At 56.6% G+C, this 57,216-nt stretch carries 58 protein-coding genes, 1 tRNA gene and 1 pseudogene (2 of these 60 cut by a window edge); 13 read left to right on the top strand and 47 right to left on the bottom strand.

Annotation, left to right across the window (positions count from 1 at the left end; translation table 11 throughout):
- From KIG99_RS14275 to flgB, 8 genes are all read right to left on the bottom strand, one after another.
- Nucleotides 1–178, bottom strand: the 5' portion of a protein-coding gene (locus KIG99_RS14275) for a flagellar basal body P-ring protein FlgI (protein ID WP_226460753.1). It extends 917 nt beyond the left edge of the window; 178 of the gene's 1,095 nt are visible here — the first part of the coding sequence; it begins with the start codon at nt 176–178; the stop codon falls past the left edge of the window.
- 23 nt (nt 179–201) lie between these two features.
- Nucleotides 202–765, bottom strand: coding sequence for a flagellar basal body L-ring protein FlgH (locus KIG99_RS14270; protein WP_319002393.1), 564 nt, complete (start codon nt 763–765; stop codon nt 202–204).
- Between the two features lie 102 nt (nt 766–867).
- Complete coding sequence (flgG, locus tag KIG99_RS14265) at nt 868–1,650, bottom strand: flagellar basal-body rod protein FlgG (protein WP_226460751.1); 783 nt, start codon at nt 1,648–1,650, stop codon at nt 868–870.
- A 13-nt stretch (nt 1,651–1,663) separates the two neighbouring features.
- Nucleotides 1,664–2,407: a flagellar basal body rod protein FlgF gene (locus KIG99_RS14260; protein ID WP_226460750.1), complete on the bottom strand. Its 744-nt coding sequence runs from the start codon at nt 2,405–2,407 to the stop codon at nt 1,664–1,666.
- A 19-nt stretch (nt 2,408–2,426) separates the two neighbouring features.
- A complete protein-coding gene (gene flgE / locus KIG99_RS14255; protein ID WP_226460749.1) occupies nt 2,427–3,734 on the bottom strand; it encodes a flagellar hook protein FlgE in 1,308 nt (435 codons plus the stop codon).
- Between the two features lie 15 nt (nt 3,735–3,749).
- Entirely contained in the window at nt 3,750–4,433 is a 684-nt protein-coding gene (locus KIG99_RS14250) for a flagellar hook assembly protein FlgD (RefSeq protein WP_226460748.1), read from the bottom strand.
- A gap of 12 nt (nt 4,434–4,445) precedes the next feature.
- Nucleotides 4,446–4,859, bottom strand: coding sequence for a flagellar basal body rod protein FlgC (gene flgC / locus KIG99_RS14245; RefSeq protein ID WP_226460747.1), 414 nt, complete (start codon nt 4,857–4,859; stop codon nt 4,446–4,448).
- A gap of 10 nt (nt 4,860–4,869) precedes the next feature.
- Nucleotides 4,870–5,451: a flagellar basal body rod protein FlgB gene (flgB, locus tag KIG99_RS14240; RefSeq protein ID WP_226460746.1), complete on the bottom strand. Its 582-nt coding sequence runs from the start codon at nt 5,449–5,451 to the stop codon at nt 4,870–4,872.
- Between flgB and flgA the strand changes: the two genes are divergently transcribed.
- From flgA to KIG99_RS14225, 3 genes are all read left to right on the top strand, one after another.
- Nucleotides 5,446–6,126 (top strand): flagellar basal body P-ring formation chaperone FlgA, encoded by a 681-nt coding sequence (gene flgA / locus KIG99_RS14235; protein ID WP_226460745.1) that lies wholly within the window; start codon nt 5,446–5,448, stop codon nt 6,124–6,126. The two genes, flgB and flgA, sit on opposite strands and share 6 nt — an antisense overlap.
- Nucleotides 6,127–6,190: 64 nt before the next feature.
- The gene (flgM, locus tag KIG99_RS14230) at nt 6,191–6,463 is read left to right on the top strand and encodes a flagellar biosynthesis anti-sigma factor FlgM (RefSeq protein ID WP_226460744.1); all 273 of its coding nucleotides are present in this window, start codon (nt 6,191–6,193) and stop codon (nt 6,461–6,463) included.
- Nucleotides 6,463–6,927 (top strand): flagella synthesis protein FlgN, encoded by a 465-nt coding sequence (locus KIG99_RS14225; protein ID WP_226460743.1) that lies wholly within the window; start codon nt 6,463–6,465, stop codon nt 6,925–6,927. The genes flgM and KIG99_RS14225 overlap by 1 nt, the downstream gene beginning before the upstream one ends.
- A gap of 6 nt (nt 6,928–6,933) precedes the next feature.
- Here KIG99_RS14225 and motD read toward each other — a convergent pair whose 3' ends face one another.
- The 24 genes from motD to motA form a co-directional block, all read right to left on the bottom strand.
- Nucleotides 6,934–7,734, bottom strand: coding sequence for a flagellar motor protein MotD (gene motD / locus KIG99_RS14220; protein WP_226460742.1), 801 nt, complete (start codon nt 7,732–7,734; stop codon nt 6,934–6,936).
- Nucleotides 7,734–8,474, bottom strand: coding sequence for a flagellar motor protein (locus KIG99_RS14215; protein WP_226460741.1), 741 nt, complete (start codon nt 8,472–8,474; stop codon nt 7,734–7,736). The genes motD and KIG99_RS14215 overlap by 1 nt, the downstream gene beginning before the upstream one ends.
- On the bottom strand, nt 8,467–9,219 hold the full coding sequence (locus KIG99_RS14210; RefSeq protein ID WP_226460740.1) for an RNA polymerase sigma factor FliA: 753 nt from the start codon (nt 9,217–9,219) through the stop codon (nt 8,467–8,469). The genes KIG99_RS14215 and KIG99_RS14210 overlap by 8 nt, the downstream gene beginning before the upstream one ends.
- Nucleotides 9,219–10,109 (bottom strand): MinD/ParA family ATP-binding protein, encoded by an 891-nt coding sequence (locus KIG99_RS14205; RefSeq protein ID WP_226460739.1) that lies wholly within the window; start codon nt 10,107–10,109, stop codon nt 9,219–9,221. Before KIG99_RS14205 ends, KIG99_RS14210 begins: the two co-directional genes overlap by 1 nt.
- The gene (flhF, locus tag KIG99_RS14200; protein ID WP_226460738.1) at nt 10,102–11,574 is read right to left on the bottom strand and encodes a flagellar biosynthesis protein FlhF; all 1,473 of its coding nucleotides are present in this window, start codon (nt 11,572–11,574) and stop codon (nt 10,102–10,104) included. The genes KIG99_RS14205 and flhF overlap by 8 nt, the downstream gene beginning before the upstream one ends.
- Nucleotides 11,571–13,655, bottom strand: coding sequence for a flagellar biosynthesis protein FlhA (gene flhA / locus KIG99_RS14195; RefSeq protein WP_226460737.1), 2,085 nt, complete (start codon nt 13,653–13,655; stop codon nt 11,571–11,573). Before flhA ends, flhF begins: the two co-directional genes overlap by 4 nt.
- Nucleotides 13,656–14,789 (bottom strand): flagellar biosynthesis protein FlhB, encoded by a 1,134-nt coding sequence (gene flhB / locus KIG99_RS14190; protein WP_226460736.1) that lies wholly within the window; start codon nt 14,787–14,789, stop codon nt 13,656–13,658.
- Between the two features lie 178 nt (nt 14,790–14,967).
- Nucleotides 14,968–16,881: a chemotaxis protein CheA gene (locus tag KIG99_RS14185; protein WP_226460735.1), complete on the bottom strand. Its 1,914-nt coding sequence runs from the start codon at nt 16,879–16,881 to the stop codon at nt 14,968–14,970.
- A gap of 13 nt (nt 16,882–16,894) precedes the next feature.
- Nucleotides 16,895–17,734 (bottom strand): protein phosphatase CheZ, encoded by an 840-nt coding sequence (gene cheZ, locus KIG99_RS14180; RefSeq protein ID WP_226460734.1) that lies wholly within the window; start codon nt 17,732–17,734, stop codon nt 16,895–16,897.
- 7 nt (nt 17,735–17,741) lie between these two features.
- The gene (gene cheY / locus KIG99_RS14175) at nt 17,742–18,137 is read right to left on the bottom strand and encodes a chemotaxis response regulator CheY (RefSeq protein ID WP_226460733.1); all 396 of its coding nucleotides are present in this window, start codon (nt 18,135–18,137) and stop codon (nt 17,742–17,744) included.
- 21 nt (nt 18,138–18,158) lie between these two features.
- Nucleotides 18,159–19,097 (bottom strand): chemotaxis protein, encoded by a 939-nt coding sequence (locus KIG99_RS14170; protein WP_226442604.1) that lies wholly within the window; start codon nt 19,095–19,097, stop codon nt 18,159–18,161.
- A 19-nt stretch (nt 19,098–19,116) separates the two neighbouring features.
- Nucleotides 19,117–20,088, bottom strand: coding sequence for a chemotaxis protein (locus KIG99_RS14165; RefSeq protein WP_226460732.1), 972 nt, complete (start codon nt 20,086–20,088; stop codon nt 19,117–19,119).
- A 167-nt stretch (nt 20,089–20,255) separates the two neighbouring features.
- Nucleotides 20,256–20,561, bottom strand: coding sequence for an STAS domain-containing protein (locus tag KIG99_RS14160; protein WP_226460731.1), 306 nt, complete (start codon nt 20,559–20,561; stop codon nt 20,256–20,258).
- 64 nt (nt 20,562–20,625) lie between these two features.
- Entirely contained in the window at nt 20,626–21,678 is a 1,053-nt protein-coding gene (locus KIG99_RS14155) for a protein-glutamate methylesterase/protein-glutamine glutaminase (RefSeq protein WP_226460730.1), read from the bottom strand.
- A gap of 48 nt (nt 21,679–21,726) precedes the next feature.
- Nucleotides 21,727–22,332 carry a chemoreceptor glutamine deamidase CheD gene (cheD, locus tag KIG99_RS14150; RefSeq protein WP_226460729.1) on the bottom strand — a complete coding sequence of 202 codons (606 nt, stop codon included), beginning with the start codon at nt 22,330–22,332 and terminating at the stop codon, nt 21,727–21,729.
- A 20-nt stretch (nt 22,333–22,352) separates the two neighbouring features.
- The gene (locus KIG99_RS14145) at nt 22,353–23,255 is read right to left on the bottom strand and encodes a CheR family methyltransferase (RefSeq protein ID WP_264180418.1); all 903 of its coding nucleotides are present in this window, start codon (nt 23,253–23,255) and stop codon (nt 22,353–22,355) included.
- A gap of 2 nt (nt 23,256–23,257) precedes the next feature.
- Entirely contained in the window at nt 23,258–26,086 is a 2,829-nt protein-coding gene (locus tag KIG99_RS20785) for a methyl-accepting chemotaxis protein (RefSeq protein ID WP_319002392.1), read from the bottom strand.
- A 33-nt stretch (nt 26,087–26,119) separates the two neighbouring features.
- The gene (locus tag KIG99_RS20780) at nt 26,120–28,501 is read right to left on the bottom strand and encodes a methyl-accepting chemotaxis protein (protein WP_319002391.1); all 2,382 of its coding nucleotides are present in this window, start codon (nt 28,499–28,501) and stop codon (nt 26,120–26,122) included.
- A 29-nt stretch (nt 28,502–28,530) separates the two neighbouring features.
- Nucleotides 28,531–29,031 carry a chemotaxis protein CheW gene (locus KIG99_RS14120; protein WP_226460727.1) on the bottom strand — a complete coding sequence of 167 codons (501 nt, stop codon included), beginning with the start codon at nt 29,029–29,031 and terminating at the stop codon, nt 28,531–28,533.
- 23 nt (nt 29,032–29,054) lie between these two features.
- On the bottom strand, nt 29,055–31,349 hold the full coding sequence (locus KIG99_RS14115; RefSeq protein ID WP_226460726.1) for a chemotaxis protein CheW: 2,295 nt from the start codon (nt 31,347–31,349) through the stop codon (nt 29,055–29,057).
- A gap of 88 nt (nt 31,350–31,437) precedes the next feature.
- On the bottom strand, nt 31,438–31,803 hold the full coding sequence (locus KIG99_RS14110) for a response regulator (protein WP_226460725.1): 366 nt from the start codon (nt 31,801–31,803) through the stop codon (nt 31,438–31,440).
- Nucleotides 31,804–31,821: 18 nt separating this feature from the next.
- Entirely contained in the window at nt 31,822–32,526 is a 705-nt protein-coding gene (locus KIG99_RS20880; RefSeq protein WP_404817907.1) for a methyl-accepting chemotaxis protein, read from the bottom strand.
- 541 nt (nt 32,527–33,067) lie between these two features.
- Nucleotides 33,068–34,015 carry a flagellar motor protein MotB gene (gene motB, locus KIG99_RS14100; protein ID WP_226460724.1) on the bottom strand — a complete coding sequence of 316 codons (948 nt, stop codon included), beginning with the start codon at nt 34,013–34,015 and terminating at the stop codon, nt 33,068–33,070.
- 28 nt (nt 34,016–34,043) lie between these two features.
- Complete coding sequence (gene motA / locus KIG99_RS14095; RefSeq protein ID WP_226442594.1) at nt 34,044–34,901, bottom strand: flagellar motor stator protein MotA; 858 nt, start codon at nt 34,899–34,901, stop codon at nt 34,044–34,046.
- Nucleotides 34,902–35,082: 181 nt separating this feature from the next.
- Between motA and KIG99_RS14090 the strand changes: the two genes are divergently transcribed.
- A complete protein-coding gene (locus KIG99_RS14090) occupies nt 35,083–35,637 on the top strand; it encodes an NUDIX hydrolase (RefSeq protein ID WP_319002389.1) in 555 nt (184 codons plus the stop codon).
- On the opposite strand, the gene KIG99_RS14085 is transcribed toward KIG99_RS14090, so the two are convergent.
- From KIG99_RS14085 to KIG99_RS14035, 11 genes are all read right to left on the bottom strand, one after another.
- Nucleotides 35,638–36,297 carry a hypothetical protein gene (locus tag KIG99_RS14085; protein WP_226460723.1) on the bottom strand — a complete coding sequence of 220 codons (660 nt, stop codon included), beginning with the start codon at nt 36,295–36,297 and terminating at the stop codon, nt 35,638–35,640. It lies immediately after the preceding gene.
- A gap of 91 nt (nt 36,298–36,388) precedes the next feature.
- The gene (locus KIG99_RS14080) at nt 36,389–36,529 is read right to left on the bottom strand and encodes a DUF3149 domain-containing protein (RefSeq protein ID WP_226460722.1); all 141 of its coding nucleotides are present in this window, start codon (nt 36,527–36,529) and stop codon (nt 36,389–36,391) included.
- A 26-nt stretch (nt 36,530–36,555) separates the two neighbouring features.
- A complete protein-coding gene (locus tag KIG99_RS14075; RefSeq protein WP_226460721.1) occupies nt 36,556–37,065 on the bottom strand; it encodes a FixH family protein in 510 nt (169 codons plus the stop codon).
- Nucleotides 37,066–37,080: 15 nt separating this feature from the next.
- On the bottom strand, nt 37,081–38,484 hold the full coding sequence (gene ccoG / locus KIG99_RS14070; protein ID WP_226460720.1) for a cytochrome c oxidase accessory protein CcoG: 1,404 nt from the start codon (nt 38,482–38,484) through the stop codon (nt 37,081–37,083).
- Nucleotides 38,485–38,621: 137 nt separating this feature from the next.
- The gene (ccoP, locus tag KIG99_RS14065; protein ID WP_226460719.1) at nt 38,622–39,521 is read right to left on the bottom strand and encodes a cytochrome-c oxidase, cbb3-type subunit III; all 900 of its coding nucleotides are present in this window, start codon (nt 39,519–39,521) and stop codon (nt 38,622–38,624) included.
- A 15-nt stretch (nt 39,522–39,536) separates the two neighbouring features.
- Nucleotides 39,537–39,713, bottom strand: a complete 177-nt coding sequence (locus KIG99_RS14060) for a cbb3-type cytochrome oxidase subunit 3 (RefSeq protein ID WP_226442588.1) — start codon at nt 39,711–39,713, stop codon at nt 39,537–39,539.
- A gap of 5 nt (nt 39,714–39,718) precedes the next feature.
- Entirely contained in the window at nt 39,719–40,360 is a 642-nt protein-coding gene (ccoO, locus tag KIG99_RS14055) for a cytochrome-c oxidase, cbb3-type subunit II (protein ID WP_226461835.1), read from the bottom strand.
- A 9-nt stretch (nt 40,361–40,369) separates the two neighbouring features.
- The gene (gene ccoN / locus KIG99_RS14050; RefSeq protein WP_226460718.1) at nt 40,370–41,794 is read right to left on the bottom strand and encodes a cytochrome-c oxidase, cbb3-type subunit I; all 1,425 of its coding nucleotides are present in this window, start codon (nt 41,792–41,794) and stop codon (nt 40,370–40,372) included.
- A 293-nt stretch (nt 41,795–42,087) separates the two neighbouring features.
- Nucleotides 42,088–42,285, bottom strand: a complete 198-nt coding sequence (gene ccoS / locus KIG99_RS14045) for a cbb3-type cytochrome oxidase assembly protein CcoS (protein WP_226460717.1) — start codon at nt 42,283–42,285, stop codon at nt 42,088–42,090.
- A complete protein-coding gene (locus tag KIG99_RS14040; protein ID WP_226461834.1) occupies nt 42,285–44,723 on the bottom strand; it encodes a heavy metal translocating P-type ATPase in 2,439 nt (812 codons plus the stop codon). Before KIG99_RS14040 ends, ccoS begins: the two co-directional genes overlap by 1 nt.
- A gap of 58 nt (nt 44,724–44,781) precedes the next feature.
- Nucleotides 44,782–45,549 carry a 3-hydroxyacyl-CoA dehydrogenase gene (locus KIG99_RS14035; RefSeq protein WP_226460716.1) on the bottom strand — a complete coding sequence of 256 codons (768 nt, stop codon included), beginning with the start codon at nt 45,547–45,549 and terminating at the stop codon, nt 44,782–44,784.
- A 190-nt stretch (nt 45,550–45,739) separates the two neighbouring features.
- Between KIG99_RS14035 and KIG99_RS14030 the strand changes: the two genes are divergently transcribed.
- From KIG99_RS14030 to KIG99_RS14015, 4 genes and pseudogenes are all read left to right on the top strand, one after another.
- Nucleotides 45,740–45,928 carry a hypothetical protein gene (locus KIG99_RS14030; RefSeq protein ID WP_226460715.1) on the top strand — a complete coding sequence of 63 codons (189 nt, stop codon included), beginning with the start codon at nt 45,740–45,742 and terminating at the stop codon, nt 45,926–45,928.
- A gap of 242 nt (nt 45,929–46,170) precedes the next feature.
- Nucleotides 46,171–46,512, top strand: coding sequence for a hypothetical protein (locus KIG99_RS14025; RefSeq protein ID WP_226461867.1), 342 nt, complete (start codon nt 46,171–46,173; stop codon nt 46,510–46,512).
- Nucleotides 46,398–46,661: pseudogene (locus tag KIG99_RS20875) on the top strand (diguanylate cyclase); the annotation flags it as partial. The gene KIG99_RS14025 and the pseudogene KIG99_RS20875, both read left to right, overlap by 115 nt.
- Nucleotides 46,662–46,677: 16 nt before the next feature.
- Nucleotides 46,678–47,307: a hypothetical protein gene (locus tag KIG99_RS14015; RefSeq protein ID WP_226461866.1), complete on the top strand. Its 630-nt coding sequence runs from the start codon at nt 46,678–46,680 to the stop codon at nt 47,305–47,307.
- A 196-nt stretch (nt 47,308–47,503) separates the two neighbouring features.
- On the opposite strand, the gene KIG99_RS14010 is transcribed toward KIG99_RS14015, so the two are convergent.
- Nucleotides 47,504–47,579: transfer RNA gene (locus tag KIG99_RS14010), tRNA-Thr, on the bottom strand.
- 149 nt (nt 47,580–47,728) lie between these two features.
- Here KIG99_RS14010 and murJ point away from each other — a divergent pair.
- Nucleotides 47,729–49,279, top strand: coding sequence for a murein biosynthesis integral membrane protein MurJ (gene murJ / locus KIG99_RS14005; protein ID WP_226460714.1), 1,551 nt, complete (start codon nt 47,729–47,731; stop codon nt 49,277–49,279).
- 13 nt (nt 49,280–49,292) lie between these two features.
- Nucleotides 49,293–49,922 carry a YbhB/YbcL family Raf kinase inhibitor-like protein gene (locus tag KIG99_RS14000; protein WP_226460713.1) on the top strand — a complete coding sequence of 210 codons (630 nt, stop codon included), beginning with the start codon at nt 49,293–49,295 and terminating at the stop codon, nt 49,920–49,922.
- A gap of 64 nt (nt 49,923–49,986) precedes the next feature.
- On the opposite strand, the gene KIG99_RS13995 is transcribed toward KIG99_RS14000, so the two are convergent.
- Nucleotides 49,987–50,844 (bottom strand): amino acid ABC transporter substrate-binding protein, encoded by an 858-nt coding sequence (locus tag KIG99_RS13995; protein WP_226460712.1) that lies wholly within the window; start codon nt 50,842–50,844, stop codon nt 49,987–49,989.
- Nucleotides 50,845–50,994: 150 nt separating this feature from the next.
- On the opposite strand from KIG99_RS13995, the gene KIG99_RS13990 reads away from it, so the two are divergent.
- The 3 genes from KIG99_RS13990 to KIG99_RS13980 are packed head-to-tail and all read left to right on the top strand — an operon-like array spanning nt 50,995 to nt 55,108.
- Nucleotides 50,995–51,675 (top strand): transglutaminase-like cysteine peptidase, encoded by a 681-nt coding sequence (locus KIG99_RS13990; protein WP_226460711.1) that lies wholly within the window; start codon nt 50,995–50,997, stop codon nt 51,673–51,675.
- 11 nt (nt 51,676–51,686) lie between these two features.
- Nucleotides 51,687–53,600: a bifunctional diguanylate cyclase/phosphodiesterase gene (locus tag KIG99_RS13985; RefSeq protein ID WP_226460710.1), complete on the top strand. Its 1,914-nt coding sequence runs from the start codon at nt 51,687–51,689 to the stop codon at nt 53,598–53,600.
- An 8-nt stretch (nt 53,601–53,608) separates the two neighbouring features.
- Nucleotides 53,609–55,108 (top strand): CYTH and CHAD domain-containing protein, encoded by a 1,500-nt coding sequence (locus KIG99_RS13980; protein ID WP_226460709.1) that lies wholly within the window; start codon nt 53,609–53,611, stop codon nt 55,106–55,108.
- Here the strand turns inward: KIG99_RS13980 and KIG99_RS13975 are convergent.
- A complete protein-coding gene (locus KIG99_RS13975) occupies nt 55,079–56,206 on the bottom strand; it encodes a serine hydrolase domain-containing protein (protein ID WP_226460708.1) in 1,128 nt (375 codons plus the stop codon). The two genes, KIG99_RS13980 and KIG99_RS13975, sit on opposite strands and share 30 nt — an antisense overlap.
- Nucleotides 56,207–56,218: 12 nt before the next feature.
- Nucleotides 56,219–57,216 carry the 3' portion of a methyltransferase family protein gene (locus KIG99_RS13970; protein ID WP_226460707.1) on the bottom strand. Its footprint extends 181 nt past the window's final position, so 998 of the gene's 1,179 nt are visible here — the last part of the coding sequence; the start codon falls outside the window, past its right edge; the stop codon is at nt 56,219–56,221.

The following is a 57,216-nucleotide window of genomic DNA, read 5'->3' as shown; positions in this document are numbered from 1 at the left end:
CACCGGTATTATCCAGCCCGACCACGATCCCGTAGCCAATCAGTTGATTGTTGCGAACGCCCTGGATACTGGCCAGATCCTTGATTCGTTCCGCAAAAGCCATCTGGCTCCAGAACGGCAACAGGCAGGCGGCCACAATTGCCGCTTGCCGGAATACTTTGCCGCTATTGCTCTTCATGATGCGCCTCCGCGAGATCTTTCTCAGAATGGCATCACATTAAGGAAGAAACGTGCCAGCCACCCCATCACCAGGCCATCACTGATCTGACCGGAGGATTTGTACTCAATGCGGGCATCCGCGATATTCGACGAAGCGATGGTATTGGCGGCACTCACGAAGCTCGGATTGACCACTCCGGAGATTCGGACATACTCCTGCTCATGGCCGATCGCCAGTTGCTTTTCGCCCGAGACAAGCAAATTCCCGTTGGCGTAAACATCGATTACGGTAACAGTCATATTGCCGGTAAAGATATTGTTGTTTGCCGCCTCGCCTTTGCCACTAAAGGCATTCGCACTGTTCGTCTCATAATTCAAGCCAACCAGCGACTTGCCCAGCAAACCGTTCAGCCCGGTGATCGAAGCACTCGACGTATTGGACTTGTCGAGCTTGTCATTCGACTTGGTCGAAGCCGAGGTGCTTTCCGTAATCGTGACGGTTATCGTATCGCCGACGTAACGCGCCCGCCTATCCTCGAACAACGGTCGACTGCTCGCAGCCTGATAAATTGAGCCGTTGGCAAGCGCAGCTTCGTAGCGCGGCATTGGACGCGCCGACATCGGCTGATGAACATTCGTGGGGGGTACCGTACTGCAGGCGCCACAAAAAACCACGGCAAGCCAGCTAAGTTTTCTCATCACATCACCTCACAACTGAGTCAGGCGACCAAGCATGGAATCCGACGTCGACACCACCTTGGAATTGAGTTCATAGGCACGCTGAGTCTGGATCATCGTCACCAGTTCTTCGGCAACATTGACGTTTGAGGTTTCGACATAGCCCTGATTGACGACACCGGCGCCGTTGGTACCCGGCGTATTGGGGGTTGGCGTACCGCTCGCGGCAGTTTCAAGAAAGAGATTCTGACCCATGCTCTGCAGACCACCCGGATTGATGAAGGTCGCCAGTTGAATACTGCCGATCTGGGTCGTCGCTGAACTGCCCGATTGGGTGATCGAGACGGTGCCATCGGTACCAATCGTCACGCTCAGCGCATTCGCGGGAATCGTGATATTGGGCTGCAGGGGATAGCCATCCGAAGTAACGATCTGCCCCTGATTATCTTTCTGAAAGGAGCCGTCCCGCGTATAACCGGTCGTTCCATCCGGCAGAAGAATCTGGAAAAAGCCATTCCCCTGAACCGCCATATCGAGCGTACCGTCGGTCTTCTGAAGATTGCCCTGGGTAAAGATCCGGGCCGTAGACACTGGACGCACACCCGTACCTAATTGCAGGCCACTCGGAATCTGCGTCTGTTGTGAGGACTGAGCACCCGGCTGACGCAGGGTCTGGTAAAGCAGATCCTCGAAAACGGCGCGACCGCGCTTGAAACCGTTGGTACTGACGTTGGCCAGATTATTGGAAATGACATCCAGCTGGGTTTGCTGGGCATCCAGACCTGTCCGGGCGATCCACAGGGAACGAATCATGATTTATGTCCTATCAGGAACTAAGCGACAGCAGCTGATCGGCGCGCTGAGCGTTGGTATCTGCCGTCTGCAACATCTTTATCTGCATCTCGAACTGACGGGAAAGGCTGATCAGATTGACCATGGCATCCGTCACATTCACATTGCTGCCCTCCAGGGTGCCGGAGGTCAGCTTGACAGTCTGATCGGCCGGTGCGGCCTGACCATCGCGCATCCGGAACAAGCCGTCAGCGCCCCGCACCATATTCGCCTCCGGCGGATTAACCAGCTTGATTCGCCCAATCGCATTGGCGTTATTCGGCGTACCAAAGCTTGGCACGACAGATACCGTACCATCCGGAGCGATCTCGATCGTGTTGTCGGGCGGAATGTTGATCGGTCCACCATCACCAACTACCGAATATCCGCCCTTGGTCTGCAACAGGCCCGTCACATCGACATCCAGACTACCAGCCCGCGTATAAGCTTCGCTACCATCAGGCAACTGCACGGCAAGCCAGCCTTTGCCATTTACCGCAACATCCAGATTTCGGCCGGTAAACATCAACGGCCCCTCATCCATCACATCACTGACTGAGGCATCGACCACAAATGCCCGCGTCGGCATCCCCGCACCTTCCACCGGCACGGCACGAAAACGATGCTCCTGCGACTTGAAGCCAATCGTGCTGGCATTGGCCAGGTTGTTTGCCGTACCGGCCTGCTGCATGAAGACATGCTTGGCACCGGTCATTGCGGTGTAGATCAGGCGATCCATTCAGTCAGCTCCGGTCGTCTTAGCGAATATTGACCAGGGTCTGCATGATCTGGTCCTGCGTCTTGATCGACTGTGCATTCGCCTGATAATTGCGCTGCTGGACGATCATGTTGACCAGTTCTGCGGTCAGATCCACGTTGGAGTCTTCCACGGCTCCGGACTGCAGGACACCCAGCGTGCCGCTGTCAGGCGTACCAATCTGCGGCTGACCGGAGTCCGCTGTTTCGATCCAGGAGTTGTTACCCATAGCGAGCAGGCCGTTCGGATTCGTGAAATTGCAAAGCACGACCTGACCGAGGTTCTTTGTTTGACCGTTGCTGTAATTACCCTTGATGATGCCATCGCTACCAACCGACAATCCGGCCAGATTACCGGCGGCATAGCCATCCTGAGTCAGCTTGTTGACAGCGAAAGAGCTGCCGTATTGGGTCGTACCGGTGAAATCGAAATTGAACGCCAGAGGACTACCCGCATCATTCACATCGAGCGGATCAAGGTCAGTAATCACTTGATTCAAATCGATGGAAAAGGCCAGCGGCATCGTGGTCAACAACTTGCCGTTTGCATCAAAAGCCAGTCGTGAGGCACCACTCGTCACATTGGCTTCACTCGTACCATCGATCTGGTAGTGAACGTCCCAAGCCCCGGTCGTACCAGTCGGATCGGTTGCAGCCGGCGTACTCTTCACAAAGTACATCGTGGCCGTATGCGGATTACCGAGTGAGTCGTAGATGGTCAGTGCGGTCGAATAGTTGTAGGTATCCGTTTCCGGCGCATTGGTGCCGGTAGGAGAGGTCCACGCCGTGACCGGAGCACTCTTCGTCGAGTCCAGTTGCAGTTGAGCCGTAACCCCCTCAGAGGTAGAGCCCGTTGATTGCGGCGCAATACTGGCGGTAGAAATCTGCAGAGGTTGCGCCGTCGTCGGCACAACGTTGCCATTCGCATCCGCCGGATAACCAGTCAGATTATCCGTCTGGTCATTCACGATAAAACCCTTGGCATCGACGTGAAATTGACCATTGCGGGTATAAGTCACCGCGCCGTTCTGGCTCATCCGGAAGAAGCCGCCGCCATTGATCGCGATATCCAGCGAGTTGCTGGTCGTCGTGATATTGCCCTGGGTATATTGCTGGGCGATTGCGCTGTTTGCCGCACCGATACCCACCTGTGAAGCACCGCTACCATTGAGCGAAGCTGCATAGACGTCGGCGAAATGAGTGGATGCGCCCTTGAAACCAACCGTACTCGCGTTCGCGATGTTGTTGCTGGTGACATCCAGCGCCTTGGAGGATGTATTAAGGCCGCTCAGCCCTTGTTGGAATGCCATTGCCGTCTCCCGGAATTACATGAATTGCAGAACATCACTGAATGCGACCGTATCGCCCGAGCTAAGCTCAAGAACAAACGACGAGCCGCTCTTCACTACAGCAGATACCGTGCCAACCTGAATCGGCGTCGTTGTTACCTTGCTGCCTCCGGACGAGGCCTCAACCGAGAAGGTATATTTGCCGTCAGCCAACTGTGTACCGCTGGCATTCTTGCCATCCCACTGGAAGGCCACCGTACCGGCAGCCTGCTTGCCCAGTTCCTGAGTCTGGACGACCTTGCCGGCGCTGTTCTTGATCGTGACGGTAACCTTGTCGGCAGCCCCCGCCAGCGTAACGCCGCCCTGCGCAGCTCCGCTGGCGAGCGTCAAACCGCTGCCAGAAACCAGAACCTGCGAACCAATTGCACCGGCCGCCTGCAATGCCTGCGAGGTGTTGTAAGAGGCCAGCAGACTAGTCAGCGTTGTATTCAGACTCTGGATACCTTCCAGCGAACTGATCTGTGCCAGTTGCGTCGTCATCTGCGAGTTGTCCATCGGATTCAAGGGATCCTGATTCCGCAACTGCGTCGTCAGCATGGTCAGAAAACTGTTTTGCAAATCCTGAGCGCTGCTGCTTGAACTCGAAGAACTGCTTGAACTCGAGGCATTCAAGGTCTTGATGACATCAGCACTGCTCGTTGTCGAATTAACGGTACTCATGACTATCTCCGGTTAGCTCTGGCCGATGCTGAGCGTACGCAGCATCATGGTCTTAGCGGTATTCATGACCTCGACGTTGGTCTGGTAGGAACGCGAGGCAGAAATCATGTTGGTCATTTCATCGACGACATTGACGTTGGAAAAGGCAACATAGCCTTTCTCGTCAGCCGCCGGATTTTTCGGGTCGTACACCATGCGCGCCGGCGAGGGATCCTCCACCACCTGGCGCACCCGCACGCCGGTCGAGGACGGGCCGACGCTGCCCATCGGCGTTGCTTCGAACACCACCTGCTTGGCGCGATAGGGCTTGCCATCCGCCGAGACAACGCTGTCGGCATTGGCCAGATTGGAAGCAACGGCATTGAGACGCATCGACTGCGCCGTCATGGCGCTGGAAGACACCTGGAACACATTAAACAAGCTCATTCAGCTCTCCTTAACCCGAAGTCGATGCCAAGGCACTGCGCATGCCCTTGAGTTTTTCGCTGATAAATTGACTGACTATCTGATATTGCAGCGCGTTATCGGTGATCTGAGCGCGTTCGACATCCATATCAACGGTATTTCCATCAACCGCCGACTGGGTTTCCGTACGATATTGCAATGTCGCCTGAGCGCCGGAACCACCAGCCCGGATGTGCTCGCCCGACGTCGTTGCCATGGCAATCGAATCCCCGCCGCGACCGGCCATTGCATTCTGCATGGCACTCTCGAAACTGAAATCACGCGCCTTGTAGTGTGGGGTATCGGCATTGGCAATATTCGACGCCAGCACTTGATGCCGCTGCGTGCGCAAATTCATCGCCTGGCTATATACCGACAAGTGCTGCTCAAGACTGCCCATGGGAAACTCCTTTTGTTTTGCCTTCAACAAAAGCACAGTCCATGCCAAGCAATACACGCGATAAACGGGCCGATCCGGCAATAAGATCGACAATGCTCGGCAAAAGTTGCCGCTGCCTACGGCGATTTTTATTTTCCATCCCGATCCCGGCTCGGGCAAAATGACGGCATGCATGCCCGCCTTCTCTTTTTTGCTTTTTTGCTGCTCCTCATCGGTCGACCGCTAATCGCGGCCGAAAACGATGCAGCGCTGGATACCGCTGAACGCTTCGTACGCCAGCAAACGCAAGGCATACCCGGCAAAACCACCATCACGATGGGCAAGCTGGACACCCTTCGACTCCCCCCGTGCTCGGCACACGAAGCCTTTGCACCTCCGGGAACCCGACTTAGCGGCAGGACTCATGTCGGCGTGCGCTGCCTGGGGCCCAATATCTGGAGTGCGCTGGTCCCGGTCCAGATCGTCACGACTGGCAGCTACGTCACGACGGTCCGCCCGCTCGGCGCAGGACAGCTGATTCAGGCCAGCGATCTCGTGACAATGACCGGCGACCTTAGCAACCAGCCAACCGGCGTCATCACCGACCCGGCAAACGCCATCGGCAAGACCTTGCGCAACTCACTGGGTGCAGGTCAGCCTCTGCGCAGCGACCAATTGCTCGCCCCCTTGGTCATTCACCAGGGACAAAGCGTACGGGTCATTTCCAAAGGCAACGGCTTTGCCGTCAGCGGCGAAGGCAAGGCGCTCAATAACGCCGCCGAAGGCCAGATCGCCCAGATTCGCATGAACTCGGGACAAACCGTCAGTGGCGTTGCCAAATCCGACGGCAGCATAGAAATTGCTTTTTAGGCCTAAAGTTTTACCCCATGCAACCGTTAACCGGATTGAGTTCTAAAGCATTGCGAGATCCAAAATGAAAATCGATAGCTCATACAAACCTACAGTAGCGCCCGTCGCTCCGCGAACAACCCAGGCACCGACGACAGCCGGCAGCACCCAGGAAGCCGTCAGCCTGAGTCCGCTCGCCGGCAGTTTGCAGGGCACTGAAAAGCCACCGGTCAACTCGGCGCGCATCCAGGAAATCCGTCAGGCAATTTCCGAAAACCGTTTCACGATCAATCCCGAGGCCATCGCCGACCGACTGATCGAGACCGCCCGCGACCTGGTTGGCAAGCGTCAAGCCTGATGGCTGATCTGGCATCAATCACAAAACAGGAAATCGATCTGGTTTCAGGTTTTGTCGCTCTCCTGAAAAAGGAATGCGAAGCGCTGAAACAAGCCAATGTCAGCCCCTTGGCTGACTTGGCCATGGAAAAGGCTCAACTGATCGAACAGTTGAACAACCTGGAAAGAATGCGGGCAACCCTGCTCGGCGTTCCAGACGGCCAAGACATCGGGGCCGCAATGGCCCGGTGGCTGGAGAGCACCCCAGGACAACCGGGGATTGCGGCCAACTGGAAAAAGCTGATGGATTTGGCGCGTGAGGCGAAAGCCCTCAACAACCTGAACAGCAGTCTGGTCAGCATGCACCTCAACCAGACCAGCGAATTGCTGTCCGCCCTGACCCTGCAACCCCAGAAACAATCACTTTACGGCAGCAACGGGCAAGCCTCACAACTCACCGGCAGCCGGATCGTCGATTCGGCCTGAAGCCAATCAAGGCGTAGCGTTGCGAGGCTGCGGAATTTCGGTTGGCTCCTCAGGGCGGTTCGAGTCGATCAGAATACTCACTCGCCGGTTACGCGCCCGGCCTTCCACCGTCGTATTGGTTTCCAGCGGCCGGGTTTCACCATAACCAATCGCCGTCAGGCGCTCGGCCCCGACACCGCCATCATTGAACAAGCGCAGAACGGTCGTTGCTCGCATCGCCGACAGCTCCCAGTTTGATGGGAATTGCGGCGTGGCAATGGGAACGTTGTCGGTATGTCCCTCGATCGTGATCGGAAAATCCGACTGAGCCAGCACACTGGCAATCGCCAGCATGGCACTGATCGATGCCGACTGCAGCTTCGACTGGCCGGCCGGGAAGAGAATACTGTCGTTGATCTCGATCGTCACGCCCCGGCTGGTTTCCAGCAATCGCACCTTGCCCTGGGCAACCAGCGGCTGCAGCGCAGCCATGATGTCGCCGGCAACATTTTTCATTTTCTTGCGCTGCTCGAGTTTTTTCTCTTCCGCTTGGACCTGCTCCGGCAGTTTGTCCGGCTTGAGGATAGGCTGCGGCGGGATGGGTGGAGCCCCCTGAATCACCGCGATGGGCTGCCCTCCAACTTCGGCCGTCACATTCCTGAACGCGTTGGTCAGGGAATTGGACAAAACCTTGTATTTTCCTTCGTTGACCGATGAGATCGCATACATCACCACGAAAAACGCAAAAAGCAGGGTAATGAAGTCGGCGTAGGAAACCAGCCAGCGCTCGTGATTTTCGGGCTCCTCGACCCGGCGCTTGCGGGCCATTACAGCAGGTAACCCCGGAGGCGGCCTTCGATGATGCGCGGGTTATCGCCAACCGCAATCCCGACCAGACCGTCAATCAGCATCTCGCGACTCGAGACCATCCGCGAAATGTAGTATTTGAGCTTGCCGGCAATCGGCAGATAGACAAGATTGGCCAGCCCGACACCATAGATAGTGGCAACGAAAGCGACCGCGATGCCTGAGCCCAGCTTGGTCGGATCGGAGAGGTTTTCCATCACGTGGATCAGCCCCATCACCGCACCAAGAATACCAATGGTCGGCGAATAGCCGCCGGCCGACTCCCATATTTTGGCCGACTGACGCCACTCTTCCTCGAACGTATTGATTTCGACCTCGAGCAATTCACGAATACGCTCCGGATCGGCTCCATCGACAAGCAACTGCAAGCCTTTCTTGATGAACTCATCCTTGATTCCGGGAATGAAGTTCTCCAGCGCCAGCAAGCCTTCACGCCGCGACAACTGGCTCCAGTTGAGAATCTGGTCAACCAGACGCTTCTGCTCGATGACCGGTGGCACCCAAACCCACTTGACCATTTTGACGCCGCGCTTGAAGACATGCAGCGGACTTTGCAGCAACACGGCACCCAGCGTCCCGCCGCAGACAATCAATAACGCGGTCGGCTGGACCAGCGAACCAATATTGCCACCTTCCAGCAGTTGACCGCCGAGAATGGCGATCAAGCCAATAGCCAGCCCAGCCAGACTGATCTTATCCACTCGCCTTCTCCTTGCGGCGTTTCTTTGCAGCCGGCAACTCGCCGATCACCTGACTGCGCAAACGCGCAATCGCCTGACTGTGCAACTGGCAAACGCGGGACTCGGTCACCCCCATGACCTCACCGATTTCCCGCAGATTGAGCTCCTGCTCGTAATAGAGAGCCATCATCAGGCGCTCGCGCTCGGGAAGACGGGAAATGGCTGCGACCAGGGTTTCCTTGACCTTCTTGTCTTCGAGAATATTGGCCGGATCTGCGTCATTGTCGGTGAAGTGCCGTTCCAGGAAGCCCTCTTCGCCATCGCCGGCGAAGTCGTCAAAATAGACCAGTTGGTGACCGCGGGCTTCATGCAATGTTTTCTGGTAATCCTCGAGCGACATCTCGAGAGCCTCAGCCAGTTCGCGCTCGGAAGGCGCCCTGCCGTGAGTATGTTCAAGCTGACTGATGGCCGCCTCGATGCGGCGCAACTCGCGCCGCAGATTGCGCGGCAACCAGTCATTTTCCCGCAGGCCATCAAGCATGGCACCGCGCACGCGCTGTGTGGCATAGGTCTCGAACTGGGCGCCAAAACCTTCCTGGTAGCGTTCCATGGCATCGAGCAAGCCGAGCATTCCGTTCTGCACCAGATCGTCGAACTGAACGCTGGCCGGCAGGCGGGCCATCAAATGATAGGCGATGCGCTTCACCAGCGGCACGAAGCGCTGAACCAACTGTTCCCTGTCTGGCTGCCCTGCAGCGGTATACATCAGGCTCGTAATACGTTCGGGGTTATGCGTTGGCTCAAGTGTAGCAGTTGCTGCATGAATTGTTCGACACCGCCCGCCTCGCTATCGCCACGCTGCCAGTAAAGCAGGTCAGCAGCGATGTCACGGAAAGCATGGGCGGAAGGAGAGTCAGGCGCCTGAACAAGGACCGAACGACACAGCTGACTGGCCTGACGCAACGACTCATCAAGGGGAATCGCGCCGGCGTAGTCAAGACGGGCAATGCCGCGCTGGGCGGCCACCTGCGCAATATTCTCGTAAATCGAACGGGCATCAGGCTGACTGCGCACCTTATTCACCAGGATTCGGAACTGGCGCCGCGAGAAGGCATGACTGACTTTCTTGATCAGCGAATAGGCCTCGGTGATCGATGCACTACTCCCCGACAACACGACAACCGCTTCTTGCGATGCGAGACCGAAGGGCGAAAAACCATGCGGGTGCGCCATGCTGGCATCAACCAGAATCACATCAACCGGACGCTCCAGGCCGGACATCGCATCGAGCAAAGTCTGTTGCTGCGGCAACGACAGCCGCCCCAGCTTCTTGACTGCCTTCGCGGCCGGCAAAACACGCAAGCCGTTCATTGGCTGCAACAAAACCTGAGCCAGGCTCAGTTCGCGCTGGACGACATTGAGCAGATCGTAGTGAGCGATCAAACCAAATGAGGAGGCGATATCGTCGCGCGAGGCGTGCTCGTCGATGATCAGCACTTCCTTGCCGAGGCGCGCCAGGGCGGCACCGATATTCGCCACGGAAACACTGCGCCCGACTCCCTCGCAGCCCGCAACGAAGGTCACGACCTGCAGTTGCCCGCCACCACCAAGCAGACGGCGCAGGCCAGCCGCCTGATCGACGCGAAAATCAGCCACGACGCCCACCTGCCGCAACCATACCGGCGTTAGCCATCAGCAGCCCCGGCTCAACACCGTCGTATTTGTGCGGCGAATTATCCGGCACGTCCTTGAAGGCACGATGCAACAGGTAACCCCGGTTCGGCAGGTGCAAATCTTCCGGCACCCGCTGGCCATTGGATACATAGTGCAGCTTCAGACCATGCCGCATGATCACATCGAGCGGCGTAGCGAGACTTGCCGCTTCGTCAATCTTGGTCAGAATGCAGCCGGCCAGGTTGTCACCTTCGTAAGCCCGCACAACATCGTCGAGCGTATCGCCGCGCGACGTGGACGACAGCAGGAGCAAGCGCTGGACATCGCAACCGGCAAGCATGTCGGTCAGTTCGGGCACCAGCTTGTCCTTCTGGCTCATGCCCATCGTATCAACAAGCACCATATGCTTGTGCTGCAGTTCTTTCAGAGTCTGACGCAACTCGGCAGCATCCTTGACCAGATAAACCGAGACTCCAAGAATGCGGCCATAAATGCGCAACTGTTCGTGGGCACCGATCCGGTAGCCATCAGTGGTGACCAGCGCGACCTTGCTCGGACCGTGGCGGAGCACGCAACGCGCCGCCAGCTTGGCCGTGGTCGTCGTCTTGCCAACGCCGGTCGGGCCGACCAGCGCATAGACACCACCCCGATCAACGATATCGCCCTCATTACCGATCGTAAACAGCGAACGGTCAGCCGCTCCCTTGACCCAGGCCATGGCCTGCGAACCATCCATTCCGAGCGGCAAATCAGCCAGCAGATCACGCGCAAACTGCGGCGAAAAACCGGCATCCAGCATCTGACGCAGGACATCCGTCTTTACCGGCTCGGAACGAGCCGACTCGCCCCAGGCAAAACCGGCGAGATGCTGCTCAACAATCCGGCGCAACGAACGGATTTCGTCCATCACTTCCATCGGCACAACTTCGGCCGCCGGCTTGGGCTGCACACTTTGCGGCGCCTGCTGCGGACGGACCTGCTGCTGCACCGGATTCGGAATCGGCGCTTGCGGCTGAACGGTCGACTGCTGCGGCCGGCCCATTTCCAGATTGCGCAACGAGCCGGTGCGCGGGATACCGGCATTAACGGTGCCAGTGGAACGCGGCGAAGCAACCGTCGGCGCGACCGGACGCGTTGGTGCCGGAGCAACCGGACGCGGCTGCGCACTTTGTGCGAGATTGGCACGAGCCGAGCTGAGCAGGACACGGTAGTCATCGTCAGCTTCGGGCATTGAGACCGGGGCTGGGGCAGGACGGCGCTCGGGCGGGGTGCTGTCGGCAACCTGGGTCGGCACGATCATCGCCATGTCGCGAGCAGCCACCGCCATGATTTCAACCCCACCGGGAATCCCCCGGTTGGAGAGGATGATCGCATCGTTGCCGAGCGTCTCCTTCACTTTCCTCAAGGCATCCCTTGCGTTGGCGGCGATGAATTTTCTGACGTTCATGTCTTACCTCCGATGATCGAGGTCACCTTGATAATTCGTGTTTCTGGAACTTCGTTATGGGCCAGCACCTTCAACTGAGGAACGGTACGGCGCAGGAAGCGGGAAAGAAGCAGGCGCAGGCTGGCTGGCACCAGAAGAACCGCCGGCAGGCCAAGCCCCTCCTGGCGAGCCGAAGCCGCGGCGGTTTCCCGGACCAGGGTATCGGCCAGGCCGGGTTCAAAACTGGTATTTTCCGAACCACCGGCAACAGCCTGGGCCAGCAAGCGCTCCAAGGTCGGGTCGAGTGACATGACCTGCATTTCACCGGTTCCCGGGAAGAGCTGCTGGACGATCGCCCGACCCAGCGCATTGCGGACATGGGTCGTGAGTTCGTCGGCATTTTGCGTGCGTGTCGCGTGGTCGGCGACCGTTTCGATGATGGTGCGCATATCGCGGATATGGACGCCTTCATCGAGCAAGCCCTGAAGAATTTTCTGCAGGGTTCCAAGCGGCAATATCTTGGGCACCAGGTCCTCGACCAGTTTGGGCATTTCCTTGCCCAGATGCTCGAGCAACTGTTGCACTTCCTGACGACCCAGCAACTCTGCGGCATGAGTCAAAATCAGGTGATTCAGGTGCGTGGCAACCACCGTCGACGAATCAACCACGGTGTATCCGTATGCCTGCGCCTGATCACGCTGACCACCATCAATCCAGGTGGCCGGCAGACCAAAGGCCGGATCCTTGGTGGCCGTTCCATTCAGCGTACCGGCAACGCGTCCGGGATTAATGGCCAGGAACTGGCCGACATAGGCTTCGCCCATGCCAACTTCGACGCCCTTGAGCAGGATACGATAGGCATTCGGCTTCAATTCGAGGTTGTCACGAATGTGGACCGGCGAGACAAGGAAGCCGACTTCCTGGGCGAACTTTTTGCGGATACCACGAATACGGCGCAGCAATTCGCCATCTTGCGACTTGTCGACCAGCGGAATCAGGCGATAGCCGACTTCCAGACCAAGCACATCAAGCGGCGCCACGTCATTCCAGGTCGCCTCCATCGATTCCTGAGCCGGCGCAGGAGCAACCGCGACCGGTGCGGCAACGATCTGCTGCTCTTTCTTCTGCATTTTCCAGGCAGCCCAGCCCAACCCGGAAGCCAGCGTCAAAAACACCAGATTGGGCATTCCCGGAATCAAGCCGAGGAAGCCGACAATGGCGCCGGTAATCGCAATAGCCTTGGCATTGCGAAACATCTGACCAACCACCTGCTGGCCGATATCACGATCATCGGAGACGCGGGTCACCACCATACCGGCGGCGATTGAAATGATCAGACCGGGAATCTGCGCGACCAAGCCATCGCCAATCGTCAGCAGCGTGTAATTCTTGGCCGCCAGCCCGATCTCCATGTTGTGCTGGGCAACCCCAACCACCAGACCACCAACCACATTGAGCAGCATGATAACGATGCCGGCCACCGCATCCCCGCGCACAAACTTGGAAGCACCGTCCATCGAGCCAAAGAATTCGGCCTCGCGCGAAATATCCTGGCGCCGTTTGCGCGCATCTTCTTCGCCGATCAGACCGGCGTTGAGGTCGGCATCGATTGCCATCTGCTTGCCTGGCATGGCATCCAGCGTAAAGCGTGCCGAGACTTCGGCAACGCGGCCGGCACCCTTGGTGATAACGACAAAGTTGATGACCACCAGGATCAGGAAAACGACGATACCAACCGCAAAATTACCGCCAACAAGGAAGTGTCCGAAGGCCTCGATCACCTTGCCGGCCGCGTCTGGCCCCTTGTGCCCTTCAAGCATGACCACCCGGGTCGATGCCACATTGAGGGACAAACGCAACAGCGTAGTCACCAGAAGAACCGTCGGGAAAACCGAGAAATCGAGTGTTTTTTGCGTGTTGACCGCTACCAGCAACACCAGAATCGAAATGGCGATATTGAAGGTAAACAACAGATCCAGTGCGAATGCCGGCAATGGCAAGACCATCATCGCCAGGATCATCAGAATCAGCATAGGCGCAGCAAGCTGCGTCACATTGAGGCGGGTCAGCAAGCCTTGCATGCCAAGTGAAGGAGCGGCCATTTACGCAGCCTCCGGAACGAGTTCGGGCGGCACCGAGAGGTCGCGCGGCGGCACGGGATAAACACCGCCCTCCTGACGCCAGTTGGCAAGCTGATAGATATAAGCAAGAACCTCCGCGACTGCGTTGTACAGAGCGGAGGGAATTTCTGCGTCAAGTTCGGCATGTTTGTACAAGGCTCGCGCCAATGGCGGCGCCTCAAGCACCGGCACCGCATGCTCGGCCCCGACCTCACGTATCTTGAGCGCGATCGCCCCCACGCCCTTGGCAACCACTTTCGGTGCAGCCATGCCAGCCTGGTAAGAAAGCGCCACCGCATAATGGGTCGGATTGGTCACAATCACATTGGCCTGCGGCACCGAGGCCATCATCCGCTTGCGCGCGGCCTGCATCTGAAGACTGCGGATGCGTCCCTTGACATGCGGATCACCCATCATTTCCTTCATTTCCTGCTTGACCTCTTCCTTGGTCATCTTCAGCTTGTCGAAATGCTGCCAGAGCTGGAAGGGAACATCAGCCGCCACAACCAGCACCAGGGCTGCAACCAGCATCAGGAAGGAAAAACTGACCAGATGCCCGGCATGGGCCAAGGCCGCCTCTAGCGGCTGGGCCAGCAGACCGAAAATTTCGTCACGCTCTTTCCAGATCAACATGACGGCAACACCGCCAACCAAACCGGCCTTGAGAACAGCCTTGCCCAACTCCATCAGGCTGTTCCAGGAAAACATGCGCCCAAAACCGGTGAGCGGATTCATCCGATTGATATCCGGCACCAAAGCCTTCGGCGCGAAAACCCAGGCATTCAAAAAGAAGGGCGGCAACACGGCAGCCAGCAACAGCAGCGCAAGCAAGGGAGAAAACACCAGCAAGGCATCACCGGATATATCAGCCAACCGGGGCAGCATCTGGGCAGGCTCATGCATGAACTTCGGCTCGATGGACAAACCCTTGCGGGCAATTGCCATGACGCGCTGCGAAAACCAGCTGCCCATCATCCAAAAAGCCGAGCCAGCAACAATCAGAACAAGAAAAGTACCAAGTTCACGGGAATGGGGGACCTGACCCTGCTCGCGGGCCTGCTCGATTCGCCTTCCGCTAGGCTCTTCGGTTTTTTCGAGGTCGCTGTCTTCTGCCATAACCGTCTTGGGGAGTAGTTATGGGCATTATAGGAAAAAACCTGAAAAAATAAAGAGGTACGTGCGTTTATTTAGCCTGTTTCTCAGCAGCCAACCGCAAGCACATGACAACAGAGTAAACTTCAAAAAGAAAAGAGGAGGCAAAGCCTCCTCTCAACTCGTTGACCGCAAAGGAAAATCAGACGAACTCTAGTGCTCGCATGGCCGCGCCCATGTCAGCATGCTGCCCGAGATCGGCCAGCAACTCTTTCATGTCCAGAATAAGCACAATCTGACCATTCGAAAGCGTAGTCACCCCGGCAACACCACGCGGACGGAAATCTTCAAGCGACTTGATCACCGCATCATCACGCCCGGCAAAACTATCCACACCAAGAATGAAGCTGCGCTCGGCGGTCTGCATGAAGACGCCGTATTCCGGATAACGCTCCAGCGGCCAGCCCAGCAAGCGAGCCAGAGAAATGACCGGCAGCACTTCGCCGCGCACAACCAGGGTTTCCTTGCCACCAACCTCCTGAATGCGGCTCTGCTCGATCGGCAAGATTTCCCGAACCAAAGAAAGCGGCAGGGCAAAAGGCTGATCGCCCAACAAAACAAGCAGGACGGGCAAAATGGCCAAAGTCAGCGGCAGGGAGATAATGAAAACAGATCCCTTGCCCGGCTCCGAACGAATCTCGATCGCACCGTTCAGTTTCTGGATATTGGTTTTCACCACATCCATGCCGACGCCACGACCGGAAACATCCGAAATCTGCGACTTGGTCGAGAATCCCGGCAGGAAGATCAGGTTCAGGCTCTGACGCTCATCCAGCGTATTGGCTTCCTCTTCGGAAATCAGCCCTTTTTCGACTGCCTTGGCACGAATGCGTTCGGCACTCATCCCCTTGCCATCGTCAGCGATGATCAAAACAATGTGATCACCTTCCTGGCGCGCCTCGAGACGCACCAGGCTCTTTTGCGGCTTGCCGGCAGCCTGCCGCTCAAGCGGCATTTCCACGCCATGATCAACCGCGTTGCGAATCAAGTGAATCAAAGGATCGGCAAGATCCTCAATCATCGTCTTGTCGACTTCGGTTTCCTCACCAGCCAGCACAAGTTCGACATCCTTGCCCAATTGCCGCGCCAGATCGCGGGCAATCCGGGGATACTTCTGGAACAGCCGGCCAATCGGCTGCATCCGGGTCTTCATCACCGAATTCTGTAGATCCGACACCAGAAGATCGAGCTGACTTACTGCCTGATCAAGGGCATGCAAGGTCTCCGAATCATTCTTGCCAGCCAGAATATCGGCGCGCAGACTGGTCAACCGGTTCTTCGTCAAACCGATTTCACCGGAAAGATTCAACACCTGATCCAGACGCGAAGTATCAACACGAATGGTATTTTCGCGACCGCGCTCCTCCGTCCGTCTTGCCGCACTCGGCTGACCACCCGGACGATCGGTTGCGCGACGGCCAAAGGGAGAAGGCGCTGCGGCCCCACCCGCTGTCGCTGCCACGGCTCCCGCCGGAGCGGCGGCAACCGGCACCTGCGCAGCAACAGTCTCCGCCTTGGTAATGACCTCACCTTGCGCAACATCCGCCTCGCCGGTAACAGCTGCATGCAACTCGTTCCAGTCAGGCTCACCGGACACACGCTCCGCAGGCTGTGCTGCAGCAGGAGCAGGAGCCGCTTCTACAGCAGCATGCGCACCCGGCGCCTCGCCGGTCAACGCCCCCTGCAGGGCAGCAATCACTTCGGGATCGGCAGGCTGCGGCAAAACCATTTGCCCCAACTCACCAAACATGTCGCGTACGCCCTTGGTGGCCGCCATGATGATGTCCATCAGTTCGGGCGTCAGCTCAAGCTCACCATTGCGCAAGCGATCAAAAAGATTTTCCGTCAGGTGACACAAAGTCACCAACTCGGATGCGTTCAGAAAACCAGCACCGCCCTTGACGGTATGGAATCCTCGAAAGATGTCATTGAGCAAGCTGCGATCATCCGGCATCTTCTCAAGATCAACCAATTTATTATCCACATCCGACAACAGATCGTGGGCTTCCTGCAAGAAATCCTGCAGCAGGTCTTCCATTCCGGCAAAGTCGCTCATTTTCGACCCCCCCTCAGAAACCGAGGCTATCCAGCAAATCGTCAACCTGTTCCTGGTTGACCACGACATCGGTGCGCCCTTCGGCATTGACCACCGGCCCATTCATCAAACTATTGACCTCATCGGTGCGCTTGGCATCCGGCACGATCTCCACCAAGACGCTCATCAAGCCAGTCTCAAGCTCTTGCGCCAAAGCGACGATTTTCTTGATGACCTGACCGGTCAAGTCCTGAAAGTCCTGCGCCATCATGATTTCTGTCAGTTGCGCATGCGTCGCCTTGGTCTTCTGCGGCATCTGCTCATTCAGAAAAGACCTTGTCTCGACTGCCAGTTGCTTGAAATCCTGCGGCGACACCTGGTTGGCAAAAACCTGATCCCAACGCTGCCCCAAAGCATGCGCGCCGCTCTCGATTTCATCCACCAACGGACTGGCAATATCGGTCGCATTCAAAACCCGACAAGCTGCCTGCTCAGTCAAATTAGCCACATATGCCAAGCGATCCTTGGCATCAGGCAACGCCGACACTGTTTTTTCCAGCAGCTTGTCGTATCCGAGCTGGCCTAGCGTGTCGTGCAAGGCACGCGCCATGTGACCGATCCGATTGAAGACGGACTCCTGGTTCGACCAGCCTTCCGCGGCCTCCCCCGGTGCGGAACTCGGTGCAGGATCGACATGGGATGCTTGCGACTCCGCTGCCACGCTATCAAACAGCGCCTGCAAATCATCGCTATCATCCGTTGCCGGAGCCGCAGACACGACAGGAGCAGGCGCTTTCACCGGCTCCGGCGTAAAGTCGGCAGCGATCGAGTCGAAGAGGGCTTCCAGATCATTGGAATCGTTATTTGCGGTCATGGTCACCTCAGGCCAAGCCCATCTTTTCGAAAATCTTGTTCAGCTTTTCCGACAAGGTTCCTGCCGTGAAGGGTTTTACGATATAGCCGCTGGCACCAGCCTGTGCAGCAGCAATAATATTTTCCTTTTTGGCCTCGGCAGTGATCATCAAAACCGGAAGATGCTTGAGGCTGGGTGTTGCACGAATCGTCTGCAACAGCGTCAGGCCATCCATGTTGGGCATATTCCAGTCAGTTACGACAAACTCAAAACCACCACCTTGCAATTTTTGCAGGGCAATCGCCCCATCCTCAGCCTCATCAACATTGGTGTAGCCCAACTCCTTGAGAAGATTGCGGACAATACGACGCATGGTGGAAAAATCATCCACCACGAGAAACCTCATTTTTGGATCAGCTGCCATGAGTACTCCAGAGCTTGCTTGTTATCGTTCAATCAGCGGGCGCAGCGTATCCGCCAGCGCTTCGGCATCGAATTTTGCGACGTAGGCATCAACCCCCACCGACTTGCCCATCGCTCGATTGGCTTCGGATGAAAGAGACGAATGCATCACAACCGGCACGCCGTCAAAGCGGGGATCCGATTTGATATTCTTGGTCAACACGTAGCCATCCATTTCCGGCATTTCTGCATCAACCAGAATCAAGCGAATCTCGTCGCGAATATTCTGACCGCTCTGCAAGGCATGTGCTGCAATGCCCTGCAAACGCGTCCAAGCCTCCATGCCGTTAGTCGCATGCTTGTGGCGGACCCCCAGCTTGTCGAGCACTTCCGAAATTTTGCGGCGGGCAACAACGGAGTCATCGACGAAGAAAACGCTGGTGTCGGGATCAACCCGGGCCGGAGCGATATCAACGATCATCGCCTCACCGAAAGCATTGGCAAGAATCTGCTCGACATCAAGAATCGAAACCAGATTGCTGCCGTCCAGCTCGATAACCGCTGTAATCAACCCCTGATTGGCGGCCAAAACGCTTTCAGGCGCCTTCACCCGCTCCCAGTCAACGCGAATAATTCGATCCACTTCGTGCACAAGGAAGCCTAGCGTCCTCTTCGAATATTCGGCCACCATCATCGTCTTTCCCAAGCCCGGAGCCACGCCATCAAGATGCATGAACGGCGCCAGAGAAAGTACCGGAATGACATTTCCACGCAAGGAGATCAAACCCTCGACACCGCGCGGCATGTTGGGTGTCTTTGTAATGCGCGGGGTACGGCCAACCTCCCGAACCTTGAAGACATTGATACCAAATATTTCGCGCGTCCCCAAAGTGAAAAGCAAAATCTCCATCTTGTTGGAGCCCGCGAGACGGGTACGAGCATCAACACTGTCTAGCAGGTTTTTATTTTCAACGAGATCCATCATCCTCTCCCGCTAGTATTCAGGCAGCCACGACCGGAGCGGAAGCCTCGACCCCCAGGCGGCGCGCCAAGGTTTCCGAAAGCCGCTGCGGCTCAAATTTTGGAACATACTCATCAACACCAACCGATTGTCCGAGCTTCTGATTCGACATACCGGACAACGAGGAGTGCATGATGACTGGAACGCCATTGAAACGCGGGTCGGACTTGATTTTTTTGGTCAGGATATAGCCATCCATTTCCGGCATTTCAATATCAGTCAGCACCAGGTTGATCAGTTCAGAAGCCGGCTTGCCAATCGACTGGGCGTAGGTCGCCACTTTTTCCATTTCGTCCCACATCTGGCGACCATTGACTGCACTCAAACCTTTGACACCCATGACACTGAGGGTGCGTTCAATCTGCTTGCGGGCAACACTGGAATCGTCGCAATAGAAAACCGTGCAATCCGGGCGGTCGACCGGCACGACACCACGGAACATGATCTCGTTATCGATACTGGTGGTTTCCGAGAGGACTTTTTCAACGTCCATCATCATCACCAGGCGCGCGTCGTCCAGTTCCGTCACCGCAGTAACCAGACCACCTGTCTGCGCCGTCAGCATCTCCGGTGGAACCCGCATCTTGCTCCAGTCGAGACGCAAGATGGTATCAACGCCTTCAACCAGAAAACCCTGGGTATGACCGTTGTACTCGGTCACGATCATGATTTCACGTGGCGTGTCGGCGCTGATCCCGGAGTACTTGGCCAGATCAATAACCGGGACCAGTGCCCCGCGCAAACTGACCATCCCCTCAACAGAGGAAGGCATGTCCGGCGCAGCAGTAATCAATGGCGTGCGCATGACCTCACGGACCTTGAACACATTGATCCCATAGGTCTCGCGGCGACCAGTACGCTGATCCACCCCAAGAAAAAACAGCAAAATCTCAAGCTTGTTGGTTCCCGCCAGCTTGGTTCGCGCGTCGATATTCTTCAACAACTCAGACATCGTAATCCCCTCGCACTTCGTGCAATCGGCTTGTTTAATGGCTTTGGCACCGATGCGAATCTAGCATACACGCTTTTCGATTCGCCTCAAACTGCGCACCCAAGCGCCATTCTGCGCATCCAGCATCACTGCGCCACTACTGTTTATCGACCGGACCGGACGCAACTTTAGCAAATTTGGAACAGTTTGCCAAAATTGGCAATATCGAGAACTTGTTTGACATTACCACGAACTCCGGTCAGAGCAACCTCCTTATTCGCCCCGCCCATCTTGTCACGCAGCATCAACAACATGCCTAGCGCTGAACTATCAAGATAATCGACACTTGAAAAATCAACGGTTACGGCTTTTAGAGCGGCATCGGCAATCAGCGGCTCATAAGCGCTGCGAAAATCCCGATGCGTATTAAAGTCAAAACGACCATTCAGCTTGATGGTGGCCTTGCCATCTTCTTTGATAACGTTTGCTTGCATTTTTTTATCCTGGAATCAGAGGTGTCGAGACTAGTTTAATACTTTAGATCCGGTCATTCACGACTCATCGAGCAGTCGCCAGCAATGCACGCCGAGCAATATCATCGAGAGGGCTTTGCTCTTCAACAGCGCCAACCAGAAATGCCTCACGCGGCATACCATATACGACACAACTGGCCTCATCCTGGCCAATCGTGCGCGCCCCGCTTTGACGCATGCGCAAGAGCCCTTGCGCGCCATCCTTGCCCATACCGGTAAGAATGACACCAACGGCCTGGCGCCCGACAACCAATGCGGCAGAATCAAAAAGCACATCGACGGATGGGCGATGCCGATTGACCGGCGGCGTCGCCAACAACTCGGTCTCGAAACCGGAGGCTGTCCGCTTGACCTGAAGATGAGAGTGCCCCGGAGCAATATAAACCGTACCGGACTCCAGCTTTTCATTCCCCTGCGACTCGATCACCCGAGGTGCGCACAGACTATCAAGGCGGCGAGAAAATGAGGCAGTGAAAGACTCGGGCATGTGCTGAACGATCATGATTGGCGGGCAGTCTGCCGGGATACGCAGCAAAAACTCCTTGATTGCTTCTGTTCCGCCGGTCGACGCACCCACAAAGATGATTTTGCCACTGGCTGACGGCCGGACCGTCAAAGCTGAAACAAGCGGGGCCTGTGGCAACGCTGGGCTCGCTGCGCTCATCGGCCTGACGCGCAAACGCGCCCCTTTGGCCGCCCGAATTTTTTCCACCAGTTCTTCGGCATAGTTTTCCATAACTTTCGGATTATCGGCACGGGGCTTGCCAATAAAGTCGATTGCCCCGAGTTCCAGGGCCTTCAGAGTCGTCTCGGATCCGGCCTGGGTGGATGATGAAACCATGACCACCGGCATCGGCCGCAGGCGCATCAGACGTTCAAGAAACTCCAGCCCGTCCATTTTGGGCATATGAACATCCAGCGTCAGGACATCCGGATTTAACACCTTGATCATTTCCCGGGCGGTCGGCGCATCCGGAGCCACTCCCACCACCGTCATATCCGGTGCGGAATTGATCATTTCCATCAGCAAGCCGCGCATCAGGGCAGAATCATCAACGATCAGAACTCGAATTTTCATCAATGCAGTTCCAGCATCGGCCTATCCTCCAAACAGGATGACTTGCGATCAAATAAACAGTTCGACATCACCCTCAACCTTGCCGCCAGCCAGACGGCCCTTGTAGTCGCGTTCGCGATCAAACAGTGTTTCGTTATGCACCCGGTGCAGTTTCTTGACCAGAACACGCCCGGTTGCCGAAAAATAGTAGACTTTCCGGGGATACGAGTCGAGCAGATCCTTGGCCACGATAGGGATGTTTTCCGTCTTGAGATAATCGAGAACAAATTCGGCATTTCTGGCACCGACATTGCTGCTCGACAAACTCGCCATCACGGCACCGCCCCCAAACACCTTGGCTTCAAGGCGGTTGCGCCGGGCCCCCAATTTCAGCAAATGGTTGATCAACACTTCCATGGCATAGGTGCCGTATCGTGCCGACGTACTCATCACATCACGCCCCCCGTCGTCCGGCAGCATGAAATGATTCATGCCACCGATACCGGAATCGACGTCGCGAATACATGCAGCGACACAAGATCCTAGAACGGTAACCAGCAACATCCCCTGATTCGAGACGAAATACTCCCCCGGCAATATCTTCGCTGCATCCGACTGAAAGTTGCGGTCGTAGTAGCGGTTGGCGGCGAGATTTTCATCATAGGCGTGCTGCACAAAAGCTCCCGAACGCTCGACTAACGGCTCTTGACCGGGGCGTAAACCGTTTTACCCAGGGACTTGAAGAGGTCGGCGGCATGCAGGAAGCTTTCCGAATGACCGGCAAACATCAAGCCATTAGCCTGCATCAGCGGTGCAAAACGGGAAAGAATCTTGTACTGGGTCGGCTTGTCGAAATAAATCATGACATTGCGGCAGAAAATAATATCCAGCGGCTCCTTGACCGGCCAGTTAGCCTCCAGCAGGTTGATGCGCCGAAACTCGATCAATTGCTTGAGCTCCGGGCGAACGGCGACGAATCCGTCCTGAACGCCGGTACCGCGCAGGAAGAACTTGCGCAGTCGATCAGGCGACATTTTTTCGACCCGATCCAGGGCATAAACACCTTTTTGCGCCGTGGCCAGGACGTTGGTATCGAGATCGGAAGCCAGAATGGAGACGTGCGACATATTGCTGCCAAAGGTTTCGGCAACGGTCATCGCAATCGAATAGGGTTCCTCACCCGTAGACGCGGCCGAACACCAGATACGGATTGGGCGCTGCGTTCCCAGCTTCTGCAACTGTTCGGCAAGAATCGGGAAGTGATGCGGTTCACGGAAAAAAGAGGTCAGATTTGTGGTCAGTGAGTTGACGAACTTTTCCCACTCCGCCCCGCCATTTTTTTCCAGAGCATCAAGATATTCAGCAAAACTCTGCTTGCCGGTGGCGCGCAGGCGACGGGCAAGTCGCGAGTACACCATGTCCTGCTTGACCGGTGAAAGGGAAATACCGGCATGCTGATAAATCAGTTTTCTGACCCGTTCGAAATCAGCGGCAGAGAAGCTGAACTCCCGGATGCCCTGCTCACGCGAAGCAAGCGGTTGCACTCCCGCCGGCGCCGATGTACTACCGGGGATGCCCGGTCTGCGAAATTCGACCATGGTCAGAACTCTTCCCATTCATCATCAATACTTGCCGGCATTGCCAGCGGCTTTTTGCTGCCCGAGCGGTTGGCTCGGTTCGGCACATCTTCACTCCGCCCCTGCGGCGCCACCAGACGAGGCCTCTGACCGCCGGCATCAACCCGGAACACTGCCACCGAGCGGGCGAGGCTGTTTGCCTGATCCTCAAGGCTTTCGGCAGCCGCTGCCGCCTCTTCGACCAACGCGGCATTCTGCTGCGTAACTTCATCCATCTGGCTGACGGCAAGTCCAACCTGTTCGATACCGGCACTTTGCTCGCGGCTGGCATCGGAAATATCCGACATGATCTTGGCCACCCGCTTGATACTGACTACCACTTCTTCCATGGTGCGCCCAGCCTGGTCGACCTGTCGACTCCCCACCGCAACCCTATCTACCGAATCGGAGATCAGGCCCTTGATTTCCTTGGCTGCGGCGGCGCTACGCTGCGCCAGATTACGCACCTCGGTGGCGACCACGGCAAAACCACGCCCCTGCTCCCCGGCTCGGGCAGCCTCGACAGCCGCGTTGAGGGCGAGGATATTGGTCTGGAAGGCAATCCCGTCAATCACGCCAATGATGTCGGCAATCCGGCTGCTGGCCTGATGAATCGAGCCCATGGTCTCGACGACTTGGCCAACCACCGCTCCACCCTTTTCGGCAATGCCTTGTGCTGTACTGGCGAGCGTATTGGCCTGACGCGCATTTTCGGCATTCTGGCGCACGGTAGCGGTCAGTTGCTCCATGCTCGATGCGGTTTCTTCAAGGCTGCTTGCCTGCTCTTCCGTTCGGCCCGACAAGTCCTGATTGCCCGAAGCAATTTCCTTGGCTGCCGTATTGATCGTTTCGGCGGAAAACTGGATATCCCTGACCAATTCACGCAAGCGCCCGACCGTATCGTTGGCATCGTCACGCAATTTGGCAAAGCTGCCCTGATAATCAGTTGTAATCGTGCTGGTCAGATCGCCAGCGGCCATCTGCTCGAGAAGTGCTGCAATTTCGCCGATCACGCCACCGCTGGTTTCCAGCAAGCTGTTGATACCTATGCCCAATTCCTTATAGAAACCGTCCATGCTGCCAGTATCAAGACGTGCTTCAAGGTCGCCCGCAGCCGCCTTGCTGATCAACTCGGCTACTGAATGCTGGGCGTGCAGTTCAGCCGTGCGGTCCACCCACTCCCCGACAGTTCCCAGACGCTGGCCGCGATCATTTACGATCGGGTTGGTCAGCACCTTGTAAATACGCCCGCCAATTTCCATTTCGCGCGAACTGGTTTGCTTCAAGTCACGCAGGGCCTGTACCGCGGCAGACGGGTTTTCATAAAAACTGCCGATATTGCTGCCGACGAAACGGTCGACCGAGAAATCGGGGGTCTTTTGCTGCAAGGCTTGTTCGATCGCCCGCAGGGTATTGAGCAAGCCGCGGTTGGCGTAGATCACCCGACCATCGTCATCGGCGATCCGCAGATTGGCCGAAACGCAATCGAGGGCGATACGGATACGCAAATTGTCGTTGGCCAGCCGCACGCTCTCCGCGACATTGAAACCCTGCTGGACTTGCATGGACTGCAAGCCTTGCAGAATCTTGCCCATTTCATCGTTGCGCGACGCATCGACGTTACGGGTGAAGTCGCCGTTGGCCAAGGCCTGGAAGGTATCGATCACGGTAGCAATCGGTCGCGTTATCGAACGTGTGATCAACAATGCAATAACGACACCTGCCAGCAAGGCCAACGCCACCAGCAGGACAATCCAGCCCCGCATGCGATTGAAGTTCTCTGCACTTGCCGCCATCTGCGACTGACCGTGCTCGACTTGCTGCCGGAACAGTTCATTCCCCTTGGCTGCCGCCTGCGTATACAAAGGGTTGATTTTGCTCAACAGGATCTGGTTTGCTTCGTCGAAACGACCGGCCGACAGTGCTGCACTGGCCGGCTGCAGGCCTTCCGCCAGATAACGCTGCCAGGCCTGCTGAAAGTCGCCCAGCAGTGCCTGTTCTTCAGGGGCGCTAACGCTCTGGCGATACGAATCCCACTGGCGTCCGACCTCGGCACTGTTCTTGGTGATCGTATCAAGGTGCATGCTCAGTTCGTGATCATGCAGTTTGGCATAAGCCCCCGCCGGATCATGCTGCAGGGAGAGCAGAACCTGCGAACGATTGTCGGCCATCAGCTTGCCAACGACCGCCAGTGCCTGAACCGGCTCCAGACGCTCACGGTAAAGCGCCTCGACTGCATCATCCGTACGCGCCATGCCGAACAAGCCCATGCCGGCGACCAGCACCAACGCAAGCAGGATCGCGGCAAATCCGGAAAGCAGTCGCGCTTTCAGAGAAAGGTTCGCGAACAAACCGCCACCACCACTCACCACCTGGCCATGACGAATCTGCAAGCCCCCGGCCCGCTTCTCGCGAAACAAGCGATAAGCCCCTTCGGCCGCAGATACCTGCTCGCGCGTCGGCTTGCGACGCACCGAAAGAAAACCGACCATCTCGCCGTTTTCGCGAATTGGCGTTGCCGTTGCCAAAACCCAGTAGTAATTGCCATTCTTGCAGCGATTCTTGACGATGCCGGTCCACGGACGGCCAGCGTTCAAATCGCGCCAGAAGTCGGCAAAGGCCTCGACCGGCATATCCGGATGACGCACCAGATTATGCGGCTGACCAATCAGTTCCTCTGGGGTAAAACCGCTGACATCGATGAAGTCCTGATTGATATAAGTGATCTTGCCCTTGAGGTCGGTCTTCGAAAGAATGATTGCCTGCTCGCCAAGAACGACCTCGACATCGCTTACCGGTAGATTTGTACGCACGTTAGACCCGCCACTCTATTGGTTTATCTGTTATTAGAACTCGGCCCACTCGTCATCGCCCTGCACGAGTAGATTTGCCGCCCACGGCTTGTCGACCGCTGGGTTGCCGAGCCGGACCGGTTCTTTGTGCGCCAATGCAGCGCGCACCTTTGGCGCCGCAGATTGCGCACGGGCCTCTTGCGCCGGTGATCCCTTATTATCGGAGGCCAGCGCGAATACAGCCACCGTACGCGCCAGACTATCTGCCTGCTCTTCAAGACTCTCGGCCGCAGCAGCAGCCTCTTCGACCAGGGCGGCATTCTGCTGCGTAACTTCGTCCATCTGGGTCACCGCCAGACTGACCTGCTCAATGCCCGCACTCTGCTCGCGGCTGGCCGACGAGATATCGGACATGATCTGGGCTACGCGCCGAATGCTCGTCACGACCTCTTCCATCGTCCGTCCGGCCTGATCAACCAGGCGATTGCCAACCGCAACCTTCTCGACCGAGTCCGAGATCAGGCCCTTGATTTCCTTGGCGGCAGCAGCACTGCGTTGCGCCAGATTACGCACTTCAGTTGCCACCACGGCAAAGCCGCGGCCTTGCTCGCCGGCACGTGCCGCCTCGACCGCCGCGTTAAGTGCCAGGATATTGGTCTGGAAAGCGATCCCGTCGATCACGCCGATGATGTCGGCAATCTTGCTGCTCGACTGATGAATGGCACTCATCGTCTGCACCACCTGGGCCACTACCTCGCCCCCCTTGACCGCCACCTGCTGGGCATTGCCAGCCAGTTCGTTGGCTTGCCGGGAGTTGTCGGCATTCTGTTTCACCGTACTGGTCAGTTGCTCCATGCTGGAAGCTGTCTCTTCCAGGCTGCTCGCCTGTTCCTCGGTCCGGCTCGACAAGTTCTGGTTGCCGGAAGCGATTTCCTTGGCTGCCGTATTGATCGACCCCGTCGCATCCTTGATCGACAAAATGATCTCCTGCAGGTTGTCGACCGTTATATTGGCATCGTCCCTCAGCTTGCCCAGCATGCCCTGATAATCGGTTTCGATTTTCGTCGTCAGATTGCCCTTCGAGAGGCGGGCCAGCATGGCGCCGACATCGGCCAGTGCCTGCGAATTGGCTTCGAGCAAGGCATTGATGCCATCCGAGATCTGTTTGAAGAAACCGTTCATCCGGCTGCTATCCAGACGCTTGCTGAAATCTCCGGCGACCGCAGCAGAAATGATGCCCGCCACGTCACCTTCGATGGCAACTTCCTCGGTTCGATCCTGCCATTCGACAACCGTCCCGAGGCGTTCCCCCTGGGCGTTGATGATCGGATTGGCGACCAGATTGAAAGAGCGGCCGCCAACAACGATCGAACTGCGGTAGGTTCCCCTCAAATCCGCCAGCAGATTGCGTTGATGACTCGGCTGCTGGTGATAGATGTCAAAATTTGCGCCAAGAATTTCGGCCGCACGGAAATTCGGCAACTCCTTGCGCAGGTCGCTTTCGGCATGCCGCATCATGGCCAGCACCGATTCATTGCAATAAATGATCTTGCCATCGGGGTCTGCCACCATCACATTGTTCGAGGTGACGTCCAGCGCCACCTTGATGCGCAGGGTTTCATCCGCGGCCTTGCGGTCCGCCTGATTGCGCCGCTTGAGATCAGCCTGCATCTTGTCAAGCGTCTGCAGCAAATGCGCAGGTTCATCATTACCCGCCGGATTGACCGGGTTATCGAAATTGCCTGCCGCAACCGACTCGGCCAATCCAACTGCATCGTTCAAGGGCCGCGTAATCTGCCGCGTCACCCACATGCCGGATGGAATCATGACAACGACCGCAAACACCATCAGCAACAACATCGTGGTCTGGACGTTCGACTTGATGACGGTGATTTCATCAACATCCTTTTTGTTATTGTCGCGCTGCAGTTCAACGTACTCACCCACGGCATCGAACCAGGCCTGCATCTTGGGCCGGAAGTCCTCAAAAAACTGTTTTTCAATTTCCGGACGATTGCCCGCCTTGATCAGGACAAACAATTGATTGGTCGATGCCTCGGCCAAACGACGACTCGCCTGAATGCGCTCGACGATCTCCTTGCCTTTGGCCGACACGGTCAAGTCACTGACTTTGGTCTCGCCTTCAAGATATTTGGCAAAATCGGCATCAACCTTTTTCTTTTCGCCCATCTGCTTTTCAGATTCTTCAAGAATCAGGGCAGTCCGGACGTGTCGACCAATCAGCAGGTTGCGCATGCGCATATCGACCGCCAACTCGGTCTTCTTTACGTTGTTGTTGATGATGTGATCGACCTGCCCACCTATCGTGTTCAGGCTGTACAGGGCTATGCCAACAAAAACCAGCATCAGGCAAAGCGCACCGATCGTCGTCACGATCAGCCGGGTGCCAATGTTGTAGTTGCGAAGATTAAACATTTCCGTCATCCCTTTTTCGACGCAATGGGTCACTCAACAGCCGAGTCGATGAGTTCCATGTCGGCACTGCTCATCAGGCGCTCGATATCGGTAACGATCATCATGCGGGCGTCCATCGATGCCAGGCCGAGAATGTACTTGGTGTCGAAAGACCCCGAGAAGTCCGGAGCCGGCCTGATCTGCGAGGCATTCAGGGAAATGACATCGGAAACGCTGTCGACCACTGCACCAATCACCCGGCCGGCAATATTCAGGATGATGACCACAGTGAACGGGGTGTATTCAATTTTGCCGAGCTTGAACTTGATGCGTAAATCAACAATCGGCACGATGATGCCGCGCAGATTGATCACCCCCTTGATGAAATCAGGCGCATTGGCGATCAGCGTTGGTTGCTCATAGCCACGAATCTCCTGCACCTTGAGGATATCGATGGCGTACTCCTCACTCCCCAGCGTGAAGGTCAGATACTCGCTGGCGACCAGATCTTCATCGCTTACTACCGCCCCTGCATGCGTCATCGGTTCCATTTTCTTACTCCAGATTGCAGCCGTCAGCCGGCTTTCTGCACATTCGATTTGGCCATGCCGGCAATTGCCGAAACATCAAGAATCAGGGCGACATGCCCATCGCCCATGATCGTTGCTCCGGAGACACCTGCCACCCGACGGTAATTGGCCTCCAGGCTCTTGATCACGACCTGATGCTGCCCGAGCAGCCCGTCAACAAACAATGCAGCCTTGGCCCCATCGGCATCAAGTACGACCATGATGCCTTGCGTGAAATCGGTCCAGCTCGACTTCAGGTTGAATACTTCATGCAGCACCACCACCGGCAGGTACTCGCCGCGCACCTGCATGACCCGCGCCTGGTTGGACAAGGTCTTGATATCGCCCGGCTGCGGCTGCAACGACTCAACCACATACGACAAGGGCAGGATGTAGGTCTGGTTCCCTACCGCAACCGACATGCCATCGAGAATCGCCAAGGTCAGCGGCAGACGCACCGTCATCCGGGTACCCACGCCATAAATCGATTCAATCTCGACCCGACCGCCCATTGCCTGGATATTGCGGCGGACCACGTCCATCCCGACACCCCGACCGGAAACGTCGGTCACCTGCTCGGCCGTCGAAAACCCCGCTTCGAAAATCAGGTTGAACACTTCGCCATCGGTCATTTGATCGGAAACCGGCAGGCCACGCTCCCTGGCCTTGGCCAGAATTTTCTGACGCGGCAAGCCGGCGCCATCGTCGCCTACCTCGATAACAATATTTCCACCCTGGTGATAGGCCTTGAGCGTAATCGTGCCCACCGGGCTCTTGCCTGCCGCAACGCGCCTTTCCGGTGACTCGATACCATGATCGAGACTGTTCCGGATCAGGTGGGTCAGCGGATCGGCAATGCGCTCGATCAAGCCCTTGTCGAGTTCGGTCGTTTCACCCGAGGTTTTCAGTTCCACCTGCTTGCCCAGCTTGCCGGAGAGATCCCGCACCACCCGCGGGAAGCGCGAGAAAACCGCCGAAATCGGCATCATCCGGATCGACATCACGGATTCCTGCAGATCACGCGTATTCCGCTCGAGCTGCCCCAGACCGCTGACCAGTCTTTCCGGCGCACTCTCCTGCATTTGCGTCACGGTTTGCAACAGCATGGCCTGCGTGATGACCAGTTCGCCAACCAGGTTGATCAGCTGATCAACCTTTTCGACACTGACCCGAATGGAGGAGTCTGTTGCCGCAGTTGAATTCTTGGCCGGCCGCGCCGGGCGAACAGCGCTTTCCTTGTCAGCAGGAACCGGCTGGGCAGGCACAACGACATCCGTAACGAGCTCCACCGCAGGCAAAGGAGCAAAGAAGCCGTAGCCCTCGCCATCCTCGACGACCGGCGCAGGCACGGCCGGCAAAGGAGCGAAGAAGCCATAGCCTTCCCCTTCCTCGGAACCACTCTCGGCCGGAACCGGCGCCTCAGCCAATGGTTCGAAAAAACCGTAGCTGTCGTCGGCAGACTCAACCCTGGCCACAATCTCTTCCAGCGGATGTTCGGCAACCGGCTCAAAAAACCCGTAGCCACGCTCATCATCAGGAAGGCCAGGGGAATCGCTGAAAAGACCAAAAGCGGTTTCCGGATCGGCGGCGGCTTTGTCCTCCGTGACCCGCCAGGCACCGTTGTCGGCAATGAAATCAATGCGATCAGTGAAGTCGCTCTCAAGACTCTCGGTGGTCAGCCGCAACTGCCAGAAACCCACGTCGTGCAACTCGGCTTCTGGCTGGCAGATCACCTCCAGCGTACCTAAAGTCCGCAGATCTTCCTGGAGATTGGCAACTGCATCACCTTTTGCCGCCAACTCGGTTGGCACAAACTGGATGTCGAAAACCCGCCGGACCGAGGGGATTTTAGGCTCTGCGGGCACGTCGACCGGTAGCGCGACCGGAGATAAGGACGCAACAGGAGCGGCCTCGTCAGAGGAAAGTTGACGCAATCGGGCCATCACGGCCGCAACCGCCTGCGAATCTACCTCACCTCGGCCCTGATGCGCCTCAAGCATGGCGCGCAGCAGGTCACCCGATTCCAGGAACGCATCAACCATATCGGCGCGCAGCACAAGTTCCTGCTTGCGAATACGGTCAAGCAGGTTCTCAAGAATATGTGTTGCGTCAGCCAGATCGGTAAAACCGAAGGTGCCGGCGCTGCCCTTGATCGAGTGTGCCGCCCGAAAAATTGCATTGAGCTGCTCCATATCCGGATTTTCAAGATCCAGATCGAGCAGCAGCGCCTCCATTGCCGCCAGATGCTCCTCGGACTCCTCGAAGAACACCTGATAGAACTGACTCATATCGATAGCCATGCCACCCCCTAACCACGGCTGCCATCAGGGCGACAGCCGGAAATCGAATGCTGCGAACAGCGTAGACGCTGCCTCGCCGCCCTCGGCGCTAGCCGATGACCTTGCGTACGACTTCGATCAGTTTTTGGGGATCAAACGGCTTGACCAGCCAACCGGTAGCACCTGCTGCACGCCCCTGCATTTTCATTGCATCGGAAGACTCTGTGGTCAGCATCAGGATCGGGGTAGAAGCATATTGCGGCGTACCGCGCAGACTCTTGATCAGGGTCAGGCCATCCATGCGCGGCATGTTCTGATCGGTCAAGACCAAATTTACGCTCTTTGCTTTTGCCTTTTCCAGGCCATCCATCCCGTCCACCGCTTCGATCACATCGTATCCGGCGCTCTTCAGCGTAAAGGACACCATTTGACGAATGGACGCGGAGTCATCAACTGCGAGAATGGTCTTAGCCATGTTTTCCTCTTGTATTCATCAGAACAATTCAACATCACCGCTGGCGTATGCAGTTTGACCAACAGGATTCTTGTCCACCCCAAGTTTCAGGGTGGTCATTTTTTGTGACAGCTGCTCGACATGCTCACGCAGGGCATCAAGTGCCTGAACTGCACCAACCGGATCCCTGGTCTCCCGCAAGACCGTCGCCATACGCTGCTCGTCAGTCACCACCTCATCCAGCAAATCAAGCCGCTTTTCAACATGGCCAAGCAATTGGGTGACCAAGTCCTGAAACTGCAATGACATCACGGCCTGGTTAACCGAGGCCTCGACCTGCACCGCTATCTGGTTGAGTTCGCCAACGGTTTCTCCGGTTCGATGATTCAAATCCTCAATACCGGACATGGCGTTCTCGACGTCGGCCTTCGATGTCAGGGCGAAGGTCATGTCCTGCGCCGCCATCTGGTTGATTGCCTTCTCGGAAGAGTCGATAGTAACCTGCATGCCATCGAGTGAAGCACGTATCTGCTGGCTGAAATGGTTTGTCCGCCCGGAGAGATCGCGCACCTCGTCAGCCACCACGGCAAATCCACGTCCGGCCTCCCCGGCCCGCGCCGCCTCAATCGCTGCGTTAAGCGCCAACAGGTTGGTCTGCTTGGCAATTCCTTCGATTTCACCCAGTCGACCGCGCACCTCTCGCATCTGAACGCTCATCCGGTCAGTCATTTCAACCAGGCTCATTGCCAGGCGGGCGTTTTCCACGACACTCTCGACGAACTGGTGCAAGGTCTCGGATGTCTTGGTTGCAAACTGTTCGAATTCGGCCACCGAATTACCATCCCCTTCAGCCGCGATAATTTGCATGCCCAACTGTCGCTGACGCTGCACATGCGTATTCATTCCCTGAAAACTCTCGATCAGGTGAGCGATGGCTTCGGAAAATATATCGCGGGCACGCGCCACTTCGCCACGGATTTCTGCAACTTGCGTCGAAAATTCGACGGACACGCGAACAATTGCATCACTGCTATGGTCAATAATCTGCCGGTCAGCGTCCGACACGACTCGCTGTGCCGTCTGCGCCAGAGGTGAGGGCGCGAAAAAAACAATGGCCGCAATCCACCCCAGGACCAATACCACCAGCGCAAAGATAACTGCGCCTGACCTGGCAGCGGCGTCTGCAGCCAACAAGACCACAAGCACAAGGACCGACCAAGGCACTCCGACAAAAACCATTCTGCTGTTGCTACTCACACGCTCTCCTCGCCCACCGGAACCCCAATTAGCCGGCAGTTCCCTTGCCCATGTTTGGCAACTTCAAGCCTTGTGGAACGGCTTCTTCATTTGCAACCTCAGATTCCGGCCCTTCTTCCTGCAGGATAGCCATCTCCGTTTTCTGATTTAATACCACGATACTGATCCGTCGATTCACCGATCCTAGCGGATCGTTCTTGTCGAACAATACCGTTGAGGCGAGGCCGACTACGCGCAAAACCTTGGCGTCATCCATGCCCCCGACCACCAACTCGCGTCGGGATGCATTGGCGCGATTGGCCGAGAGCTCCCAGTTTGAAAATCCGCGCTCCCCCCCGGAAAACTGTGCTGCATCGGTGTGCCCGGCCAGACTGACCCGATTACTGACACCGTTCAGCGCCTTGCCGATCTGCCTGAGGATGTCGCGCGTATAAGGTTTCAGGTCTGCACTACTGGAGTCAAACATCGGTCGATTTTGCTCGTCCACAATCTGGATGCGCAGTCCCTCAGAGGTAATATCGAGCAACATCTGCTTCTTGAACTGCGCGAGCTGCGGACTCTGCTCGATCATTTTTTCGATATCCGCCTTCAGCGTTTCCAGGCGCTCCTGCTCCTTGCGACGAAAATCAGCCTGCGCCTCTTTGGAAAAGGAGGTCTCCCTCTTTTTCTCGACATCACCACTTTTGACCTGCCCCGCCTGACGCGTCAAATCCTTGCCGCCGCCCTGCAGAATACTGGTCGCATCGCCAGAGCCACTGCCCCCTTGCTGTGCAACCTTGAGCGGATTCTGGAAAAAATCGGCGATGCCCTGCAAGTCGCCTTTGGCGGTCGAGCCAAGCAGCCACATGAGAAGGAAGAAGGCCATCATCGCCGTCACGAAGTCGGCATAGGCAATTTTCCAGGCGCCACCGTGCGCACCGCCAGCAACAACCTTCTTGCGCTTGATGACTATCGGACGTGTGGAGTCGTCGCTCATGGCCTGAACCCGCTAATTGGCGACATGATTATTTACCCTTGCGAGCCTTGAGCTCTTCTTCCAGTTCACGGAAACTGGGACGAACCCCGGCATCCAGCGCCTTGCGTCCGAATTCAATGGCAACCTGGGGCGCGTAACCCGACATTGATGCCAGCAAGACCATCTTGATGCACTTGTAGATGGTTGCGCCTTCGTGGGCCTTTTGTTCGAGCAGCTTGGCAATCGGCTCGACGATACCGTACGCCAGCAAAATACCAAGAAAGGTACCGACCAGGGCGCCACCGATCATCTTGCCCAGTACCGCAGGTGGACTACCCACCGACCCCATCACATTCACCACGCCCATCACGGCGACGACGATACCGAATGCGGGGGCTGCACCGGCAATAGCGGAAACCACATGCCCCGGCTCTGCTGCCTCATGGTGGTGGCTTTCCAGCTCAACGTCCATCAGGCTTTCGATTTCGACGGTATTCAGGTTGCCACCAACCATCATGCGCAGGTAGTCGGTAACAAACTCCATGATGTGGTGGTCATGCACCAGATTCGGATACTTGCTGAAGATAGGACTGGCATCCGGATTTTCCACATCGCCCTCGATCGACATCAGACCTTCTTTGCGCACCTTGCCAAGAATCTCGAACAGCATGGCAAGCGTATCGATATAGAACGCTTTCGTGAATTTGGAGCCCTTGAGAATACCGGGCACGGCCGCAATCGTGCCCTTGATGATCTTGATGTCGTTCGAGGCAACAAAGTAGCCGATCACCAGACCGATAATGGCGATGTATTCGGTCGGCACCCACAGTGCGAGCAAACTGCCATGAACCGCGTACGTGCCCAAGGCCGCTGCCAAAATGATCACATAACCGATGATTAGAAACATGCAGAGCCCCCGAATGCGCCCAACGTCCAGCAGCGCAAATGCACTTACTTATTGGTGTCCGCTATTGTAGCCACAGGCATCACCGAAGCGCAAAGAAAGAAATCGCTGCTGATGTCCTAGCTGCCCGCATTTCCAGCCTCCCGGCAGTGCTACACTCATCGCCAGCTACTGCGCAAACGGAATGATCATGATCAGGTACTGCAATCACTGCGGCGGCGAAGTCGAGCACCTCGTTCCCCAGGGAGACTCTCGAGCCCGCCACATATGCAAGGCCTGCGGCAATATCCAGTATGAAAACCCCCGCCTTGTCGTGGGCTGCGTTGCTACATGGGAAAACAAAATACTGCTCTGCCGCAGAGCCATCGAACCACGCCGAGGCTACTGGACATTACCGGCTGGCTTCATGGAAAACGGCGAAACCACCGCTGAAGCCGCGTGTAGGGAAACGCTGGAAGAAGCCGGCGCATCCATAGCGATCGATGCCTTGTTCTCGATGAGCAGCATCGCTCATATCAACCAGGTTCACCTGTTTTATCGTGGCCACCTCACCTCCTCACACTTTCAGGCGGGAGAGGAAAGTCTCGAGGTCATGCTTGTCGCCCCTGAAAACATTCCGTGGCAGGAAATTGCCTTTCGCAGTGTTACATACTGCCTGCAGCGCTACCTTGAGGACATCGAACTCGGCGCATTCGGCTTTCACGAAAACTCACTGCCACCTATCGGCGAGAGCAATTAATCACTCACCAACCGCGCCCACGAGCAAATTCATCCTGAATGTCCGCCCCTTGAGATACTCAGGAAGCGGAATATCCGATAGCACCAGACCGACCATCGCCATCACTCGTTGATCGAACATTTTTTGCCCACTCGACCGGACAAGGCTCAACTCCGGCACACCGAATTTAGCGCCAGAACTTATGCTCAGGAGAACCTCACTCTTCGGTGACATCTCGTGCATCCATAGCGAATTCTGCTGGTAATACCGAAGCTGCCGCGCCAGCACCAAGCGATATCTGACAGCAGCATCGTCATCCATGCCCGCAGCCACCTCCTGACGATCATCCGGTAACAGCATTGATGCCGCACCTCTTCCTAGCAGGCTTTTCTTGCCAAATTTGGCAGTCGACCGTGCCAATGCCTTTCTTCTTCCCGAATCTGCTTGAACGCTGAGCGAATCGGCATTTATTTTCGCTCCCGCAAATACATGAGAGGCCGAAGGGGAAGAACTCTCACTTCGCTCCCTTGCCGTTACCGATGCGAGCAAGGGGGGAGACAACACTCCCCCCTGGCCGGCTGGCGCTGCCCCGACCGAAACACCACGGGAAGTTAACAGCGACAACAGCATCAGATGTAGCAGCAAGGAAATAGTCAAAGTCATCCGCAACACGGATGTCATTATTCACAATTCACCGGACAAAAAAAATCCCCCGCCAAGATTATTCGCGGGGGACATTTTTCCTTCAGGCAAGAAGGGAAAAACCGAAGAACTATTTACCCAGATTGCGGGACTCTTCTTCCATCTTTGCCTTGTACATTTTGCCCATCCAGGCACCGATAACCAGAACGCCAACAATAACGCCCAAGCTCATCAGACCGATATCACTATTAAACAAAAGTTCCCAAGCCATAAGTCACCTCCCAGTAACGAAAAAAACTACTTATCCGCCTTCGCCGTCAAGCGTAGCGGCTCCCCTGAATCAGCCAGCCAGTCTCCTTGCAAGCGCCACTGCCCTGCAGGATCTTCAATCGAAACAAGCCAGCGCCCACCAATATCGGCATTCAATTTGCCGCTATAAAAGCCTTGCCCTTCAGCAACCATTTCCATCATCTGATCCTGACCCGCACGTGTCGGATGCGCCAGCTTGAGGGTAATCTGCGCAGGCAAATTTACTTCACCAACTGAATTCAGCAACAAGCGAACGTTCTGATCCGCACGCATCAAATCCGCCTGCAAGCCGAGGCTACCCGCTTCGTGATCACGCTTCAGGCTTTGATTTACGGCCAGTCCCTGCTTGTAATAATCATCCGTAACCAAGCCATCATTGCTGATTACAGCCAGCCACAAGGTAGCAATACCGGCAACGATGACGATTGCGGGGCCGGACATCAGAATCCATGGCCAGCGCTCTTTGTACCAAGGCCGATTGTCATTTCGTAGGGTCATTGTTGAACTCATAAGTCAGGGCATCAAAAAAGAGGCTTTTTCGTGAACCGCTATTTTCGCGTCGTTCACAGCCTTTACATCAAAATAAATCGTGTTGGCACCCTTCTTCCCGGACTCCGGCGGCACCCGCACAACAACGGTCAATTCATGATTTTCGGAGCTCGCGACGTCGACAACAGCCGCCCCCTGGATTTCTACCCCAACCATTCCGTCGACCGCCAGAAGATAACGCATAGGCTCCTCGGTCGTATTCATTATCTTGAGGTTATAGATATTTTCAATACGACCATCATCCGCTTCTCGCGCCAGCACCGATCGATCGCGGATGACATCCACCTTTAATGGAATACGAACCGCCAGCGACCAGATGGCAGCAAGGGTAATCCCGGCCAGGATAGCCGAATACAACAGAACACGAGGCCGCAGGACATGACCGATCACTTCTTTGCGATTGAGATGCTTGGCCAGTGCATTTTCGGTCGTATAGCGGATCAAGCCTCGCGGCAAGCCCAACTTGTCCATTACCGGCTCGCAGGCATCGATACATGCGCCGCAACCAATGCACTCGTATTGAATTCCATTGCGAATATCAATACCAGTAGGGCAAACAGTCACGCACAATCCACAATCAACGCAGTCACCCAAGCCGACCAACTTGGCATCAACACCTTTTTTGTGCGCCCCTCGCGGCTCTCCACGCTCCGGATCATAAGTAATCACCAAAGTATCCGGGTCAAACATCACCCCCTGGAAACGCGCATAAGGGCACATGTATTTGCAAACCTGCTCACGCAGAAACCCAGCCTGCATGTAGCAAAAGCCGCTATAGAAAAACAACCAGAAAAGTTCCCAGCCCGAAAGATCAAACGGCAACGCCGACAGCAACTCACTAACTGGCGTGAAATAAGCAACCAGGGTAAAGCCTGTCCAGATTGAGATTACCAACCAAGCCGTGTGCTTGAAAGCCTTCAAGCCGAACTTGCGGGCGCTCATCGCCCCCTTGTCGAGCTTGATCCGCGCCGATCGATCACCTTCAATGCGGTTTTCGACCCACATGAAGATTTCGCTATAAACAGTCTGGGGACAGGCGTAGCCGCAAAAGAGACGACCGGCTATGGCGGTAAACAGGAATAGCGCATAGGCCGAAATGATCAGCAAAAGCGCCAGATAAAAAACATCCTGCGGCCAGAGAACCAGTCCGAACAGATAGAACTTCCGCTCAACCAGATGGAAAAGAACCGCTTGCCGGTCGTTCCACTGCAGCCAGGGCAGGCCGTAGAACAGTATTTGGGTCAGAAAAACCAGCACCCAGCGCCAAGTATTCCACCACCCCCTGACATCGCGAATGTAGATTTTTCTGTGCTTCTCATAAAAAGAAACAGCAGCGGAATTTTGGACGATTTTTTCGGTTGGTTTCATAAGACCGTATCCGTATCAAAATTGCTCTAGACATCAGTTCGCACAGCAATGCACTAAAACAATTTGGATACTGATCAGACGCAAGAAATACAGTCTGAAATAAAAAACGGGGCGGCGAACCGCCCCGTTATAGCCAATTACTTGGCGCCTTGACCCAAGCTCAACACGTAGGCTGCAAGCAGGTGGACCTTGGCATCACCGAGGAACTCCTTCCAGGCGGGCATCTTGTTCTGACGACCGTTGGTAATGGTTTCGGTAATGGTTGCTTCAGAGGAGCCATACAGCCAGACCTTGTCGGTCAGATTCGGAGCACCGATAGCGTGCATACCTGTGGCTTCTGGACCGTGGCAGCCGATACAGCCGGCACTGGAAAAGACTTCCTTACCCTTGGCAGCACGCACGGCATCATTCTGCAGACCCGACAAAGAACGGACGAAATTGGCCACATCCTTGATCGTATCAGCACCCAGTTGAGCGTGCGGGGGCATCACACCCATGCGACCATTGGCAATGGTTTCCTTGATCTGCTCCGGCTCACCGCCGTACAGCCAGTCAGCATCGGTCAGATTCGGGAAGCCCTTTGCACCGCGAGCATCGGCACCATGACACTGCATGCAGTAGGTCAGATACAAACGCTTGCCCATCTCGTTGGCCTGCTTGTCAGCAGCTACAGCCTTGAGATCCATGGCCATGTACTTATCAAACAGCGGCTTGACCGTCGCATCCATCTTGGCCACTTCAGCCTGGTGTTGACCACCGGAAGTCCAACCCAGCATGCCCTTGAAGTTGCCAAGCCCCGGATAAAGCGCCAGATAGACCAGCGCAAAAACCACGGTGATGACAAACATCCAACTCCACCACTTGGGCATCGGATTGTTGTATTCCTCAAGGGTTTCATCCCAGACGTGACCCATGGTCTTGCCCGGGGTGAAAGTCGCTTTGCCCTGAACGATCAGCAGAACCGCACAAGCAAGAATACTTGCCAAGACGATTACTACAACGTACAGGTTCCAAAAATCGCTAACGAAATCGCTCATTTGCTTTCCTTTTTTTCAGCGCGGATGTGACGTACCAGACGCCACACCCTCATCATCATGCTCCGCGAATGGCAAGTTGGCAGCTTCCTCAAAACCTTTTTTGCTGCTCTTGCCATATGCCCACCCCACGATCGCCAAGAAGCAGAGCAACCCGGCAACGGTAACGATGGAGCGCAGATCGTTGATGTCCATGGCTATTACTTGGTGTTCTTCAACGAGGTACCCATTTCCTGCAGGTACGCAATCAGAACATCCATTTCGGTCTTGTCGCCGATAGCAGCCTTGGCACCCTTGATCTCCTCATCGGAGTAGGTCGGAATACCGCGAAGATTGGCATAAGTGCGCATAACCTTCATCTTGCCCTCGATATCAGCAGCTACCGAGTCTTTTGCCTTGGTCGATGCCAAGAAGGCAAAGGCCGGCATGTTCGACTCAGGAACCACGTCACGCGGGTTGATCAGGTGGGCGCGCTGCCATTCGTCAGAATAACGACCGCCGACACGATGCAGATCCGGACCGGTACGCTTGGAACCCCATTGAAACGGGTGATCGTAGACATACTCACCAGCCACCGAATAGTGACCATAGCGCTCGGTTTCCGCACGGAACGGACGAATCATCTGCGAATGGCAGTTGTAACAGCCTTCACGGAGATATACATCACGACCGGCCAGACGCACCGCGTCATAGGGCTTGAGCCCCTCGACCGGCGTCGTGGTCGACTTCTGGAAGAAGAGCGGAACAATTTCCAGCAAACCGCCCCACAGGACAACAAACAGCGTGAGAACGAAGAGCAGGCCAACGTTCCGTTCAATTTGATCGTGCTTGATCATTATTATTCCCCCTAATCAGGCGTGGTGAGCGGCCGGAGCGACAACCGGCACGTCCTTGGTGTTACCACCGGCCATGGTCTTGAACATGTTGTAAGCCATGATCAGCATGCCAGACAGGAACAGGACACCGCCCAGCCAACGAATCGCCCAGAACGGATAGGAGCCCTTGACCGACTCAACAAAGCTGTAAGCCAGGGTACCGTCGGCATTGACAGCACGCCACATCAAGCCCTGCATCACACCGGCAATCCACATCGAAGCGATATAGAGCACGGTACCGATGGTAGCAATCCAGAAATGGGTCGTGACCAGCTTGGTGCTGTACATCTCGGTCTTGCCGAACAAGCGCGGCAGCAGGTAGTACATGGAACCAATGGAAACCATCGCCACCCAGCCCAAGGCACCGGAGTGCACGTGACCAACAGTCCAGTCAGTGTAGTGCGACAGCGCATTGACGGTCTTGATCGACATCATCGGACCTTCAAAGGTAGACATACCGTAGAAGGACAGGGAGGTGATCAGGAACTTCAGGATAGGATCATCGCGCAGCTTATGCCAAGCACCCGACAGGGTCATGATGCCGTTGATCATGCCACCCCAGGACGGAGCCAGCAGAATCAGGGAGAAGATCATGCCGACCGACTGAGTCCAGTCCGGCAGGGCCGTGTAGTGCAGATGGTGAGGACCCGCCCACATGTAGGTAAAGATCAGCGCCCAGAAGTGAACTACGGACAGACGATAGGAATAAACCGGACGGCCAGCCTGCTTCGGAACGAAGTAGTACATCATGCCCAGGAAGCCTGCAGTCAGGAAGAAGCCCACGGCGTTGTGACCGTACCACCACTGGATCATTGCATCCTGAACACCGGCATAGCAGGAATAGGAGCGCAGGAAGCCAACCGGAACTTCACAGCTATTCACCAGATGCAGAAGAGCAACAGCAACAATCATGGAGCCGAAGAACCAGTTAGCCACATAGATATGGGAAACCGTGCGCTTGGCGATCGTACCGAAAAAGACCAAGCCATACGAAACCCAGACCAGCGTGATCAGGATATCGATCGGCCACTCCAGCTCAGCGTATTCCTTGCCCGTAGTGATACCCAGCGGCAGCGTAATTGCAGCCAACAGGATAACGATCTGCCAACCCCAGAAGGTAAAGGGAATCAGCGGGCCGCCCCAGAGGCGGGTATGACAGGTACGCTGAACGCACCAGTAAGACGTTGCAAACAAAGCACAGCCACCAAATGCAAAAATAACCGCATTGGTATGCAACGGACGCAGACGCCCGAAGTGCAGCCAAGCGATATTCAGCTCTGGCCACACAAGTTGTGCAGCGATGATGACACCGACAAGCATGCCGACGATGCCCCAGATGACGGTCATGACGGTGAATTGCCGTACGACCTTATCGTTATATGTGGTTTGCGATCCAGACATGAACCCACCTCTCGTTAATGAAAATCAGAATGTCCACCCCCCTGAACCCAAGGCGGCGCATAAAAGCGGATACTATTCTAGATCAGCGACGCTGTTTTGACCTAGATCAATCTACCGACTATCTCGGTCTATTTAAGTCCGCCAAATGCAGCCCCCGTGCGGCTTTTCAGGCTCGTAAACAAAAAAAGGGTGCGTCGTAACGCACCCCAACCCCAACAGAGAATTTTCGTGAGGCATCACCCTCACACAGCCCCCATGTTGCCCCAGCACTTAGCACATCGAGTTGACCCAAATCAAATCTTCCCTGAATTGTCTTTTTTGCCATCAGCATCAACAGGCTGCGGCGGCCGCTCATCATCATCCATCAGGACACGAAAGCCAGGCCCCTCAAGGTCATCAAACTGACCACTGCGAACCGACCACCAGAAAATAACGGCAATCGCAAAAACCAGAATGACCGAAATCGGCACCAGTAAATAGATACTTTCCATCAATCCGCCTTTGCGCGCTGAATGCGCAGGGAGTTAAGAACCACCAGCAAGGAACTGGCGGACATGCCTATACCAGCCAGCCACGGCGTCACATACCCGCCAATCGCCAAAGGGAGCGCGACAAAATTATAGGCAAATGACCACCACAAGTTCTGGCGAATAATGACCAGGGTTTGTCGCGCCCGACGCAAGCCATCACTCAGATGATCCAGATTTTCCGAAAGGAGCACAAAATCGGATTGCGTCCTGGCCAGTTGAGCCCCGCCACCCATAGCAATCGAGACCTGCGCCTGCGCCAGAACCGGCGCATCATTGACCCCATCGCCAACCATGGCAACAACCCCCCCCTCTTCCTGCAAGGCCTTGACACAGGCATGCTTGCCCTGCGGCGTCACGCCGGCTCGCACGTCTTCAATACCGAGCTCAGAGGCAACGCGCCGCGCCACCGAGGGGGCGTCTCCCGTAAGGAGAACAACGTGCTTTCCCAGACTACGCAAATAATCAATCAACGCTTTGGATTCCGAACGCAACTCATCGCCGATCCGGAACAGCGCCAGACAAGCACTCGCATCAGCCAGCACCACCACCGTTTCGCCACTTTCCATCCAGTCGTCCGCAGCCACCGGAAGTTGCGCACCAGACAAGGCCAGGGCGTAGTCCGGCCGGCCAATACGGCAACGGCGACCATCAATCACGCCCTCGATACCCTGCCCCGGTTCACTAAGCGCCATGCTCGCCTCCGGCAACTCGCCGCTCACTGCCTGGCGCAACGCGGCGGCAACCGGATGTTCGGATGACTGCTCCAACGCCGCCGCCATCGCCAGACATTCAGCCTCAGGAAGCCCCCCGACGACCAGAACTCCCCGCAAACTCATGCGCCCACCGGTCAACGTCCCGGTTTTATCAAAAACGAAATGCGTGGCCCTTGCCAGGGTTTCGATCGCATGTCCGCGCGTTACCAGCAAACCATCCTTGGCCAAAGCACCCGCCGACACAGTCAAGGCAATCGGAGTCGCCAGGGAAAGGGCGCACGGACAGGTCACCACAAGCACGGAAACAGTAATCCAGAGTGCCTTTGACGGATCTGCGACATACCAGCCAACCGCAACCAAAGCCGCCACCAGCAACAGTGCGGCGACAAAATAGCTGGCAATGCGGTCAGCCATCTCGACGATCTTCGGCTTTTCCGTTGCTGCCCGCTCCATGAGTTGCACAATGGCCGACAGGCGTGTCGCCTCTCCAACTTGCTCCACCCTGACAATCAAGGGACTTTCTGCATTCAACGACCCCCCGGTCACGGCATCACCCGGCATTTTTACTACTGGCTTGCTTTCTCCGGTCAGCAACGCCTCATTGGCACAGCTGAAACCTTCAACCACCCTGCCATCTGCCGGAATCGCCTCACCCGCACGGACCAGGACATGATCGCCCGGCCGCAAGTCTGCAACCACGCATTGTTCAACCGTACGGTCGACCGGAAAATTGAGCAGTTTTTGCGCGAAGGCAGGCAAAAGCTTGGCCAAGGCCTCGGTCACGCTGAGCGCCTTCTGGCGAGCCGTCATCTCGAGATAACGCCCACCCAGCAGGAAAAAGACAAACATCGTTACCGAGTCGAAATAAACCTCGCCCTCACCAGTCAGACTCGCCCAGCAACTGGCCAGAAAGGCCGCGCCAACACCAAGCGCCACCGGTACATCCATGCCGACTCGCCGCAACTTGATGTCGCGCCAGGCATTGCGAAAAAAAGGTGCCGAGGAATAGAAAACGACCGGCAAGGTCAGCAGCAAGCTGGCCAGACGCATCATGCTTTCGATATCCGAGGTCATGTCGCCATTGGCGATATAGACCGGGAAGGCATACATCATGACCTGCATCATGCCGAAGCCGGCCACCCACAAACGCCAAAGCGCCTCGCGCCGTTCCTTGCGGGAGATTTCCTCGTTCTTCGCAGCATCGTACGGGTAAGCCCGATAACCGATCGCAGCGATTGCCCCAAGGATGTCGGAGAGCTTGATGCGCGATTCATCCCAGCGCACGCGGGCACGCCGGGTCGCATAATTGATGTCGACTGCGGTAACACCGGGCAGTTTGCCAATGTGCTGTTCGTTCAGCCAGATACAGGCAGCGCAGGTAATACCTTCGAGTAGTAGCGAAGCCTCGCGCTCGCTTTCGCCCAACTCCTTGACGAAACTTTTCTGGAAATCGGCATGATCGAAAAGCGCCAGCTGATCAAGGATCTGCGGCATCGCCTCACGCTGCGACTCGGGCAGCGAGTCACGACTGCGGTAATAGTCTTCCAGGCCATTATCGACAATTGACTGGGCTACCGCCTGGCAACCGTAGCAGCACATGCTGCGCGCCTGCCCGCCGATGGTGACCGGCAAATCGAGTTCATCGGGAACAGCCTGACCGCAGTGATAGCAGGATACTTCTGGCATGCAAATGGAAAAGGCACCGAAGTGCCTTTTGGGGTCGATGGTGGAGCCGAAGTATAGTTTATTTGGTACCCATGCGGATGGCGCCATCCAAACGAATGACTTCGCCATTCAGGTACGAGTTTTCGGCAATGTGCTTCACCAGCGCAGCGTACTCGGCCGGCTTGCCCATGCGCGACGGGAACGGCACCATCTTGCCCAGCGAGTCCTGAACTTCCGGCGGCATGCCGAGCAGCATCGGCGTTTCCATAATGCCGGGAGCAATGGTCATGACACGAATACCACTACGCGCAAGTTCGCGCGCCACCGGCAGGGTCAGCGCCACGATACCGCCCTTGGAAGCGGCATAGGCCGCCTGACCGAGCTGGCCTTCATAGGCTGCAACCGACGCCGTATTGACGATGACGCCACGCTCACCACCCGCATCCGGCTCCCCCTTCATCATCGCCTCGGCGGCCAGACGAATCATGTTGAAAGTTCCGACCAGGTTGATGTTGATGACCTTAGCAAAGCTCTCCAGACGATGCGGACCTTCCTTGCCGACCACTTTTTCGGCCGGCGCCACGCCGGCGCAGTTAACCAGGCCATGCAGACCACCAAAAACGGAAATTGCCGTCTGCACCGCGTTGACCGCCGAAGTCTCGCTGGAGACATCGGTTTCGACAAACCTCGCCCCAGCCCCCAATTCTGCGGCCAGTTTTTCACCAGCTTCGCGATTCAGATCAACCAGAACCACCTTGGCACCCGCTTCAGCCAACACCTTCGCCGTTGCCGCACCCAGACCGGAACCCGCACCGGTGACCAAAAACACTTTATCCTTGATTTGCATTGCCGCTCTCTCCTCAAAAACCGAACAAAAACAAACAGCTACTCCACACGGTAGCGTATGGATAGAAGCATATTACAACGCCCGCACCAAGCTGACAAAAGATCCGGGCGCCATTGGCAATTAAGGAAATCAAGACCTAGACTGGAATAGTCGCAACAAAGCCAGCCAACCCGCCATCAAGGAGAAGGCAATGTCCATATTTGACTCCCCCATCGCCCGCTGCGAAGCAGTCCGCGAAATGGTTCTGACCGATGAAACACAGGCCGAGTGCGCACGTGAGCACGCCTGCCCGCCCGGCCGCGTTTGCCCCTTGTGCGGCTACTTCACCGAACAAAGCGGCATTTCCGACATGACAATCGAGACAAAGCGGATCAACTAACCCCAGGCGAGACAGCCTGCCGCCAGAAAATCGCCCCATTGGGCGCGTCGACCGGTAGCGAAGCATTGCAGTTGTTTTGCCGGCACTCGCCCAGCCTGATCCTGCTTGATATCGCCCAGCCTGACACGCAAGGCATTTCGATAGCCAGAGCAATCCGGGAAGCCGAGCCGCCCACCCAACGCCTCGGGCTATCGACATGAACATCCATCATTTTCCTCGCCGCAGCTACGGATGAAGATGTTTTGGCGCAAGAGATTCTTGCCGGCGGCGATGATTTTCTCTACAAAGCGGTATCGGAGGTCGTGCTACTTGCAAAAGTACGCGCCATGCTGCGGATCGTCGCCATGCAGGAAGAACTGCACGATGCGCACCGCAAGCTGCGGAAAACATCCGTCCTGGACAGCCTGCCCCCCCCAATCGCCGCCACTTCGACGAAACGCAGAGCACCGAATGGAAGCGTTGCACCAGGTTGGAAAGCCAGCCAAGAATCGCCATCGGCGACGTGGATTTTTTCAAGCAATTCAACGATATCTATGGCCACCAGGCCGGCGACTCGTGTCTTAGAGCCGTCGCCAGCTCATTGAACGAATTGCTATTCCGTGTCGAAAATATAGTTTCCCACTATGGCGGCGAGGAGTTTGCCGCCATCCTGCCCGGCACCGACGCCAGCGGCACCCTTGCCACTGCCCGACGCATGCCGCACTCGGCGTACGGGTTGCGCATTCCTCACGAAAAGAGGACCGGCGGCCATGTTTCATGCAGCCTTGGCATCGCCCCCCTCCAACGCCGACCAACCTGCATTCAGCCTGCCGCACGCCGCGGATGCCAATCTTTATGCCGCGAAGCGGGCCGGCCGCAACAGGATTGGATTCCCCAAACAGTTCGACCGCATCCAGCAAGTGAGAACATCGAGCACCGGGCAAGTCACTCGACAAGCAATCAAACAACAACCTCAGGCCAATCGTGCAGCAAGCCACAAGCAAGCTACAGGCAAGACTCGATCAGGTCTTGACGCCAGGCTTTCTGCCAGGCGCAGCGGATGGCATGTAACCGGCAACACGGCAAAACAGACCTTCGATGGCTTCGCCATTCTTGAATACGGTCATGCTGCACATGGAAATGGCTTTCTGGGCCGAGAGTTCCTGCAGACAGGTGCGCACGTCTGCCAGCGCGATCCCGGTTTTTGCCGCGATATCGGCATCAAGCAGTTGGCCGTGTTTTTTCAGATGGGTGAGAATTGCGTCGGAGTGCATAGTCAAAACCTTTACAAAGACGCCGATCAACTATCCGCCGTCAAAATTGACGAAACAGGCCGCATCAAAAGAAGATGCGAGACCCAAAAGCAAAAAGCCCCGGCGCGACCGAGGCTGAATGCTTGAATCGTTTTCGTGCTGCCAACCCGAACCGAACCCTCGATTCACCAGAGCAGAAGAGGTTTTCATAACACAAAAACCTCTCACCACAAGCGCAGCAAGTGGCGGATTATAACAATTTTTATCGCGACCGGATAGACGCAAGCGCGACATTGCCGCATGCAGAAATGAAAAAGCCCACTAAAAGTGGGCTTGATCAAGATGGTGCCGCTTGCCGGAATCGAACTGGCGACCTTTTCATTACGAATGAACTGCTCTACCAACTGAGCTAAAGCGGCAAACCAAGGCCGCGGATTGTACAGCAGGAAAACAGCCCGGGCAACAGTTTGGCAGGCAAATCAGCACACACGACCGGCTTTTGATGCGCCGACCGGAAACAGGCGCTCAGCGTACAATTGCCGCCTGGCTTTCTGGTACCCAAGCACCCATGAATCTGTTGCGCGCCCTGGCCACGGTCAGTGGCATGACCTTGCTTTCCCGCATCCTCGGCTTTGTCCGGGACTTTGTCATCGCCCGCACCTTTGGCGCCGGTCTTGCGACCGATGCATTTTTTGTCGCTTTCAAGCTCCCCAACCTGTTACGCCGGATGTTTGCGGAGGGCGCTTTTTCACAAGCCTTCGTACCGATACTCGGCGAATACAAAAACAAGCGCGGCGAAGCGGACACCCGCACCCTGGTCGATCACGTTGCCAGCATGCTGTCCATTGCACTGTTCATCGTCACCGCCATCGGCATCCTTACCGCCCCGGCGCTGGTCTGGCTGTCAGCCGCCGGCTTTACCGCCGTTCCCGGCAAGTTCGAGCTGACCGTCACGCTGACCCGCATTACCTTTCCTTACATTCTGTTCATGTCGCTGGTCGCACTCGCCGGCGGCATCCTCAACAGCTGGAGCCGTTTTGCGATCCCGGCCTTCACGCCGGTTCTGCTCAACCTGACCTTCATTGCCATGGCGCTGTTCGCCGTGCCTTATTTCGACCCACCGGTCCTGGCACTGGCCTGGGCCGTATTTATTGGCGGCCTGTTGCAACTGCTGCTGCAACTACCCGCGCTAAAGAAAATTGCCATGCTGCCGCGCATTTCGCTCGACTGGCGAGCCGCCTGGGCCGACCCCGGCGTACGGCGCATCACGAAGCTGATGGGCCCCGCCCTGGTCGGCGTTTCGGTCTCCCAGATCAGCCTGCTGATCAACACGGTTTTCGCCTCCTTCCTGCAAAGCGGCAGTGTTTCCTGGCTGTATTACGCCGACCGCCTGATGGAATTTCCGTCCGGCATGCTCGGCGCAACACTCGGCACCATTCTGCTGCCTTCGCTGTCGCGCTATCACGCCAGCGAAAACCATGAAGAATATTCAAAGCTGCTCGACTGGGGCCTGCGCCTGACCCTGCTACTCGCCGCACCGGCGGCCCTGGCGCTCGCCATGCTGGCCGTCCCCCTGATTGCGACCCTGTTTTTCCACGGCGCATTTCTGGCCAGCGACGTCTTCAACACCCGAAATGCGCTGGTGGCATACTCCGTCGGCCTGACCGGGCTGATTCTGGTCAAGGTGCTGGCACCGGGTTTTTACGCTCGCCAGAATGTGCGCACCCCGGTACGCATCGCCCTGATTTCGCTATTGGCGACGCAGGTAATGAATCTTGCTTTCATCGGCTGGCTGGAACATGCCGGCCTGGCGCTGTCGATCGGCCTGGCTGCCTGCCTGAATGCCGCCCTGCTCTACCGCGGCCTGCGCCAGCAGGGCATTTTTGTGCCACAACCGGGGTGGACCGTCTTCATCGTCAAGCTGGGCATCGCCATGGCGGTGATGGCCGGTGCACTGTGGGCAGGCCAGGGGCAGGACAACGACTGGCTGCACGGCAACCTGCTGGCACGCATCAGCCACCTCGCCTGGTTGGTACCGCTTGGCGCCGGCGCCTATTTCGCTACACTATGGCTACTTGGTTTCCGCCTGCGCGACTTCAAACGCCGGGCTGCCGAATAAAGGAGATGCACGCATGAAACTGACCAGCACCAGCTTTACCGATGGACAACGCATGCCGGGCCAATTTTCCTTCTGCATTGCCGACCCGGCGCACCATGTTTGCCTAGGCAGCAATTTGAACCCGCAACTGGCGTGGACCGATGCGCCGCAAGGCACCCGCTCCTTTGCCGTGATTTGTCACGACCCCGACGTACCGAGCCAGGGCGACGACGTCAACCAGGAAGGCAGGACGGTTCCGGCCAGTTTGCCGCGCGTTGATTTCTTCCACTGGGTACTGATCGACCTGCCGCCAACGGTCAACGCGATTTCAGAAGGCGAATTCAGCAAGGAAGTGACGCCGCGCGGCAAATCAGGACCACAGGCCCCGCATGACAGCCGCCAGGGCATCAACAACTACACCGACTGGTTTGCCGGCGACAATGACATGCGCGGCGACTACTACGGCTACGACGGCCCCTGCCCCCCGTGGAACGATGAAATCATCCATCGCTACGTTTTTACGGTCTACGCACTGGACATCGACAAACTGCCCCTCACCGGCAAGTTTGGCGGCCCCGAGGCACGCCAGGTCATCGCCGGGCACATCCTGGCACAGGACAGCCTGATGGCGACTTACACCTTGAATCCGACGCTGCTCGCCTGAATTCCGGACTAATCAAAAAAGGCCATGCCGCTCGTCGCGACATGGCCTTTTTTGCCTGTTTTTCTTAGTTGACCGGTACGTCGCCCGGCGCCTGAATCGCCGCCTTCAGCGAAGGCGACATCGGCAATGCCAGGCTGTGACCAAGCGGCGGAATCGGATTGAGGAACCATTTTTCGTAGATCCGCGCCAGTTCACCACTCTGCATCAGACCGACCAGGGTGTCGTCGACCCGCTTCTTCCATGCCGGATCATCCTTAGGCAGCATGATCGCGTAAGGCTCCCGGGCCAAGGCTGTTTCGAGGATGACAAAATCGCCGGGACCGGCCGCCCGCTGCGCCGCCAGGACCACATCATCGGCAGCAAAGGCATCGGCCTCACCCTGCGCCAGCTGACTCATCGCCTCCTGCGGCGTACTGGCCAGAAGATGCACGAAGGTGATGTTGCTGCCCAGTGCAGCATGCTTGACGTGACGTTCGGCCGAACCGCCGGCCAGCGTCACCAGCTTGCGCCCGGCCAACTGCTCGAAACTGCCGATACCGCCGTCCTTGCGAACCATCACCTTGATTTCGCTGACATAGACGTTGTACGACAAATCGACCTGTTTCTGGCGCGCCACCGTATTGCCGGCACCACCGCAATCGAGATCCGTGATGCCGGTTTTCAGCATCATTGTGCGGGCGTTGTCGGTGACGGAAATCGGCACTACCCGGACTGCGTTGCCAGCCACCGCACGCACGGCAGAAAAAACACTGGTGCAAACATCCCACATGTAGCCGACCGGCTCCGCTCGCCCTGGCACCAGGTAGGAAAAGGGTTGCGCCTCCTCCCGATAACCGACATACAGCACCTGACGGGCAGCGACCTTGGTCAGCGTCGGCCCGACCGGACGCACCGGCTCATCGGCCGACACGGCGGAAACCATGGCAAGGCATGCCAGGAACGCACAGACGAGAAGTTTATTGGTGTTCATGGACGAGCAAGGTAACATTTGCCGGGATTATATTGGAGCCGTTTGCAAGTATTCCGTGTAAATTCGCCGCTTTGGCTAATCGACTCTGGCAGCCTTTCCGACTTGGCAAAACAACCGCTCAACTCCCTCCGTCTGCTTGTCCTGGCTGCCCTCTTCGCCACCGTCTCCTTACTCAGCCTGACGGCCGGCGCGGGGCTGGACTTCGACCGCCTGCAACAAGCGCTGAGCGCTCGCTTCAACAATCAATGGGCCAGCGCCCGCTTTGACGAATGGCGCCAGATGCTCGGCAATGGCCAAGGCACATCCGAAGCCGAAAAGCTGCGCCGCGTGAATGACTTTTTCAACCGCCATGTCGCTTTCGATGACGATTTCAGCGTCTGGGGCCAGTCCGACTACTGGGCGACGCCGATGGAGTTCATCGGCCAAGGCCGCGGCGACTGCGAAGACTTCTCGATCGGCAAATACTATTCCCTGCTCAACCTCGGCATCCCGGTCGCCAAACTTCGCCTGGTCTATGTCAAGGCGCTGCTCAACGGCGTCAATGGCCCGGTCCAGCAGGCGCATATGGTGCTGGTCTATTACGCGTCGCCGAGCGCCGACCCGCTCGTGCTCGACAACCTTGTTCCCGAGATTCGCCCGGCATCGCGCCGGAGCGATCTCTCACCCATTTTCAGTTTCAACAGTTCGGGGCTTTGGCAAGGCACCGGCAATCAGTCCAGCCAGAGCAATCTCTCGCGCTGGCAGGATTTGCTGGCACGCGCTCGCGCCGAAGGCTTCCAGTGAGGTAATTCGCCATGTCACTTTTCCGCCAGCTCTGGCTCGCCGTCATTGCCAGCACCGTCATCGCCTTTGCCGGCAGCTTTGTCGTCAGCATGTTCACCGCCCGTCAGTATCTGGAACAGCAACTGGCGGTCAAGAACAACGACAACGCCGCCTCGCTCGCCTTGTCGATGTCGCAACTGGACAAGGATCCAGTCACCATCGAACTGCAGGTCGCGGCCGTCTTCGACAGCGGACAATACGCGCGGGTCAGTCTGGTCGATCCGGAAGGCAAGACGGTGATCGAGAAGACCAGCCCGCCGATGGCCGGCACGGTTCCCGAGTGGTTCGTGCATCTTTTCCCGATTGAGTCGCAGGCCGGCATGGCGCAGGTTTCATCGGGCTGGAACCAGTTCGGCACCATCGAGCTGGTTAGCCACAGCCGTTTTGCCTATCGCGAACTCTGGGAAGGCGGCATCAAGCTGCTCTTCTGGTTCCTGCTCGGCGGCATCGGCATGGGACTGCTCGGCATGCAACTGTTGCGCCGCATCAAGCGCCCGCTCGATGCCGTGGTGGGGCAAGCACGCGCGATCAGCGAGCGGCGTTTCGTCAGCATTTCGGTCCCCGAAACCCCGGAACTGAAAAGCCTCGCCAGCGCCATGAACGCGATGGTCGAACGCCTCAAGGCGATGTTTGCCGAAGAAGCCGCCCGCCTCGAACAGGTGCGCCAGGAAGCAACACTGGACAGCCTGACCGGGCTGGCCAACCGCGCCTTCTTCCTCAACCAGCTGGAAGTCGCGCTGAGCAACGATGATGCAGCGACCAGCGGCAGCCTGCTGATGCTGCGCATCGCCGACCTCGCCGGCATCAACAAGCGGGCCGGGCGCGAGACGGCCGATGAACTGTTGCGCCGGATCGGCAGTGCCTTTGCCGAGATTGCCAGTGGCCGCCCCAACGCCGCGGCGGCCCGCCTGAATGGCGCCGACTTTGCCGTCCTGCTACCCGGCCTGTCCGACCCGAGCGAAGCAGCGGAAAAGCTGCTGCATGTCATGCGCGACCTGTCGTCGGCCGGACTGATCGACAGCGACCGCATCGCCCACCTCGCCAGCGGCACTTACCAGCACGGCCAGAGCATCGGCAACCTGCTCTCGCATATCGACGCCGCCCTGGCTGCGGCCGAGGGCCAGAGCGGACTGGCCTGGTGTCGCGCCGAAAGCGGCTGCGAGCAGATTGCGACCTCGAATGCGGACTGGAAAAAACTGCTCGAAGGTGCCATCGAAATGCACCGTCTGCGCCTGATCGAATTCCCGGTGGCTGCCAACGGCGGCCAGTTGCTGCACCTGGAATGCCCGCTGCGCCTGCAGGCGAGCGAGAACGGCGAATGGCTCGCCGCCGGCAGCTTCATGCCGATGGCCTCACGCCTCGCGATGACCAGCGAACTCGACCTCGCCGTCGCCCGCCTCGCCCTCGACCGGATTGCCGCCGGCACGCCGGCCGTAGCGGTCAACCTCTCCGGCGAGTCGATTTTGAGCCCGGCTTTCCGCGCCAGCCTGCAAGCCCTGATCGCCGCCCGCAAGGATCTGGCGCCACGCCTCTGGCTGGAGGTGCCGGAAATCGGCGCCTTCCAGCATTTCGAGGAGTTCCAGGCCTTCTGCAATTCGCTGCGTCCGTTTGGCTGCCGTCTCGGCATCGAACATTTTGGTCGCCAGTTCAGCGAAATCGGCCGCCTGCACGACATCGGACTGGACTACCTCAAGGTCGACGGCAGCTTCATTCGCGCCATCGACAGCCAGCCCGGCAATCAGGCCTTCCTCAAAGGCTTGTGCAGCATTGCCCATAACATCGGTCTGACCGTCATCGCCGAAAGTGTTCAAACCCCGGCCGAACTCGCCATGCTTCCCGGCCTCGGCTTTGATGGCGCCACCGGCCCGGCCATTCCGCGCAACTAAAGAAAACCATGAGCACAGAAATCGAACTCAAGCTGCAACTGACGCCCAAGGCAGCCAAACAACTCGGCAACCATCCGCTGCTGGCGGACATCACGCCGCAAAAGCAACGCCTGCTCAACACCTATTTCGACACGCCCGAACTGCAACTGCACGCCCGCCGGATCGCCATCCGCTTTCGCCAGAAGGGCTGGCAGTGGCTGCTCACCGTCAAGTCGGCCGAACCGGCCAGCGGCGGCCTCGCCATGCGCAGTGAATGGGAAACCGAAGCCACGCCGGGCAATTTCAACTTCAGCCACGTCGACAACGACGAACTGCGCCATTTTCTCGAAGATGCCACCGAACACCTCGAACCGGTATTCACCACCGATTTCCGCCGCCAGATCTGGCACGTCCCCTTCGGCGAATCATTGATCGAACTGGCGGTCGACCGCGGCAGCATTGAAAGCCGAGGCAAGAGTACGCCGATCTGTGAAATCGAGTTGGAACTGCTGTGCGGCACCGTCGAAGACATTTTCGGCCTGACCCGGCAGTTGCAGGCCGACCTCAACCTGGTGCCGGCGATCGCCAGCAAGGCCGAGCGCGGCTACAACCTGTTCACCAACACCCCGTTGCGGCCCTTCCGCGCCAAGACCGCCCCCCTGACACCCGAACAGACCCCGGTCGAAGCCTTCCGCCAGATTGCACTCGGCTGCCTGGAACATTTCCAGCGCAACGAACCCGGCCTGTTGAGCAGCAACGATCTCGAGTTCGTGCACCAGGCCCGCGTCGCGCTGCGCCGCCTGCGCTCGGCAATCAAGCTCTTCGCGCCAGTCCTGCCGGCACAATTCGTCAGCGCCTACGGGCAAACCTGGAAAACACTGGCCAGCGCGCTGGGCGACGCACGCAACTGGGATGTTTTCCTGACGGAAACGCTGCCTCCAATCCAAACTGCTTTCCCGGACAATCGCGACATCAAGCAACTGCGCAACGCCGCCCGCCGCCGCGCCAAGGCGGCCCGCCAGGCGATCACACGCATTCTGGCCGGGCGCGAATATCCGCGCCTGCTGGTCGAGTTCACGGCAGCTACGTATGCGTTGGGCGACGTTCTACCAACTCCACTGCCGGACTTTGCCGAAAGCCGCATCGCAGCCTATATCCGACGGGCCAAGAAACTGGCAAATAGACACGCGCAACTGACGTCCACCGAACGCCATCGGATGCGCATTTATTTCAAGAAATTACGGTATGCAATTGAATTCATGACCCCGCTGATCCCGCCTAAAAACATGAAAACGGGGCTGATCAACCTTGCTCATCTGCAAGACACCCTCGGACTTATCAATGATCTAGTTACTGCAGAACAACTTATCGAAGAAGTATTTGGTGAAAAATCCACTACTGCAGCCCGCGCCTGGATTGCAGGTCAGACTGAGTTGCTGCTTGACCAGCTACCAGAAGTCCTGATGGGATGGGTACGATTAACGGACAGTTCGCTAGCCTCACAGTTGTTCAGCAAAAAAAAGGCCTAGCCGGTCGTTGAAAGGTTTCCAATCCGCCTTACGGTAATTTCCTAAAAAAACCAACTTCTCTCCCGAGTCAAAGACTGCAGCAAAAGCAGTTGCGCCAGGCAGGCTACCATCGCGCCAAAACATATCGGACCTGCCTTCACGTTGATAGCGATAGAACGCCAATCCATGGCATGCACGCCAACGCCTTGCATCACATCTATCCGGCCCACGGAGGCTGTACCACACCGCGTTTTCACGCCCTTGTACATGAGAGGAAGTTTTCCCAAGCACATTAACCAGATCAGAAGCTGACCCCGACCACGCCCCGGTTGCCACCATACTGTTCCATGGAAGCTGTTCCAAATCACCTAATGACTCACCTTCATCAAAATGAGGTTTGACATAACCTTTCTCTTTTTTTCCATAAGGCACCAAAAAAAACCTACCCCGCCCCTCCGACCCCAAGACTCGCCTACGCACCACCTCCTCCATAGGCATCTGCTCCAAGTTTTCCACTACCGCCCCCAACAAGCAATAGCCGACATTTGCATAGGCAAAACTCATTCCCGGGTCGAAATCAAGTTGCACTCTATCCAAATAACTTAGATCCCCAGGGCACCAACTGTGCTTTTGCTGCATAGGATCCGGGGTCAGACTACGATCAAATCCGGCCCGATGTGACAACAGTTGCGCAATGGTGATCCATTTAATTCGTTCATCCCGGAATTTGGAAAAATTTTGCGGCAAATAATCCAAAAGAAAGCCAGACAAAGCCAACCGTTGTTCTTCAACTAGTTGAAGAACAACGGTCGATGTAAATATCTTTGAAAGGCTGGCATAGCTCATTCGATGCTCAAGCTGCATTTGCTCAACGGGCATCTCTGCCGAAGCCCATCCAACAGCACACCGACTGAGATGCCCATCTTCCGAGAGGTGGGCAACCTGGAACCCAGGAACCCCCTCTTCACGAGCCAAGGAAACGAGAGCAGGCAACCACCGCGGAGGCACTCCTTCACAGTGGATCGGCAACCACAACAACAGCAAATTCCCGCGTTGCTGCCAAGACAATAGAGCAAACGCAAACAGAAGAGCGCCAAGAAACCAACTTCGCCTACTCATCCGCCACCTTCATTAGCGTAACCCAGCAATGCGTCCCAAACGGGCAAATACCCCATGCCGCTCAATACGCAGGGCATAGGCAGCATACTCCGGGAAAATCATCAAATGCCGTTCCTCCGTCTTGGCACGGAGGTAATAGACAAAACTGACAAAAGCTAGCCCTGCCAGATTTCGCACCAAGTCGAAGCTACTCAAAACCCCAAAAAATGGCACCGTATGCAACCACCAATAAACATTTTTAGACAAATACCCAGGGTGCTTGGTATAGCGATAGGGACCGTCGTCAACCAAACCACGCCAACTCAGATTGGAAAACTTCAGACCAAAGCTAATCGATGCGAGCCAGTAAATCATCCAACTAAGAGTAATCAGAATTGCCCACACCCAATAAAGCGGGCTATCCGGCTGAAGCCAGTCAGTCCAAACCATATCATCACGCTGTTGCTTGATCATATGCAGAATGGAAAGAAGTGGCGGATAACACATGATGCATGACAACCAGCCAAGCCAAGTCTTATCAGTGCTTCTGATATCATTTCCTAGCAGGCGGCTAGCAAAGAAATAACCACTTGTTGCAATCAACAGATCAACGCACAAACCGAAAGTGAACAATCCCGCCACTATTTTGGCAGGATGAAGCACCCATGAAAAACTGAGCATTTCTTCAACAGCCGCAATTAACCAAACATACATCAAGGGAATAAAAAACAATTTGACTCCCCAAGCAAACACCAGCTCCCTGTGCTCGGACCAGCACCAGGGTCTCCTCCGAGTTAATGCCAAACCAAAGCGGAAGTATCCATCTTCACCTTGCGGCATGCGTTTCTCTACCCAGCCAACGTAATAGGGAGCCAACAGCAAAAGAAACGGCAAAATCAGCAAATACTCGAAATTAAAAACCCCCGTTGGCCAGCTAGAAAACAAACAAGCCATCAGCATCGGGAAAAGCAGTAACGAAACCAAACCAACACGAACTGCTAGTACTTTAAGGCGAAGCTCTTCTGATCGTA

It is taken from the genome of Quatrionicoccus australiensis, from assembly GCF_020510425.1.
GTDB classification, from domain to species: domain Bacteria; phylum Pseudomonadota; class Gammaproteobacteria; order Burkholderiales; family Rhodocyclaceae; genus Azonexus; species Azonexus australiensis_A.
The sequence above is the reverse complement of the archived record's forward strand: the minus strand, read 5'-3'. Positions and strand labels throughout refer to the sequence as shown.

Bases quoted from the DNA above. Each gene is read 5' to 3' on its own strand.
- KIG99_RS14160 (WP_226460731.1), bottom strand. From the start codon at position 20,561: ATGCAAGCAAACGTTATCAAAGAAGATGGCAAGGCCACCATCAAGCTG.
- KIG99_RS14075 (WP_226460721.1), bottom strand. From the start codon at position 37,065: ATGACCCTACGAAATGACAATCGGCCTTGGTACAAAGAGCGCTGGCCA.
- flgM (WP_226460744.1), top strand. From the start codon at position 6,191: ATGAAAATCGATAGCTCATACAAACCTACAGTAGCGCCCGTCGCTCCG.
- motA (WP_226442594.1), bottom strand. From the start codon at position 34,901: ATGTTTCTAATCATCGGTTATGTGATCATTTTGGCAGCGGCCTTGGGC.
- flhA (WP_226460737.1), bottom strand. From the start codon at position 13,655: ATGGCCGCTCCTTCACTTGGCATGCAAGGCTTGCTGACCCGCCTCAAT.
- cheY (WP_226460733.1), bottom strand. From the start codon at position 18,137: ATGGCAGCTGATCCAAAAATGAGGTTTCTCGTGGTGGATGATTTTTCC.
- KIG99_RS14270 (WP_319002393.1), bottom strand. From the start codon at position 765: ATGCCGCGCTACGAAGCTGCGCTTGCCAACGGCTCAATTTATCAGGCT.
- KIG99_RS14000 (WP_226460713.1), top strand. From the start codon at position 49,293: ATGAAACTGACCAGCACCAGCTTTACCGATGGACAACGCATGCCGGGC.
- KIG99_RS14165 (WP_226460732.1), bottom strand. From the start codon at position 20,088: ATGTCTGAGTTGTTGAAGAATATCGACGCGCGAACCAAGCTGGCGGGA.
- KIG99_RS14185 (WP_226460735.1), bottom strand. From the start codon at position 16,881: ATGAGCGACTTTGCCGGAATGGAAGACCTGCTGCAGGATTTCTTGCAG.
- murJ (WP_226460714.1), top strand. From the start codon at position 47,729: ATGAATCTGTTGCGCGCCCTGGCCACGGTCAGTGGCATGACCTTGCTT.
- KIG99_RS13975 (WP_226460708.1), bottom strand. From the start codon at position 56,206: ATGAGTAGGCGAAGTTGGTTTCTTGGCGCTCTTCTGTTTGCGTTTGCT.
- cheZ (WP_226460734.1), bottom strand. From the start codon at position 17,734: ATGACCGCAAATAACGATTCCAATGATCTGGAAGCCCTCTTCGACTCG.
- KIG99_RS13985 (WP_226460710.1), top strand. From the start codon at position 51,687: ATGTCACTTTTCCGCCAGCTCTGGCTCGCCGTCATTGCCAGCACCGTC.
- KIG99_RS14120 (WP_226460727.1), bottom strand. From the start codon at position 29,031: ATGGAACCGATGACGCATGCAGGGGCGGTAGTAAGCGATGAAGATCTG.
- KIG99_RS14030 (WP_226460715.1), top strand. From the start codon at position 45,740: ATGTCCATATTTGACTCCCCCATCGCCCGCTGCGAAGCAGTCCGCGAA.
- KIG99_RS14090 (WP_319002389.1), top strand. From the start codon at position 35,083: ATGATCATGATCAGGTACTGCAATCACTGCGGCGGCGAAGTCGAGCAC.
- KIG99_RS14145 (WP_264180418.1), bottom strand. From the start codon at position 23,255: ATGGTCGAATTTCGCAGACCGGGCATCCCCGGTAGTACATCGGCGCCG.
- KIG99_RS14110 (WP_226460725.1), bottom strand. From the start codon at position 31,803: ATGGCTAAGACCATTCTCGCAGTTGATGACTCCGCGTCCATTCGTCAA.
- KIG99_RS14155 (WP_226460730.1), bottom strand. From the start codon at position 21,678: ATGAAAATTCGAGTTCTGATCGTTGATGATTCTGCCCTGATGCGCGGC.
- KIG99_RS20880 (WP_404817907.1), bottom strand. From the start codon at position 32,526: ATGAGCCTGGTTGAAATGACTGACCGGATGAGCGTTCAGATGCGAGAG.
- KIG99_RS14170 (WP_226442604.1), bottom strand. From the start codon at position 19,097: ATGGATCTCGTTGAAAATAAAAACCTGCTAGACAGTGTTGATGCTCGT.
- motD (WP_226460742.1), bottom strand. From the start codon at position 7,734: ATGGCCCGCAAGCGCCGGGTCGAGGAGCCCGAAAATCACGAGCGCTGG.
- KIG99_RS14210 (WP_226460740.1), bottom strand. From the start codon at position 9,219: ATGTATACCGCTGCAGGGCAGCCAGACAGGGAACAGTTGGTTCAGCGC.
- flgA (WP_226460745.1), top strand. From the start codon at position 5,446: ATGCATGCCCGCCTTCTCTTTTTTGCTTTTTTGCTGCTCCTCATCGGT.
- KIG99_RS14250 (WP_226460748.1), bottom strand. From the start codon at position 4,433: ATGAGTACCGTTAATTCGACAACGAGCAGTGCTGATGTCATCAAGACC.
- KIG99_RS14085 (WP_226460723.1), bottom strand. From the start codon at position 36,297: ATGACATCCGTGTTGCGGATGACTTTGACTATTTCCTTGCTGCTACAT.
- KIG99_RS14035 (WP_226460716.1), bottom strand. From the start codon at position 45,549: ATGCAAATCAAGGATAAAGTGTTTTTGGTCACCGGTGCGGGTTCCGGT.
- flgG (WP_226460751.1), bottom strand. From the start codon at position 1,650: ATGATTCGTTCCCTGTGGATCGCCCGGACAGGTCTGGATGCCCAGCAA.
- KIG99_RS14225 (WP_226460743.1), top strand. From the start codon at position 6,463: ATGGCTGATCTGGCATCAATCACAAAACAGGAAATCGATCTGGTTTCA.
- KIG99_RS13995 (WP_226460712.1), bottom strand. From the start codon at position 50,844: ATGGTTTCCGCCGTGTCGGCCGATGAGCCGGTGCGTCCGGTCGGGCCG.
- flgC (WP_226460747.1), bottom strand. From the start codon at position 4,859: ATGAGCTTGTTTAATGTGTTCCAGGTGTCTTCCAGCGCCATGACGGCG.
- ccoS (WP_226460717.1), bottom strand. From the start codon at position 42,285: ATGGAAAGTATCTATTTACTGGTGCCGATTTCGGTCATTCTGGTTTTT.
- ccoP (WP_226460719.1), bottom strand. From the start codon at position 39,521: ATGAGCGATTTCGTTAGCGATTTTTGGAACCTGTACGTTGTAGTAATC.
- flgE (WP_226460749.1), bottom strand. From the start codon at position 3,734: ATGGCATTCCAACAAGGGCTGAGCGGCCTTAATACATCCTCCAAGGCG.
- KIG99_RS20780 (WP_319002391.1), bottom strand. From the start codon at position 28,501: ATGTTTAATCTTCGCAACTACAACATTGGCACCCGGCTGATCGTGACG.
- KIG99_RS14115 (WP_226460726.1), bottom strand. From the start codon at position 31,349: ATGGCTATCGATATGAGTCAGTTCTATCAGGTGTTCTTCGAGGAGTCC.
- ccoN (WP_226460718.1), bottom strand. From the start codon at position 41,794: ATGTCTGGATCGCAAACCACATATAACGATAAGGTCGTACGGCAATTC.
- ccoG (WP_226460720.1), bottom strand. From the start codon at position 38,484: ATGAAACCAACCGAAAAAATCGTCCAAAATTCCGCTGCTGTTTCTTTT.
- KIG99_RS14040 (WP_226461834.1), bottom strand. From the start codon at position 44,723: ATGCCAGAAGTATCCTGCTATCACTGCGGTCAGGCTGTTCCCGATGAA.
- motB (WP_226460724.1), bottom strand. From the start codon at position 34,015: ATGAGCGACGACTCCACACGTCCGATAGTCATCAAGCGCAAGAAGGTT.
- flgB (WP_226460746.1), bottom strand. From the start codon at position 5,451: ATGCATGCCGTCATTTTGCCCGAGCCGGGATCGGGATGGAAAATAAAA.
- flhF (WP_226460738.1), bottom strand. From the start codon at position 11,574: ATGAACGTCAGAAAATTCATCGCCGCCAACGCAAGGGATGCCTTGAGG.
- KIG99_RS14015 (WP_226461866.1), top strand. From the start codon at position 46,678: ATGTTTCATGCAGCCTTGGCATCGCCCCCCTCCAACGCCGACCAACCT.
- KIG99_RS14060 (WP_226442588.1), bottom strand. From the start codon at position 39,713: ATGGACATCAACGATCTGCGCTCCATCGTTACCGTTGCCGGGTTGCTC.
- KIG99_RS13980 (WP_226460709.1), top strand. From the start codon at position 53,609: ATGAGCACAGAAATCGAACTCAAGCTGCAACTGACGCCCAAGGCAGCC.
- KIG99_RS14080 (WP_226460722.1), bottom strand. From the start codon at position 36,529: ATGGCTTGGGAACTTTTGTTTAATAGTGATATCGGTCTGATGAGCTTG.
- KIG99_RS14260 (WP_226460750.1), bottom strand. From the start codon at position 2,407: ATGGATCGCCTGATCTACACCGCAATGACCGGTGCCAAGCATGTCTTC.
- flhB (WP_226460736.1), bottom strand. From the start codon at position 14,789: ATGGCAGAAGACAGCGACCTCGAAAAAACCGAAGAGCCTAGCGGAAGG.